This is a genomic window from Lacimicrobium alkaliphilum (assembly GCF_002591895.1).
Classification (GTDB): Bacteria; Pseudomonadota; Gammaproteobacteria; order Enterobacterales; family Alteromonadaceae; genus Lacimicrobium; species Lacimicrobium alkaliphilum.
In genome coordinates this window covers 1-57,671 of record NZ_NISX01000003.1, presented here as the reverse complement: position 1 = coordinate 57,671, position 57,671 = coordinate 1, and the positions used below count along the sequence as shown (strand labels likewise).

The following is a 57,671-nucleotide window of genomic DNA, read 5'->3' as shown; positions in this document are numbered from 1 at the left end:
TTGGCTTCCAGTGTGATGACATTGAACAGATGGTATCGAACTTCAAGGCAAATGGTTATGAACCCCGCCATGACGTAAACCTCGCTCAGGGCCTGGGTAAGAATCCCGCCAAAGACAATGCCGAGTATAAAATGAATGGTCCGGAAAATATCATGGTAGATATTTCTGAACGAGGCTGGGTGGGTACACAAAGTTATAAGACCCTTTGATCGCCGTTTGAAGGCGTCCATGTTCGCCTTCCCTTGTCCCGAAGTTGGTTTGTGTGACGGCTTCGGGGCTTTTTCTATTTCGCTTGTATAGGCATCAGAATGGTTACCTCACAGGAACTGTTGTTGTTTGTACTGACAACACTCACCTCAACGCTGGCAGGTATCTGCGCCATGGGCGGGGGGATGATCCTGGTGTTGCTGTTGCCTCTGTTTGTGGCCCCCGGGGCAATAGTACCGGTACATGCGGTAACACAACTGGCCAGTAATGGCTCCAGGCTGGCGTTTCATTTATCGGCAACCTGTTGGTCGCTGCTCCCTTTATATTTGCTTGGCTCCATAGCGGGGGTAACCATATTCAGCCTGTTTCTGGTGCAGTTAGACACCCGGCTGATCCCTCTTTTTATTGCCTGCTATCTGTTGCTTTCTCTGTGGTCTGTCAGAGTCGACCGCCTGATGAGCCGGTTTGAGAACTTTTTTGTTGTCGGTGCCTTGCAGAGTGGGCTGGGGTTGTTGGTTGGTGCGCCGGGGCCATTGGCCGTGACCCTGTTGTATAAAAAGCTGGCCGATAAAGACGCGGTAATTGCCACAGCTTCACTGTTTATGCTGATTGGCAATGTCTGCAAAATCACCGTATTTGTGCTGATTGGGTTTCACTTTTCAGACCATGCCAGCGTGTTGTTCAGTACCGTGCTGGGCGCAACTCTGGGGTCCTGGCTGGGCACCCGTTTACGCGCCTATATTCCGGCACAGGTATTTTTTCCGTTGTTGAAAGGACTACTGACATTAATGGCGCTGTGGATTTTGTTTCGCAGCCTGTACCAGTATCTGAACTGAGGAGGCAGTAATGACCACAATCCGGTTTATCCGGCCAGATGGCAAGGCGGTGACGGTGCAGGCCGAACCTGGAGTCAGCCTGATGGTGGCTGCGCAGGAAAATAATCTGCCGGGTATGGCGGCCATCTGCGGCGGCTGTTGCAGTTGTGGCACCTGCCATGTGTCTCTGCCCCCGGAATCGGCGGCAAAACTACCCACTCCCTACGCCGGTGAGCGGCAAATACTGGCGCAATTGCCGTCGGCGACAGCGGATTCAAGGCTGGCCTGTCAGGTAGTGGTGACCGACGCGCTGGAAAACATCAGCGTACAGCTGCTGGAGCCGTAAATGGTCTCGCCCCGTTTTAAAGCCATACTCACTTCGTTTTTTATGTCACTGAGTATGTCCTGCATTATGTCGTTGGTGGTCACTCTGTACAACCTGGGGTTACCTGACGGGCTGCTGTTTATCTGGCTCAACGCCTGGGGATTTGGCTTTATGGTGGCCTTCCCGGTGGTGCTGGTAATCTCGCCGCTAATTCGCCGCCTGGTGGCATGGATGGTGGGGTAGTGGGCTGATCTGGCGACTGCGGGTCAGGCAAGCTCCGGCTCCTCACTGTGCGACTATAATTCAGCGAGGGGTTAATGCTCTATTTTGCTCTATATATCAAGCATATGGTAGTTTTATGCTTCATATATAGAGCATTTTTGTTTGGATAAGCCTGAAAAATGCAAGATCGGACCCTGTAACCTCCGCCTTTCGGCTTAATGCGACAAGAGGCCCACTGATTATCTTTGCGCGGAACTCGAGGCTTCCCAAGCTACTGCAATGGCATCCCATAGCTGATTTTCAAATTAGTTATTGACAAGCATCACCTCTATTACTACATTTGTAGAAACTAATAACTACAAATGTAGTAAAAGGTGTGAAATTTGAAGCTAAGTGAATATGAAATGGATGTGATGCAGTTGTTTTGGCAACACGAACCCTGCACTGCGAGCCATATACATCAACTGTTATGTGAACAACCTGGCAGGCGTAAAAACGTTGCCTACACAACGGTGAAGACGATTGTCGATAGACTTGAAAAGAAAGGCGCTATTGAACGTCATGGTCAACAAGGCCGGGCAATAGTTTATCAATCACTGGTTACACAAAGTACGCTGTCAAAACAAGCCACACCGGGGTTTATGCGCCGTTTCTTTCAGGGTGATTCACGCAATTTTATTGCCCATTTCATTGAAAATGAAAAATTAGATGATGACGACATAGCCTATCTGAAAACGCTGCTGGATAGTAAGAAAGATTCTAAATAAGGTGTAGGCGATGACAGACTATTTGTTTACCAATTTAATAATAACCTTAAGCGCACTATGGGCATCACGAATACTCAAAAGTGGTCCTGTAAATATTAATCTAAAGCTTCTTGTTGCTGCAGTACTCTGTTGGTTTGTACCCTGGCAAATAATGCCAATGTATACCATCGCATCTGTACCGGATGCGCTTATTTTCAAGGTCGCAGATATCTTGCCATCATCAGAGTTAGCAGCAGATATCGATGTTTCAGGTGGCCCGCTAAGTGATGCTACATCGTCAGCCCTATCAATCCCGTCGTTTGATGTTCTGCTTAGTGGTTTATTTGCTGCTGCATTATTAACTGGTGGGGTTATTTTCACATTACGCATAATTGCTTACCAGAAACTAATTGATCGTTTGTATCGGCATTCTTCACCCACCAATAAGTACAGTGATCTGAGTGAAGGCTACCCGGTTCGAATCACATCATTGGGGACACCGGCTATTGCCAGTGGCTTGTTACGTCCCGTGATCTGGCTTGACCATTCTATGGAAACGCGTTCTGAGCTCGCTTCTATACTGCGTCATGAGGCTAACCACTTGCGTCTCGGGGATATTTACTGGGCCTGGTTTCTTTGCCTGTTTGAGAGTTTTTTCTGGTGGAATCCTCTTTGTAAGATGCTCACCAAGCAAGCTAAAGAACAGCTGGAATTACGCTGTGATGAGCGATGTTTTGCCACCCTTAATCAACAATATCAGCAAGATCTGGCCAGTCTGTTGCTGGTACAGCACAGTAATAATCAACAGCAATCATTTACTGCACCATTGCTGAGTATTGCGCACAAAAGTAACTTTAATATCAAAAGAATCAAAACGTTAGACAAGGAGAAAACGATGAAAACGAAACATGTAGTCGCACTGATTCTGTCAATTTCATGTAGTGCTGCCACCGCAGCAAAAATTGTCGGGAGTGAATCAGCTGAGCAACCTGTAACGCAACAGCAGGTCGATTCAAATTATGATGCACAATTGGCAGATTTACTGGCACGATCCAGTAATGCAAAAAGTACAGATGCAGAGCTGTTAAATGAGGTTTTTACAAACATTTTGGATTGGCAATCAGGCAGAGAAAGGCTCAATTCTCACGAGGAGGTAAAAATCCAGCTTTTAGGCTTCACTCTGCTTAGTCATGTAGGCCATAAACTGGGTCGTTATAAAGATGTATTATCAGCGTATGAACAGTGGTACCCACAAACTGATAGGGCACCATTTTTTCTAAAGAATCTGAGCGCTATTACACATTTGCGCCTCGGTCAGCCCGAAGCAGCACTGGAAGATATGCTGGCTCTGAAAGCGATACTAAAAGATCGCACCAAAGAGGGTTCCTTATTACTCCTGGCCAGAGCTTACGTTGAAATGAAGGATTATGATAACGCGCAGACTGTTCTTGCCCAATTATCAGATAGCAACGTTATGGGCAATGCACTCAAGTATTATGTGTCTTTTCATCAAAATGACACAGCTGAAATGGAATTGGTTAAGACAAAGTTGCCCGCCGAATTTGATACGCTGCCGCCGACATTGCCTGACCTGGGGATCCCGTTGTCACCGCTCTTAGAAAAATTGTAAGAACGAAACAAGATAAACGTACCGGTCATGTGTAGAGAACAAAGGTCTTAGTTTTTGAAATAAGATAGCAGCGCAGTTTGAGGGCAAGGGCAGATATTGCACTAAGCAATCTCTGCTCTTTTTACGTAGCAAAGCCTCTCTTTAAACCTGATTGCCCGGTACAGATGATTTTCCCGCTGATGCGCCGTCCCGGTTAAGACTCTGAATTAGTATCCATCACCGAAACATGCTACAAAAACCCAAAAAGACGTCTTCCGCTCTTATTTAAAACCTCTTGCCGCGAAGACGTTGTCACCTGCCATAAGAAGAAGGCATGCAGAATAATTTTACAACTGAAGCGCTAGCACGAGGTGAGTCAGTGATAATTGCTGGTGTCTGCTCAGTTGCGGCGTCAAACTTTGAAAAGATTTCGCAATAGCAGATAACAGGCTAAATCAGTGGGACATATTCTCCCCCGGAGCGGGATATTAAATGTCATTGTAAAAACAGGGTGGCTGATTAAAATTCAGTTTTATTACGAGGAGCTGTGGTGAACAAAGTTTATATTCAAAGCCAGGGCAAGAGCGTGAACGTTTTTTAAGCATTCACGATTAAATCCAGCACTTCTTCGCTCATTGTTGCCATCTTCTGTTTGCGATTGACACTCGCTTTTATTGTCTTCTCACGGCGTATTTGGTTCAGCGCGACATGCCGGAAACACGCCAGGTTATCTGCAGCATGGCCACGGCTAATTGGGCAGTCATCTTCACGCATCGTCACATCGAGAACCCAATGCAGTCGGTTTTCAACGCCCCAATGAGCTCGCACTGTGCTGGCAAACTGCTCTGCGGATAAGCTTGCTGAGCTTATATAATAACGATACTGCAACTGCTCTTTGCCATTCGCCAAACGATAGTACGTGGCGCGGCCAATGGTTGCGAGCGATGACCAGACTGAACGTAGGCTTGCCGGCAGTTCAAGTGCCGACAAGACATCATAGGCGCGATATTCTACACGACCATGCTCTTGCTCAAGATGTCCAGGTTCGTGGCTGTCACTGAGTTCGAATGCATCCTGAAGCGCCTGATATAGCGATTTTTGGTTCTTTTTCACTGCAATGCAGTAGTCGGCTTTCTTCTTGACTATCGTCTTCACGATTTGCTTTTGGCAGCTCATGGCGTCGAGCGTCACCATCGCCCCTTCTAGTTCCAATAGCGCTAATAACTCAGGTACGGCGGTAATCTCGTTCGATTTCTCATCCGTCCGTCGCTGACCCAGGACAACACCGTTTTTGGTGGCAAAAGCACTTATCATGTGCAGTGTCGATTGCCTGTCGTTGCGCTTGTACGAGCGACGTAGCGTCTTACCATCAACAGCAACGACTTCTTTATCAGTGAATTCTTCAGTCGCCTGCATCCACTGAATAAACCGCTGATGGAATGCCTGCAGGTCGATTCGACAAACAAGTCTGGCAATAGTGTCATGTACCGGTATGCCGTGACTGAAATCACCGTACTTTTTCAGCCATTCGAGCCGAAGATGGCCAAAATCCTCGATTTCTTCCCAGCCTTCTGCGCCTGAGATGACCGCTGTCAGAGTTAAAAACAGGACATCAAACAGTTCATAGGTTACTTTTGATGCTTGCCTTGGGTCTTCAATGTCGGCAAAGTGGTCAGTCAGCAAAGTCAGGCTCATTGGGGCTCTCCGTAAAAGAGAGTATATGATCACGACTAGAACTGATCGTCAAATCGATCGATTATTTAGCTGCTTAACTGGTCGATAATTGTTCGCGATCTCGCCCTGGAGCCCTTTGTGGGGCAAAATTCTGCTATATGCCCTCTGCCGCTCTTTGTAAAACCACCACACCGATGAATATGTCTCTGGTATCCGGGCGGATTTGCTGGGGATAAGCCAAAACCGATTAAAGCGGTTTTGGCTTTCGATGTTTCTAAAGCACTAAAATGCTGTGCCCGTTGTTTTCAATCGCCAGCGCGACTTCGGGATTGGCGATTTCGCTGTGGCAAAAGTTGCAGCGGCTTTGGGTTATCTTATCAGCTGTTACGCCCAGGGAGGTTAAATAATCCTGTGCAAACTGTTTAACCTGCCCGACGTTGCTATCGTCAACCAGCACATCAAAGTGAAGGTACTGACCAGCGCTGGTGTGGACATGGGTATCGTAAACATGAACTTGCATCGCTGTTCTCCTTATTGGCTCTGACCGGGCAGACTTAAGTCACCAGACGCTATATCAAAGACTTTGCTCACACACAGCAATGGATTGTGTACCTGCTAGTTGATGCGCAGTGCACTGGTAACGCCATCAAAGGCAAATGACTCAGCAATGTTCACCCTGTTTAAAGGCACTCTTACCAGCACTTCAGACTGGTCTATATCGAAATCATAACCGGGGCTGTCAATAAAAATCGGTAACTCAGGCCAGGTTTCGGGCATTCTGGGGTTGCTGCCGGCGGCAATATCTTTGACTTTCAGTGCACCCGGCCCACAACTGTCATCCTTAACCAGTACTACCCAGTGGCTATGCCAATTGTCACCATCGTTATCTTTAATGCCATCGTTGTCTTCGTCGTATAAGGGGGTGTCGTCAAAATCAGGGTGAATCGTCAGGGCTAAAGCCAGGATACCCTGATCTTTTTCAAACCCTACTTGTGCCGAGTTCAGGCTGGTTGGCCAGACATAGCTATAAACCTCAGCACCGGCAAGGCTGCCAATTGCTTCAGGTTTGCTGCCACCCGCTGTGCCAGTTACTTCTTGCTGGAAAACTAAATGGCCATTGTCAGTGGTTACCTTGGTATGTACCAGGTCAAATTCAGCAGGCACTGCCGCTGATTTTTCTGCCAGTATATGCCCCTGATGTTGATTGTGAGCCTGCGCAAATACGCTTGTTAGTAAAAGTGTGGAGGTAACCTGTACCAGTTTGTTCATGAATATCTCTCCTGTATTAGTTTTTAGTCGAAACCATATTTATTAGAGCGACATTTGCTGGGTTTGTCAACAAGGTATTGAGTCGAAACTATAAAATGATTTTTGTGCTTGTGGTGGCAGTTTTGACTCGATACTATGAGCCGATGAACAGTGATATCTTTATTCTTATCGAGCGCATTGCCAATATGCTGCGTTACGAGTCCCGCAACCAGGGGGCGCAGTTGGGCTTGCTGCCGGTGCAGCAGGAGGCGTTGTATTACCTGTCGATTTGCAATCGCTACTCAGATACCTTGCTTGCAGTAACTGACTATTTAGGGCTCACCAAGGGAACCGTTTCACAGACCCTTAAAGTGCTTGAAACCAAGGGATTAATTGAGAAAAAGAAGGACAGTGTCGATAAACGCGTTACTCACCTGACTGCCACTCAGGCCGGCCTGGATTATCTGGCGCAAACGTACCCATCGGTGCAGTTTCGTGACATGGTTAAAGGGCTATCTGAACAGGAGCATCAACGGATCAGTAGCTCGTTAAAGACGTTGTTACGCCACTATCAGGTGAGCACAGGGCGCAAGGGTTTTGGCGTGTGTCAGAGTTGCCGGTATAACCAGACAACAGACTCAGGCTTTGTTTGCGGACTCACTCAGGAGCCATTAGGTGAACAGGAAATCGGCCTGATTTGCCGCGAGTTTGTAGAAAAGGATAAGGCAACGTAAAGCTAAACTCTTTAGGTTGTGAAAAGCAGAGCTGCCATTTTAAATAGGATTAACCTTGCGGTACTGGTGATCTCCCCGCAGATTTGGTTGGTGGCCCATTAGCCCGTGTTGTTACCCTCAGCTCCAAAGCCACTTCCGGATAAGAGAATTAAGGGCGGCTCAGAGAATATTGTACAGCGTGCAAGACAGGATCTTTCCCCTTTATTAAGCGATCTGGATAAGGAGTGCAAGAGAATGGCAAGTATTGCGCAATGCGCAATGCGCATATACAATAAAAGTGTTGGCAATTGGCTTTGCACCATAAATAGAGGTAGAGAGAATGGAAATATCTATCGATGAAACCTCGGTCATGGCAATTCAACAATTAGGCACAATGGCTTTGGATGAAGTGTCTGACTTTATTTATGCAGTGGAAGCTGCACCGAGCATTAAAGCTCTGATGACAATCTACGATGATGTTGAGTTAACGGAAGGGCGTCTCACCTTTCTGGCTAAAACCAATGCACAGCATGTGGCCGCATCTGTGCAGATTGAAGTAAACCAGAAAGGCGAAGCTGTACTGACCGTCAAACACTATGACTGAAAGTTTGGCGATACGGTGTTTTCGGTATTTATTAGAGTATCTATTAATACACAAATAAAAAATTTGCAGCGATGGTTACTCTTGCAGGAGTTTTTACATGTTAAATCAAAGACTTGCTTCAGTGCTAAAGCCCCCGAAAGGGCCTGCGCACTATGTGAAGCGTAAGATCGAACTTCGGGGTTTAAGCCCAAGCCGTGCCGCGAAGATGATTGGGGTTAACCAATCTACACTTAGCCGCTTCCTGAGTGGTGCTGCTCTGACACCTGAAATGGCCGCGAAGCTGAATAAGGGATTGGAGATGGACATAGATACACTGTTTAATCTGGAAGCACAGCGACAGGCTGATAAAGCCAAGCATCTGGCGATGGCCAGTTGATTACAGGCCCTGTAGAGCGGTAGTGCATGTCAGTTAAGCTGACGTCGTTGTTCAGGAGGCCTTGTTGCATTGCGACAAGGCCTTTTTATCTCTCAGGGGTATTTTTTCTTCTACACCCAAATAAAAGAGTCAGCTATAAATTTAATGGCCGTCATTGGCGAAAGGCTACTTAAAACCGCTTTTGGTACTTTATATTAAATGAGTGATTTACCGCGGAATCCCTACCTTCAATATTAACTCTGATGCTTTAAGGCTTCTGGCTCATCAGATAGTCAAGGGTGCCGAGGCTGGTATTGGAGATATGGTTGCGCATGGCTTCAAAGGCTTTGTCTTTGTCGCCCTTGAGAATCGCGTCAACCAGTTCGCCATGTTCGCTGAATGAGGTTTCCAGACGGTTACGCTTTTCAAACAGCCAGGGCTGACGGTAAAGAGTCAGGCGTTTGCGCATCTTGGCGATGGTTTCGAGCAGGGTTTTATTGCGTGAGCCCTGATGGATGGCGCTGTGCAGTTGGTCATTAAGCTCGGCAAAACGCTCGACATCTTCTTCTTCAACGGCCTGTTTGGATTGCTGGTGCATCCGCTCTATCTGCTTGCGCTCCACCGCCGTCATCCGCTCTGCACTTAATCGGGCACATAAGGCTTCCAGTTCCTGCAGGGCTTCGTACATATCACCCAGCTGTTCGATATCCAGTTCAATCACGGTCACACCACGGTGCGCCTTGCTCTCCACCAGGCCACTGGTGTGCAACAGGCGAAAGGCTTCGCGAATCGGCGTACGGGAGACGCCAAACTGGTTGGCAATGTCCTGCTCTTCGAGTTTTTGTCCGGGTTTGATCTCGCCGGAGATGATTTGTGCAGAAAGCTGATTATAAATCTTATCGGAAATCGTCAGGTTGGCCATAGATTGTATACTTAAAAGGGTAAACTGAGCTTATAGTACGAGATGACCGCAGAGTTGCAACTGTTTATATACATAATCAGCGCTTTGTGTGCATGTATCCTGGTAAATCAGAGGGTAGGTTAACCACGAACAACACGAAATGCACGAACGAAAAACGAATTTCACCACAGAGTCACCCGGCACCTGTGATTTTTAACTAAGCAGTATTGCTTTTCAGAAACAGTTAATCAAAGGGGCTGGGCAGGCGGAGAACACAGAGAAGTAAAGGGCATTAAATCCTTAACACCTCTGTGTTCTCTGTGTCTCTGTGGTTAATTTTATGGTTCTTAAAGGTTACTGGATGCCAGGTTTGACGGTCAGTCTTAGTTGGCCAGATTAATACACATCACCTTGGTCTGGGTCATTTCTTTTATGGCGAAACGCACGCCTTCGCGGCCCATGCTGCCGCGCCGGGCGCCGCCAAAGGGCATGGCATCCAGCCGGTAGTCGGTGGAATCATTGACCATCACCCCGGCCACATCCAGCCCCCGCGAGACCTTGTTGGCGGTGTTAATATTGCTGGTAAACACCGCGCCATGAATGGCGTAGTCGGCCTGATTAGCCAGTTCAATGGCATTATCCACATGCTCAAAAGGGTACAGACTGACTACCGGGCCAAAGGCTTCCTGGCAGGTAAGCTCTTGATCCTGAGCTACATTATCCAGCGCAGTGGGCTGATAACAGGCACCGTCACGGCTGCCGCCTACCAACAGGTTGGCACCGCTGTGTACCGCTGATTTTACCCAGTTTTCGATACGAATGGCCTCACGCTCACAGATCATGGGGCCAAGATCGGTGTCATCCTGTAAGGGGTCACCCACTTTTAACTGACGGGTCTGGCGCACAAATTTGGCCCTGAACGTGTCGTAGATATCGCGGTGTACATAAATACGCTGCACGCCAATACAGTTCTGCCCCACCGCCGAGTAGGAGCCCGAAACACAGGCGTCAACGGCACGCTCAAGATCACAATCATCCATCACAATAACCGGAGAATTGGCACCCAGCTCCATGGCCAGTTTTTTAATCCCGGCATTTTTCGCAATCACTTCTGCTGAGGCTTCGCCACCGGTGTAGGTCACCATTGCCACATCTTTATGACCGACCATGGTGTTGCCAAAATCCCGTGCATAACCGGTCAGCACATTCACTTTGCCGGGCTCCAGCCCACAGTCAACCAGCGCCCGGACCAGCTGCAATGCAGACAGCGGCGCCTGTTGTGAGGGTTTGAGTACCACCGTGTTGCCCGCAGCCAGCGCCGGGCCCAGTTTATGGGCGGCCAGATTGAGCGGATCGTTAAAGGGCGTTATCGCCACCACCACGCCCAGCGGCACATGCTCATAATAGCCAATGCGCTGCTCGCCGCCGTCGAAGCTGTCAAAGCGGATGGTTTCACCCACCAGCCGAATCGCTTCTTCGGCGGCCAGGGTCAGGGTATTGATGCAGCGACTAACCTCTTTACGGGCGGCTGTAATTGGCTTACCGGTTTCCATCGTGATGGTACGGGCAAAACTTTCCTGGCGCGATTCAACCAGTCTGGCGGTGTCCTGTAACAGCCGCGCCCTGTCTTTACTGGGCTGATGGCGGTAACGGGCAAAGGCCGATTGGGCGCTGCTAATTGCCCGCAGCGCGTCCTCGTTATCGGCGCAGGCCACTCTGGCCAGCTCATTGTTATCGTAAGGGCTGTGAATGGTCATGCTGGTTTTACCCGCCTGCCAGTGCCCGTCAATTAACAGGGTTTGTGCATCGGCCGTGTCTGCTGATGGGGTAATTGCCTGTGCCTGCATATCACCCCCTGTCCTTGCGCAGTACCAGATCGTCATACTCCCGTGAGTCGAGAATCGCTTCGACAATCACCGGGCCGCCCATGGCCTGGGCTTTTTCCAGTGCATGGCCGTATTCGTTCTGATTAAAGGCCTTAAGTACCGGCACGCCAAAGATATTGTCGCCGCCAATAGTGCCGCGTTCACGAATGGGTGTGCCGTAGATGGGGTTACTCTTCTTTTCCTGCTTGATGCGGATCAGGGCCAGATCGTTGTCGGTAAACAGTACAAACACAATGCTCAGATTTTCCCGTACCGCTACCGCCAGCTCACCGGCGGTCATCAGAAAACCGCCATCGCCCACTACTGAACAAACCGGCGTTTCGGGATTACATAGCTTGGCCGCTATTGCCGAGGGAATACCAAAACCCATGGCCGACCAGCCGTTTGTCATAATCTGCAGGCCAACTTTTGGGGTAGGCCATTTCTGACCAATCAAATGAATATGGGCGCCCACATCACAGGTCATAATCCCGTTCTGAGGGAATTTCTCTCTCAGGGTATCCAGAGCGGCGCACGGGCCAAATACGTCATTCTGCGGAGACATACGGGTAAACATATCGTCTCTGCGCGCGGCCAGTGCCTGCAGATCCCAGTCTTTAGGGCCGCAATCACAGGCCAGCAGTTGCTGTACCGAATGGGGTATATCCCCCAGCACATCGCAGGCCAGGGTGTATTGTTGGGTATCCAGTTCGGTAGTCACAATATCCAGGCTGACTAATGGTGCATCGGGCATCCAGTCTTCGTAGCTGAATTCCACTTCATCATAGCCAATGCTGACCACAAGGTCGGCCTGCTGATGGGTCTGCCCCACCACATCGCTCAGTGCATGGAATAGTACCCCGGCATAGCTGGGATGGCTTTCGCTGAGAATGCCTTTGGCCATGGGGTTGATCACCACCGGCACATTGAACTTCTCTGCCAGCGCCTTAACTTCATCCTGTATACCGCAGAGCGCGGCTCTGAGCCCCAGCACGATCACCGGTTTTTTAGCCTGGGTAAACAGCTGTTGCATCTTCTCTAGCTGTTCACTACCGGCGTTGTCGATCTTGATCTGTGGCAGTGGTGCAATGTCTTGCGGTGTGGTTTTCTCTGCACTCATACCAACAGGTAAACCTACATGCACCGGGCCGGGCACACCAGAAAGTGCTTCCTGAGCGGCATCAAAGAGTATTTCTCTGACCTTACCGGCTTCAAGACGAGTGGTTTTTTTGGTTATTGGTGCGAACAATGCCTGATGATCCATCGCCATCTGTACAATTCTGCCGCGTTTATGTTCGGGCATTTCATCGGTCAGGGCGATCATCGGCGAACGATCCAGATAGGCACTGCCGACGCCAGTGGCCAGATTGGTAGCACCGGGGCCAAATGTACCGAAACAGACACCGGGGGCGCCGGTAATTCTGCCGCATACATCGGCCATAAAGGCGGCTCCACCCTCATGGGTGGCGAGAATAAAGTCGATACCTTCTGTGGTACGAATGGCTTCCATATAGTCTACCCAGCCACCGCTGGGCACACCGAATACATGTTTTACACCCAGTTCCTTGAGGGCATCAACTACTTGTTGCGCTACGCTTATATCTGTCATGTTAACTAGCCTGTATTGAATTAAGGGTGAATGTAACCGGCGGAGTTGCTATGCACTGATTGGTTCAGTGGCGCAAGCTCTGCCATTTGTAAAAAGCTCAGCAGGCTGTCATTGAATTCCACCGGCTTCTCGAAAAACGCGGAATGACCACAGTGGTCAAACTCAACGATAAATGAATCGGGTACCTGCTCCTGAACCATGCGAATGGCTTCAATGGGAAACAGAATGTCGTCCTGACCTGCGACAAACAGAATCGGAAAGTCATGCTTACCGAGTTGTTGTGGCGAAACTTTATTATCAGCATACTGGCCGGTCAGATTACTTTTGTCGGTGTGATTAAAGCTGCTTATCTGGCTGTAAAGCATCGCAAGCTGTGGGTTTTGCTGTTTAAATGCCGCTCCCAGCACTCTGTCTAACTGGCTCAGCTGCGCGGTTTCGGCACGGGCTTTATCCATTATTTCCGCCACCTGAGCGTTTTCTTCCAGGCCATGTAAGGAGTCCGCTATCATCAGGCCACTAACCCGCTCAGGGTACTGGTTTGCAAAGGTGATGGCGGTGCCGCCACCCATTGACTGGCCAATCAGCACGACTTTTTTCAGCTGCAGATGATCGATCAGCGCTTTAAGGTCGCTTACAAAACCGCTGCGTCCGAGCCTGGCATGATCGGTAGAATTGCCAAAGCCGCGATGATCAAAGGTGATCACCTGGTACGCTTTTGCCAGTACCGCCACTTGCTGATACCAGATGGCATGGTTACCACCCAGGCCATGTGCCAGTAAAAGCGGTTCGCCCTTACCGTGCACTTCATAATAGAGTTGGTCTTTACCAATAGTCAGAGTTGCCATGGTGCTGTGTCCTCATTGCTGCTTGTCGATGATAGCCTTGATCCGCTCGGGCGGCTCAACCACAAAGTTGTCGAGATTCCACTGGTCAAAGGTAGACATTTTGTTGCCAGGCCAGACCGAGGGCTCATAAGGCTTGCCTTCAGTGATCTGCAACATGTCTGAATAGAACTCCACGTTGTTGCCATCGGGGTCCTTAAACACGATAAAGGTGTTATCGCCCGGACCATGACGACCTACGCCCCGGTCAATCTCAATGCCCCGTGCAATGAGCATCTGAGCAATTTTCTTTATTTCATCAATGGATTCCACATGATAAGAAAAGTGTTCCACTCTCGACAGCGACGGGTCTTGCTTGCCAATCTGGTCGGGGGGCAATTGCAACAGGGCCAGATCATGATGATCTTCGCCTGAGCGCAGGAATACCATGCGATCATCAATCCAGTCTGAGATTGTCAGCCCCACCACTTCCTGATAAAAATTTACCGAGCGCTGAATATCCTGAACCTTGAGTACCAGGTGGCCAAGTTTTGTCGGTCTGGGTGTATACATGAGTAGCTCCTTAGACTGAGATTAAATGACTTCTGCGCGAACGGTGTTGACGATACTGCCAACCCCTTCGGCTGAAGCTTCCAGCTTGTCGCCGGCTTTGAGGAACAATCCGATGCCTTTGCCCACACCCGCTGGGGTGCCGGTCATAATCAGGTCACCGGGGCGCAGGGTTAAAATGCCGGATAAGTACTCGATCTGTTCGAAAATGTTCCAGATCAGTTCACTGGTGTTGCCATCCTGCATTTGCTTACCGTTGAGCCACAGGCCCAGTTTGACGTTATGCGGATCGGCGATGGCGTCTCTGGGAACGAATACCGGCCCCATGGGGCAGAAGGTGTCCCAGCTTTTGCCGCGAAACCAGTCATGCTTAAAGGGGTAATCACTGCGGCGGTTCAGATCGCGCGCGGAGATATCATTGACTACCGTATAACCGGCAATGTAGTCGAGCGCGTCGCTCGCTTTAACACGCCGTGCCTCACGGCCGATGACCACACCCAGTTCCACTTCCCAGTCGAGCTTTGAGGTTTCCGGTGGCATCACCACCTCCTCTTGTGTGGCGATAATGCTGCTGGTGGCCTTCATAAACACATAAGGCGCACTGTCAGCTTTGGCAGCCAGTACGGTCTGCATTTCCTCGGCGTGCTCATGATAGTTAGATGCGGTACCGAAGATGGTCACAGGGGTGAAGGGGGTCGCAAGTTTTATGTCATCGGGCAGCGGTGTAATTTTTTCCTGTGAAGCGAGCCCGGGAACTTTAGCCGCCAGTTCGTCAAGCTGTGCCGACATTTGCGGCCAGTTTTTAAAGCCCTGATCAATGTCTTCTGCCCAGCAAGGCATTTCCTTGTCCGGATCAGCGGCCCTGAACAGGGCTGCCAGATCATAGCGATACTGACCGATGACGATGGCCGCAGCCGGTTTATCATTTTTACTATACCGGGTCAGAGCGTATTGGCTCATGGTGTTTGTCTCCTTTAGATGCCTCGTCGGCACGACGCCGCTTTTATTGTCTCAATGTGCGTCGTCCGAGGTGGAAAATCGACTAATTAATTGGCTTACTTCTATAACTAAAATTATATATCTATGCTTCTTCGAATATTTTTAACGGTATATCAATCTGTTCAGGCAGTGAGTGTCTGGTAAATCATGCGCAGCGCGACAATCAATAAAAAGCTGCCAAACAACATACTCAGATGTCGTTTACTGAGACGATGGGCTATCCGGGCTCCGAAGGGCGCCATCATCACGGTTACCGGGGCGATTAATGCAACACCAATAAGATTTACAAAGCCCAGACTTGCGGGAGGCAGGCGACTGTCACCAAAACCGGACACAATAAATCCGGCGGCGCCAGGAAGACTGATCAGCAGACCAAACAGGGCTGCCGTACCCACGGCACGATGAATAGGCTGATTAAGCAACGTCAGCACCGGAACACTCAGTGTGCCTCCGCCAATGCCCATCATGCTCGACAACCCGCCAATAATAAGGGGTGGGGCCGGTGCAATCAGGCCCTCGGGTATGTCTTCTGCGACGGTCATATTGTCTGCTGGCAGCAACATTTTAAGCGCCACAATCAGAGCCACACAGCCAAAGATGGCCGAGAGCACCAGGCTGTTGACGGATGAAGCCACAACGGCGCCCGCCAGCGAACCCGCTAAGATCCAGCCGCCCCAGGCTTTTGCCAGACGCAAATCCACAGAGCCTTTTTTGTGGTGTGCCCGCGCGGAGGATATGGAGGTGAAAATAATACAGGTCAGAGATGTGGCAACGGCTACATGCATTCTGATTTCAGGATCTACGCCATAAATACTCAATGCCACATCCAGAACGGGAACAATCACAATCCCACCGCCAACGCCAAGCAGGCCAGCCAGAATGCCGGCCACTGCGCCTGTTACTAACATCATTGCTGCCAGTGGCAGCAAATCATTGACTAATTCCATCACTGAGCTCTTTGTTGAATTATCTGACTGGTGTACCTTAATCTATATTATGTATACAATAAAATCAAATTGTACTCAATGGGTCGTAGATGATTTAGTCCAGGCCCTTTTCAACAGGAGAAACACCTTATGACAGCACCACAAATCAGTGCGCAGCAGCAGGCGCAGATTGAACAGGCGCAACAGGCCGCCAGAGAGTTAAAAGACCAGGTCGCCCCTTTAGATGGTGATGCACTGGATTTGATTATCCGTCAGGCACGAAGTCACAATGGCTGGCTGGACAAGCCGGTCAGCGATGAGACGCTGCGTGAGCTCTACAATATTGTCAGAATGGGTTCCACGAGTATGAACAGTTGTCCTGGCCGTTTTGTATTTATTCGTAGCGAAGAAGCAAAGGCCAGACTGAAAACCTGTCTGGCACCGCTGAATGTGAACAAGGTTCTCAGCGCCCCGGTTACCGTGATTGTGGCTCACGATCAGACCTTTTACCGGCAGATGCCGAAACTCTTCGCACATAATCCCAATGCCGCAGCCATGTTTGAGAACAATGCACAGCTGGCTGCCACTTCGGCGTTTCGTAATGGTACTTTGCAGGGCGCGTACCTGATGATTGCAGCGCGCGCCATGGGGTTGGATGTAGGTCCGATGTCCGGGTTTAATAATCAGGCTTGTGACGAGGCGTTTTTTTCCGGTACCAGTATCAAAAGTAATTTCCTTTGCTCCCTGGGATATGGCGATACCGGTAAATTGTTTCAGCGTCTGCCCAGACTGGAGTTTTCAGAAGCCTGTGAGTTGATTTAGCCAGGCGGCTTATCATCGCATAACAATCGCTGTTTCACCTGGGCCATGATATGGGGTTCAGGTGAAGGCATGCGTAAATTGTCAGAGGGTTGTGCCTGCTTAAAGGCCGGGCGGGCTTGCAGACGCTCTAACCAATCCCCCACTTGCGGCGCTTCCTGCCACAGGCAAGACAATTGCAGCCGTTGCAGCCGATCAACCAGTGCCATATAAGCGGCATCAGCCAGGGAATAGTGTATTCCGGTTAGCCAGGGCTGCTGTTGCAGCGTCGTTGCCAGTTTTTGTATCACCTCCCTGATACGGTTTGCGGCCTCAATGACAGCCTCGATATCTGTGTCCGTACCCACTAATTTTCTGAACGCCTGTGCTCTGTCAGGCATAGGGTGAGCGCGCACAAGTTGTTCCAGTGTATGTTTCTGCATGTCCCGGAAGCGTTGACGGATCATCAGCTCAAAGGTCATTGGTCGCAGTGTCGGATGCACTACCTCATCAAAATATTTACACCATAACCGCATGCTGGCTTTTTCATGTGCGGAAGGGGGGATCAGGGATTTTGCTTTAAAGGTGTCATCGAGATATTCGTTGATGACACTGGATTCAGTGACAACCCGGTTGTTGTGGATCAGCGCAGGCACCACGCCCGCCGGGTTGAGTTTTAAATAATCCGGCTGAAGATGCTCAAAGTTTCTTAAGATTACCCTCCGGCTTTGCCATTCCAGTTCTTTTTCTGCAAGACAAACCCGTACCTTGAAAGACATCAGTGAATCCCAGTCGTGGTAGAGGGTTAATTCCGGCTTTGTTTTTTTCATTGCCTTTACCTTTGGTGACATTGCTGATCTGTGGCTACAGACAGCGTTTCGGAGGCTGTCTGAGTTAAGTTAAACATGTATACAATAAAAATAAAATGTATTTAATATGTTAATCATATGTACAATAAATATTAAATGGATTATAAAATAATCAGGTGAATGCAAAAGTCACCTTGGAAATCACTCAAAACACATATGAAAGAAGGAACATGCTATGACCCTGAAAATGCCGCTCCTCACTCGTAAACGCTATTTAAGCCTGCTGATTGCCTCGCTGTTTGTGCCCACAACAGCAATGGCTCAGCAGGCACAAACTGAAAAAGACAAGGTGGAAAAAATCAGCATTACCGGCTCTTTTATCAAAGGACGGATTCAGAGCAGCAATGCGTCACCCATTTCAACCGTGAGTGCAGAAGATTTAGCCAATATTGGCGCTACCAGCGTTTCTGACCTGGTCAATACCCTTACTGTGAATACCGGTGCTCAGGTGTATTCAGACAGTTTCGAACAGGCGCGTTCGGTGGGTACCACCAACATCAACCTGCGTGGCCTGGGGGTCACATCGACGTTGGTATTGCTTAACGGCCAGCGCCAGACACTCTCTCCCGCCGTAACCGAGGGTGGGGATCAGTTTGTGGATTTAAGTTCATTGGTTCCGGCTATTGCCGTTGAACGGGTTGAGGTACTCAAAGATGGTGCGTCTTCGTTATATGGCTCAGATGCGGTTGCCGGAGTGGTGAACTTTATAACCCGCTCTAAGTTTGAGGGAATGGAGTTCGATGTTAATTATCAGAATAATAAATATGGTTCTGATGAAGTCAGCTTAGGCGCCATTACCGGAGCGGCCAGCAACCGGGGCAACCTGATGCTGGCGGTCAATTATCTGACTCGCAGTAATGTGCCCAATTCAGAGCGTCGTGATGATTATGCGGCCAAACAGGATTCCTGGAGTGGTTATGGGTTTCCCGGCAAGGTGCTTGCCTTTGATGGCCCACCGGGCCCGCCGATTAGATTAATCGATCCGGTTTGTCTGGATGGCTCGGCCTATGAAGAATTTCCCGGACTGGTGCGTCGTAAGCCAGATGGCGAGCACCCCAGTGACGGTTCCTGCCAGCTTAACTATGGTTATTACGGCGATATTATTGCCGAAGCCGAGCAGATGCAGGCGATGGCCCAGGGGTCCTATGACCTGACCGCTGATACCACCTTATTCAGTGAACTGGTGGTGGCCCGCAATCGCACAACGATTCACTCTGTGCCCAGCCAGCCTCAGCTTGATGAAGTAAGAGTACCGGCTTATCACCCGGATGCTATTGAAGTGGGTGGCGCGGATCCCTTTCCGGGCAGCGCATCAAATAGCGGGGTGCTGTTTATCCGGCCCCTGGGAGCCGGCTCGGAAGCGAATGTGGACGATAAAGTATTTCGTTCCTGGCGCTATCAACTGGGGATAAAAGGCGACCTGCCGAACTATTGGTCCTGGCAGGCCAGTATGACCACCAGTGTCAATGAAACCGAGAATTCACGCAAAGATGTGATTACCGATAATCTGCAAGCCGCACTGAATGGACAGGGGGGGCCGACGGGCGATCAGTACTATTACTGGTTATCTTCCAGCCAGAATAAAAACACGCCGGAGATTTATGACTATATATTTGGTGAATTCGGTTATCAGGCCAAGTCCAGTCAGACCGTGTTGGATGCCCATATCACCGGTGACTTATTTGAGCTTTCTGCCGGCTCGGTGGGCGTGGCGTTCGGTGCCCAGTACCGAACCGATAAACTGGAGTATGATTTTAACGAGCGCTCCAATGAGCTGGCATTTAACTTCTTTGGTGGCGGTGAAGACTTCAGCGGAAAACAGGACGTCAGGGCAGTATTTACCGAGCTGTCGGTACCATTGACAGAAACCCTGGAATTACAGGCAGCCTTGCGCCATGAAAGTTTTGACACCGCCAGCACGACGGATCCTAAAGTGGCATTTTTATGGGCACCGACAGAAGATCTCAGTCTGCGCGCCAGTTACGGCTCGTCTTTCAGGATTGCTACGGTATTCCAGACCGACTCCGAGTTTATTACTCCACAAACTGCCATTGACCCCTATGCGGGTGGCTTTGCCGGCGGTGAAGAAGTCAGCTTCATTTCTTTGCTGACGGGTGATCCCGATAAACCCTTAACACCACAGACCTCCGATGCTTACAATCTGGGCTTCAGCTGGTTCCCGGTGGATGGGATGTCTGTGAGTATGGACTACTGGCGTTTCGACTATTCCGACTTTATTACACCCGAGTCGCCTGCGGCCCTGTTGATGACCAATCCGGACAGTGAACAAATACAGCGCAGCCCAAGTGGTGAGGCGGTCAAGATCACAACTTATTACCGAAATGCCGGTTCGGTTGAAACAGATGGGCTGGATTTTAATCTCTACTACGACTGGTCACTGGGTGAATTCGGCGCTCTTCGCACCACAGTGGATGGCACCTATATCCTCAGTTATGACCTTGACGATCCAATATTAGGGATCATTGACGGCAGAGGAAATGTGAATGACAACAACTTTGGTGTTTCTACGGTACCCCTGCGCGCTAACCTTGGGTTCTTGTGGAGTCATGAAAACCACTCTGCCAATCTGTATGTAAGGCATATTGGCGATTATGAGAATGACAATGATGATAACGCTAAGGTCGCTAGCTGGACGCGTATCGATATGCAGTACAACTATCAGATGAGTCCCTGGTACGAGGGAGGTAAAGGCCCGCGTCTGACGTTAGGTGCTACAAATCTTCTTGACCGGGCTGCGCCACAGGTACGCAACTCAATTGGTTATGATGCCACCGTGCATGACCCCAGAGGCAGAATGTTGTATCTGAATATCAAACAACAGTTTTAACTGCAGCCGCCGACAGCAGCTGCCTGCTGTCGGCTTTTATGCACCTTTAATATCAACGGATACCTTGCGCTTACTGCTTAACGTTCCCAGATGGCTGTAATTTGTTCCGGCAGCGTCATCGGGTCGAAGGGTTTGGCAATCACATCCAGCGCACCCAGGGCAATATACTGTTCAATTTCGGCAGGTTGCACTTTTGCGGTCATAAAAATTACCGGTGTATTAGTGCTGTGGGTCTGACTGCGGATCGCGTTCAGCGTATCCGGGCCATCCATTCCTGGCATCATGACATCAAGCAGAATCAGGTCCGGCTCAAAGCTATCAACCTGTTCTACGGCCAGATTGCCATTTTCACACAGCAGTACCTCAAACTGACCGATCTGCTCCAGCGCGATTTCAATGATCTGGCGAATATCTTCATCATCTTCAACACACATAATTCGCTTTAGCGGTGAGCGCTGTGTCATCCTTTTTCTCCCTGGAGAATAGTGGTATTTGCTGTGATGCCAATCTGGCGCAATAATTTTTGTGCCGGCGGCGTATTAAGCTGGCCTTGTGCACTTAACGCGGCAACATGCATAATCAGCACCTGAGTATTACTGGCCCCCTCGGGCAGCAAATGAACTGCACCGATCAGGTTTCTCAGTGGCAGGGGCAGCCGCCACTGAATTTTAAGCTTGTTGCCGAATACCTTGGCCCAGTCTTTTACCAGTAAATCTATGTCACTGTTCTGCAGCTTTACGCCGGTGTGATTAATGTCCTGCAATACTTTAAGTACGCCTAACTCGCCAATCCGGCTCAACAGGCCGGCGACATATAAGGACTGGCTGTCAGCGTTGACTTTCTCAGCCAATATCGTGGCGGTTTTGGCAACTTTTTCTGCCTGTTCTTTAAAGTTACCTGCCAGCTCTGCAAGATATGGGTGTGTTAGTGTCGCTGAGATATCCAACGACATGGCCAGTACATGACTCAGTGACATATCCGTACCAAGGGTTGCTACGGCATCATTCAGGGTATGAATGGCCTTACCACTGCGGCCCATAGAATAGTTATTGGCGATATCCAGCAACCGCGCAGTAACGGCAGGCATATCCCGCCATTCCCGGGCAAGGTTTACCGGTGACAGGCTATCTTTCTGGGCAATCAAGGTGAGTATCTGCAGTGAATCAATCTCACCGGGCAGTTGCACCAGGCTCCGTGAACGTCTGGAAAGCATCTGCTGGATATCCAGGGTACTTTCATCCTCGGCTTCTGAGGTTAGCAGTAAGGTCTTCAGGCGCTTATGGACTTCTTCTATATCAAAAGGTTTGGTGATAAAGCCGTTGACTTTGCAGCGGGCGGCCTGCACTACAGACTCCTTATCAGAGCGGGCGGTAATCATCACAACTTTTGCATGGTTATTGGTTTTACGGATGTTTCTGACCAGTTTTAGGCCACTGCCGTCCGGCAGATTCCAGTCACATAGCAGACTATCGGCGGCTTCCGCAGACCATAGTTTTTCTGCTTCGGTCAGGGAGCGAGCTTTGACAACATGCATGTCTGCGTGCAGGCCACAGACCAGACTTTCCAGCAAATCGGCAATCAGTTCATCATCTTCGAGGATCATGACTTTCATGACGGATTTCCTTTGGAATCGACAGTCTGAGCCAGACTAATACCATTTCGCCCCAGTTGCTTGCGCTGGTAAAGGGCCTGGTCGGCCGCTTCAAGGGCCGCTTCAGCACTCGGGTAATCATTCAGCAGGGCGATACCGGCGCTGAGTGTGACATTAAACTCCTCACTACCGGCTTTAAAATGCAGTCCTGAAAAATGCACCCGTATTTCCTCCAGAATCTGTTCACCCTGAGTCAGCTGGCACTCTGGCATGACGACGGCAAATTCCTCACCGCCGTAACGCCCTATTTTGTCGGTTTTGCGTAACCTTTGTTTTAATAAATTTGCCAGAGCCTTGATGACGATATCGCCGGTACCATGGCCATAACTGTCGTTTACTTTTTTAAAGTGATCAAGGTCCAACATAACTACGACTGCCGGTACACTGAGGCGTTGGCAGCGTGCGTGTTCATTGCCCACTTCCTGTTTGATCAGCGAGTGTTTGAGTAAGCCTGTCAGACTGTCTCTGGCCAGCAGCTGAGATAACTGCCTGGCTCTGAAGCACCGGATCCTGACCGTTTCCCGTAACTCAATATCGGAGATGGGTTTAGTCAGGAACTCATCGGCACCAATGGCCAGCGCTTTGCGTTGCTCGGTTCTGTCCTGTTCTGCGGAAAGATAAATAATCGGGAGACTCAGCCATTCTGGCTGAAAGCGTATCAGCCGCGCCAGTGTTGGCCCGTGGTAGTCGCCCATATTCACATCAAGTAACAGGATATCTGGCTGGAACTCAGACAGGACTGAAAAGATTTCCTCTGGGGTACTCAGCGTTCGCACCTGAATGCCGGTATGTGAAAGCGTCAGGCGATAGTGCTCCAGTAGGTCTTCATCATCGTCGACGATTAAGACCTTTCCTTCGCTTGCCTGAAGTCGTTCAGATTCCAGTCGCTGTAGATATTCGGCAATCTCAGGTGCAGTAGTGGATTCTGAAAACAACCCGTCTACTCCCTTCGCTGCCAGCGTATATCGGCGGCTAAAATCTTCATGGGAACCAAAACAGATGACGGTAACACTGAGGTGTGGAACTGATTGCTGTAACTTAGTTTTTGCATTGATACAGCAGGTAGCTCTGGTTTCATGGGCAATAATGATCACCGATTGCTGTGTCGGGCTCAGCGACTGGTCAAGCTGCTCGGCATTTTCGAGTGTCACCAGAGTAAAACCATAATGCAGCAGTTCTTCCCGCAAGGCGCCAAAAAAGGCCCCTGAATGCTCAATCAGAACTAACACGTTACCGGTAGGGTCAGCAGGTGCAGATACCATGCTTTGCGATGCAGGAGCCGGAGAATCCTTCAGCAGAGAGTGCAGACGTTCAAGTTGCGGTAAAACCTGATTTTTCAGCTGTGAACAGATGGCCGCCCAGTTAGACTGCTGGTCCGGGTATTGGGTGAATTCCTTGACCGATTGTTCCAGTACACGACTCTGGCGGCTGAACTCATGTAAGCCAAAGGTGCCGGCTGAGCCGGTGAGACGATGAAGAAGCTGATGTAATTGTCTGAGTATCTCTTCGTTATACTGCTGCGAATTTAACTGATTAAGCTTGTGCCTGAATTCATTCAGTTCCGTACCGGTACGCTCAGCGAAACGCTGAGATAGCAGTTTTAACTTGTCTTCTACGGAACCAGTCATATTTTCCGCCAATACTATCCTGAGCGCAGCTACAGTTTATTAGCTGACGATTAATTGAATTTCTTTAAAGTTAACAGATGGTTTAGAGTGCGTCATATATTTATCAGCTAAACTTTTTTCGATAAGTGTTTGGTAAAACTCAAGGGAAAACAGATGCAGCCGCCAAAGCTACCTGAAAATGAGCAAGCACGTCTTAACGCATTGAGCGCCTGCTCTTTGCTTGATACTGAAGCGGAGGAGCGTTTTGACAGGCTTACTGAAATTGCTCAAGCGCTTTTCGATGTGCCTGTTGTTCTGGTTTCTCTGGTTGATGCCAAGCGCCAATGGTTTAAATCAAAACAGGGGTTAGATGCCACTGAAACCCCACGCAGCATTTCTTTTTGCGGCCATGCGATTTTACGGCCACAGCAACTTTTTATTGTTGAAAATGCGCTGGAGGATGAGCGTTTCAGTGACAACCCTTTGGTGACCGGGGATCTGAATATCCGCTTTTATGCCGGTGCCCCCATTAAGGATAGTGGTGGTTACCCTCTGGGCACACTGTGCCTGATCGATTCACAGCCACGCCAGCTCAGTGACAAGCAAAAAGAGATGTTCCGGCACCTGGCGGCACTCGTTGAACAGGAGATTCAGTATCAGGATGTTACCGAGCTCAATCAGCAAATACGCCAGAGTCGCGACCAGTATGCCTCGCTGGTAGAAAACATTCCGGGTATTACCTATCGCTGTCGGTACGATGAGCATTGGACCATGTTGTTTATGAGCAGCAATATCGATCCTGTCAGTGGATATCCGGCTAGTGATTTTATTAACAACGCCAGGCGTAGCTATGCCAGTTTGATTCCTGACAACTACCATGAGTACGTTGAACAACAGGTAGCAGAGGCGGTGGAACAGAAGCGGAGCTGGCAGTTTGAGTATCCTATTTGTCATGCAGACGGCAAGCTTCGCTGGATAGAGGAACGGGGTAAAGCGATCTATGACGGGCAGGGAAACGTAGCTTATCTGCAGGGCTTTTTACTGGATATTACCCGTGAACGGCAGGCCAGAGAAAGACTGGAGCGGCACAACCGGGTGCTGAAGCTACTTAACCGGATTAGTTTCGAGCTCAAAGGAACACTGACCGAGGTGATAGAGCAGGCGCTGGAATTAGGCTGTGAATTTCTGCAAATGGACATGGCCATTGTCAGTGAAGTACTGGCCGATACCTATGTGGTTCGATGGTTTAGTCAGCCACAGGAAGGCGAGCTTACTCATGGACAGCAATTTCAGCTTACTGATACCTATTGTGACATTACGCTGCGCGAAAATACGCTGGTGGCCATTGAGCATATGCAGAAATCTGACTACTGCGGTCATTCCTGTTATCAGGCGTTTGGTCTGGAGAGCTATATCGCCCAGCCTTTAAATGTTGATGGTAAGGCTTTTGGCACGCTGAACTTTTCCTCTCTGGTGCCCAGGGAACAAGGCTTTGATGACATCGATAAACTCTTTGTAAGGCTACTGGAGCGCTGGCTGGGTGGAAAGCTGGACCGTGATCAGCAGCGGCGTAAGCTTAATAACCTGGTGGAACAGGTACCGGGTATGATCTACCAGTTTCGTCAGTGGCCGGATGGTAAAGTGGCATTTCCTTATAGCAGCAGCGGTATTCAGGATATTTACGGTGTCACTGCTGAACAGATTAAAAAAGACGGCGGTGTGGTGTTTGAGCGCATCTTTTCTGAGGACAGAGAGCGCGTCAGTGACTCGATTCAACAATCTGCGCAAAGCCTGGAATTGTGGCATGAGCAGTATCGGGTACTGAACGAGAAGCAGCAGCCAGAATGGGTAGAGGGTCGGGCGCGACCTCAACGCCTGGATGATGGCAGTACACTTTGGTTTGGTTATATCGCCAATATTCATCAGTCGAAAAAGATTGAATTGTCACTGGAGAGCAGTGAACAGCGGCTCAGATCACTGTTTGAACTCAGCCCTATCGGCATTCTTTTGGTTGATTATAAAAGCGGAAAATTGCTGGATTGTAATGCGGCACTACTGAACCCCTCGGGGTATTCCCGTCAGAAGCTGTTGCAACAGAGCATTATGGATCTGGTGCCCGATTCGCATCGCTATCTGCGTAATAAAATGCTCGATGAGATCAGAAATCATGGCCAGTTTGGTCCGGTGGACGTCGAACTGCGCTGTCAGAATAATGATACCTACCCCATCCGGTTTCAGGGCGTAAAAATATCCGATGAGGAACAACAGTCATTACTCTGGTGCCTGATCGAGGATATAACTGAACACAAACGCATAGAACGGATGCAAAAAGAGTTTATTTCGATGGTCAGCCATGAATTGCGCACCCCACTCACCTCAATCAAAGGCGTTCTGAGTTTACTCACCGGGGGGGCTGTGCAACACATGCCAGAAAAAGCCCGAACATTACTTTCCACGGCTTATCGAAACAGTGTGCTACTGAACGAACTTATTAACGACATTCTGGATCTGGAGAAGCTCTCAGCCGGCGCGATACACTTTGCTATGCAAGCTATTGAAGTGGCGACACTTTTGCAAGAAGCGAAAGAACTTTACCAGCATTATGGATTGAAGCAGGGGGTGACCATCCGGCTTATTCCCGCGAAAGAGGATCTCTGTATCCTGGCGGACAAAAAATATCTGTTACAGGGGCTGGCTAATCTGCTTTCCAATGCGATTAAGTTCTCGCCGGAACGTGCTGTCGTGACATTGTTTGCCAGCAGGGTAGGGCAGCAGATACGCATATCAGTGCAGGATCAGGGTGAGGGGGTACCCGAAGCATTCAGAGACAGAATTTTCACCCGCTTTGCGCAGGCTGACAGCTCAGATAACCGTCAAAAAGGAGGCACAGGATTAGGGTTGGCGATTACCCGTGAACTGATGGAGCAAATGGGCGGAGAGGTAGACTTTGAATCTGTGGATGGAGAAGGGGCCACCTTTTGGTTGCAACTGCCGGACATAAATAGTGGAGCATCGGATTTATGATACGCCAGGTCAATACACTGCTGCAGAAACGAGATTTTTTTACTCCACTGGTGTGGTTATTACGCATAGCCATACCTTTACTTCTGGTTGTGGTGATGTTCTTCGCCGATCGCCTGTATCTGTTGCAATATCAGGACCAGGAAAGAGAGGCGATTGGTCAGGCCGTTGCCAAGCTAAAATGGCAGCTGGAAAGTCAGGTATTGCAGAATATCCAGGTAGTACAGGGACTGAATGCCAGTATTGCTACAGAACCGGATATGGGCCAACAGCGTTTCGCTGAACTGGCTAAGATTATCCTGCGAGGCGGCCCCCAATTACAGAATGTCGGCGCGGCGCCGGACCTGGTGATGCAACTGATCTATCCGATTGAAGGCAATGAGGCCGTCATTGGCCTCGATTTCAGAACCCTGGGCGACCAATGGGCCGGGGTTCAGCGCGTCATTGATAGCGGTGAAATGGTGTTTGCAGGCCCGGTTAATCTTACTCAGGGGGGCCAGGGCCTGATTGGGCGTATCCCAGTTTATAACCAGGAAAATGATAAATTGTGGGGCGTTATCTCTGCCGTGCTGGATTTACACAAGTTGTATCAGAGTGTAGGACTGGGCGATACAGAGGGCCTTGAGATATGGCTTGCCAGACAGAGTAATGAAGGGAAGCCGGGGGAGGTATTCTGGGGAGACACCAACAAGGTATGGGAAAAACCGGTGATCAACAGAATTTATATACCGGGCAATAACTGGTTGATGCTGGCGATGCCGTCACAGGGGTGGTCCAGACAGGCACCGGGAACCCCTATACTCAGGGCCGGCCTGATCATTTTGTGGTTATTGTTAAGCGCCGCAGTATTCTGGCCCACCCGCCTGATGTTAAGGGAGAGACAAACGCAACAGCACTTCAGGGCATTGTTTGAATTTTCACCCATCGGTATGGCGCTGATACACTGGCAAAGTGGTAAAATTGTCGCGGTTAACCCGGCCATGGCCACAATGCTGGATGTAGAGCCCGGCTCACTGCTCGGTAAGAATGAAGATGACTTACAGGTTGCCAGACCCGGAAGAGTAAAAGAGGCCAGCAAAGCGCAGTTCAAACAGGGTTACTCAGGACCTTTTGACCGACAGTATTTTAATCGCTGGCAGCAGCCGGTGGATACCCGATGCTATGAACTTCTTATTGATGAGGGCAGTAAGGGGCGTTTTGTCTGGCTGGTGGTAGAAGATGTTTCCCAGCAAAAACGAACGGAAAGAATGCAACAGGAGTTTGTCTCCACAGTAAGCCATGAACTGCGTACTCCATTAACCTCCATTGCCGGCTCTTTGGGACTGATAGCCAGTGGTAAACTGGGTGAAATGCCCGACAAGGCGAATAATCTGGTTAATATCGCCATGCGAAATACGCAACATTTACATCTGCTGATAAACGATTTGCTCGATCTGGAAAAGCTGAGCACCGGAAATATGGTCATGAATATTCAACCTATTTCTCTTGCTGCAGTGATCAAAGAAACCGTTGAATCACTGCAGAATTACGGTCAGAACAAAGGGGTTTCTGTGCAGTTAAAAGCGCTCTCAGATGAATATGTGATGGCTGATGAACAGAAACTGAAACAGGCGATCAAAAACCTGCTCTCTAATGCGATTAAGTTTTCTTCTCAGGATGGCAGGGTAGACCTGTATACCGGGCATGCAGAAGAGCACATTCGCGTTTATATTCAGGATTATGGCGCCGGTATTCCAAAACAATTTCAGTCGCGGATGTTTAGCCGCTTTGCTCAGGCAGACAGTTCTGATACCCGAAAACAAGGCGGAACGGGATTAGGGCTGGCTATAACGAAGGAGTTGATGGAGCATATGGGAGGGCGAGTGGGGTTTGAGTCAGAACCGGGAAGCGGAGCCACATTCTGGCTGGATGTACCCTTGCCTTCAGGGACATCGGATTAAAAGTATTTTTGTTATTACCAAATGATAAGGATTTTGTTGTAATAGGTATAAGATCAGTCTTTGAGCGGCAATGACCCGATAAACCTGATTCTGTTCCATTAATGGTCAGTTTGGCCGGCAACAGTGGTAAGCATTTGCATATGCCTGATGATGTACAACAATACTGGTGGCCTTTGGCTGAAAGGGTTTCTGCGCAGTCACGACCTTATGTACTGGGTATTAATGGTGCTCAGGGTAGTGGAAAAACGACGCTGGCCAGAAACCTGCAAAGCATGCTGGTACAGACTTTGGGTTTGCAGGTGGCGGTATTGTCGATAGATGATTTGTATCACACCCGGGCGCAGCGCCGTTGGCTGGCAGAGCATATTCATCCGCTATTACTTACCCGCGGTGTGCCGGGTACCCATGATGTGATACTGGGGTTGGAGTTGATACGCCGGTTTCGCGCGGGTCTGAATCTGCAGCTTCCACGTTTTGATAAGTCCGGCGATGACAGAGCATTGCAACCAGAGTGGTTGCAGGGGCCGGTAGATATTCTGATTATTGAGGGCTGGTGTCTTGGAGCGCAACCTCAACCTGAAAAACAATTGACTCGGCCGTTAAATTCTCTGGAGGCCACACAGGACCCACACGGCATATGGCGCCAATATGTGAATCGGTGTCTGGGTGAAGACTACCGACGACTTTTTGCACAGCTCGACGAACTGATTGTCTTGCAGGCCCCGGATTGGCAAACCGTGGTTGACTGGCGTAGCGAGCAGGAACAAAAACTGATTCAGCGCACCGGCAAAGGAATGGACCATTCTGAACTGGCAGAGTTTATGCTGTGTTATCAGCGTCTGACTGAGCATCAGTTAGCCAACCCTCCCACAGCGTTTGGCGGCATTTACAGGTTGGGCAAGCAGCGTCAGATTCTCAGTGTGGAGGAGAACAACGTATGAATCATCATAAATTGGCAGAACTCTGTGATCAGTATCCTCAGCAATTGCGGGGGCATCTGGAAATACAAGGCCTGTGCTTTGCCGTGGCCGCAGCCCCCGAAATACCGCCCCCTGAACAATGGATGGCCTGGACTCTGATCGCCCCGGAAGACATTGATCAGGCCCTGGCTGACAAACTGGCTGAGCCGCTGATGGACTGTTTTAAACAGCAACTGATGCAAATGCGGGACGAAAACACCGCCGGGATTATGCCGGCAGAGTGTGAGTATTTTCCGGCTATGACTATGGAGTCACCGCTGAGCCAGTGGTTGTGTGGCTGCCTGCTGGGCCATCGGCAACTGGAGCCCGTATGGCAAAAATCCTGGCAAAGGATGCAACAACAGGTGCCGGAGAAAGCCCCCGATGCGGCAAAAGAACTCAGCCATATTCTGCGTTTGTTAAGCACCTTTGCCAATATTGAGCTGGCCATAGAGCAGGCAGATGAACGGGGTAACCCTGACCTACGCCAGCAGCTCCCCGGGATTGCGATGACATTACCCCGTGCATTGGCAAGCTACGTCAGGCTATCAGGCACTCTGGCGGGCTACCTCCCCAATCAGTTTGAAACCTTTCAAAGTGGCGACTGAACGCGTCTTCAGAAATAAGGTTTCTCAATAAAAAACTGATAAAAATCCTGTATATAGCCTACAGTTAGTTATATTAGACAGCCACAACCGGAGCATTTTTTGTCGACTTTCAGAGGGATGGGTTCTGTGTGTGCGGCACTGTTTTTAAACGTTGCTGTATCAGGCCCGATAATGGCAGAAGACATGACGGGGCTGTTCCACTTGTCATTAGACGACCTGATGGCGATGGAAGTGGATATTGCCTCGAATCAAAAGGCGACATTACGCCAGCAGCCGGGCACCGTAACATTATTGTCCTCTTCCTATATTGAGCAGTCGGGTGCCAGATATCTGAGTGATTTATTGCGCCAGGTACCGGGTTTTTGGGTCGGAACCGATACCATTGGTACTTTTTCAGTGAGTTTTCGCGGTATCTGGGGTATGGAGGCCAAGATTCTGTTATCCATCGATGGTGTCGAGCAGAATGAACTCGCTTTTGGCTCACTGGTATTAGGTAATCGTTACCCGGTGGCCAATATCCGGTCGGTGGAGATTATTCGTGGGCCGGGTTCGGCCCGTTATGGTGGTCAGGCTGCACTGGCGGTGATCCGCGTCACCACCAAAGGCCAGCAGGGCGAAGGTGGTGAAGTTCATCTGAGTACTGATTTGGGTAAAGGCGGCAATCATCACGGGCTGCTCGCGTTGTCTTATGCGAATAATCTGCCGGTCGGCAATGATAGTCTGCATTTTGGTATGTCGGCTTCAATCGGCCAGGGTGATTACTCGGACAAACACTGGCAGGCACTGGATGGATATCGCTTTTCCCTGAAAGATAACAGTAACGCTAAACCCGTGAATCTGAATATGAATCTTCAGTACCAGGGGTGGCGAGCTATATTGCAGTATGACAGGTTCGAGCAGCAGGATCGGTTGCTGTTTGGTGACTCGGGCTTGTTCTTCTCACCAAATTTACGCTATACCCGGGCCAATGAGCTCAGCTTTGAACATCTGGCCGTAAGCCTCGACAAGAAGTGGCAAGCTAACGACAGACTCAGCTGGGAGGCCGCCGTCAGTCATGTGTCTCAGCGCCCCTGGAACAGTCGTGGTCAGTATGGCCATAACCTGAGGCGTGAATTATCCCGCACCCGCGCGGACATCAGTGCCTTATATCAGTTCAGTGAATTTTCCAGCCTGTTGCTTGGTGGTTCTGCTTATCGGGAAACAGCCAGGGTTACTGAGTCCTATCTGTTTGATGCGGCCAGTCGTTTCGGGGGGCATGCCGATAGTGATAATACAAATCTGGCAGTCTTTGCTCAGTATCAGCAGGATCTTGGCTGGGCGGTGCTGACACTGGCAGGTCGGTATGAAGATGATGACGCTGTTGGTGACAAGTTCGTTCCCAGACTGGCTCTGACCCGGCACTGGCAAAAGTGGCATGCCAAGCTGGTTTACAATGAAGCCTTCAAAAGCCCTCAGTTCGATACCCTGGCCAGTGCGGCCAATGCCGGAAATGCGATCTACAAGACCGAATCAACCCGCGCCTGGGAACTGGAAGCCGGTTATCAGGTGGATCAGAATCTGGCTCTGACTACCAATCTGTTCTGGATGAAAGTGAGTGATTACATTGGTTTTGATCCGCAGACTGCCAGTAACACCACCCTTGGTGATATTGCTACTTACGGCGTGGAGACCCAGGCGCAGTGGCAGTCAGAGCATATTGCCCTGACGCTCAGCCACTCTTATTTCAGATTGGGTCATAACAACATTACGGATATCGGCGTGGATCGCGACGAGGATGCGGTGTTGGGGATCCCGGAGCAGATGTTTAAACTCAATCTGAGTTACTTTATTAACCGGCAAAGTAGTTTCAACCTCAGTGCACAACAGGTAGCGGGTCGCTACGCCTGTGCTGAGGATAGTAACTTTATTTGTGGCCAGCCGAAAAAAATGAACCCCGAGTCTTTAGTGGATGTGTTCTACCAGTACAATCCCGGACGCTGGAGCCTGTCGGTTGGCGTGAATAATTTATTGGATGAAGAGCAGTACTGGTTGCAGCCTTATCGCGGAGGGCAATCCCCTATCCGGGGACAGGGGCGAAGAGTAATGCTGGATATCAGTTACCGGTTTTAATAGTTATTTTCCGATCAGACGCAGGAATTCATTGCGGGTGGCCTGATTTGAGCGCATATGGCCCAGCATGACCGATGTAACCATGGAAGAATTCTGTTTCTGTACACCGCGCATCATCATACACATATGCTTGCCTTCCAGAATAACCCCGACTCCCTTGGCGCCGGTAACCTGCTGCACCGCTTCGGCGATCTGTTTGGTCAGACCTTCCTGTATCTGCAGGCGGCGTGCGAACATATCGACGATACGGGCAAACTTGGACAGCCCCAGTACCTTGCCGGTGGGCAGATAGGAGATATGGCAGCGGCCGATGAATGGCAACATATGATGCTCACACAGAGAATAGAATTCAATATCCTGAATCACGACCATCTCATCGGTGTCTGATTCAAATACCGCATCATTGACCACTTCATCCAGAGTCTTGTTATAGCCGTCCGTAAGATATTGCATGGCGGTGGCGGCCCGTTTAGGGGTGTCCACCAGGCCATCCCGGGAGACATCTTCTCCCAACAGCTCTATAATTTTCTGGTAATGATGCTTAATCTCATCTGACATATTGGAATCTCAACTAATAAGTAATGGCAAAGATACGCCCCGGAGACGAATTTGGATTTTGCCGCACGTAAAAAATATCAAGCGACTATGATACCACAGGCAGGGTGCCTGACACCTCATCGCGCACATCACAGAAGAGGATCTTATGCGCGAAAACAGAAGTAATAACAAGGGTGGCTTGTTCACACAGTGCCCGAGGTGCAGGAAGATACGTGCTGCGTTAATCTGGGGGCTATTGATGTATCTGTTACTGGAACTGTTCTGGCTGTAAACTATGACTGACATTATTCGCATTCGGGCTGGAGCCAAACGAAACGGGTTTACGCTGTGCCTGGCAGGCACCGTGGCGCTGCTGCTAAGTGCCATGTGGTTGGCCTGGATGCCTGAATTATTGAGACTGGCCGGGATTTTTCTCACCAGCGCATCGTTGGTGACGATACTGATCGGTTGGTTAAAGATCCGCGAACCCGCGTATAGTTTTGAGCTGACTCCGGAAAAATTCCGCTATTTACACCGCTTTGGTGGTTACAGTCTCGACTGGGACAATATTCAGCGTATCGATATTCCCCGTCTGCACACGGGGCTCACCCATGAGCCTATGGAGTTGGTGGGCATTCGCCTGAAAAGTTATGACCCGTTACTGGAAGATATTTCACCAAGGCTGGCCAGCAATATTCTGATGCAGCAAAGACCGTTATTATTGCAGGCTCACCGGCAGAATTGCACCAGTGGCGGTTGTTACAGTGATACGCTGATTGAGGATGATAGCTATAAATCAGCGCAGGGAAAGCAGTATTTGGGTATGTTGGCAATGCTGGCGAATCGGATGGGTCGTATGCGGGAAGCATTCGGTTATGATCTTTATCTGTATAGTTCAGAGCTGGACAGAGAAGAGCAGGAATTTGTCGCTTTGCTAAAAGCCTGTCAACAACAGGCTATACAGCAGTAATTAATCTCCGGCTCAGATAGTTTGTTGTGCGTGTTTTTGCAAAAACTTTGTGGCCTCGTCAATCACCTGATCGCAGGCCTCGTCCAGAAACATTAGGCGGGCAATGGCATCCTGCTTATATCCGCCTTTTAGCAGACTTTCGGTTTCTTCACACAATCCTTTTAATGTCGGTACTCCGGTATAGCAGCAACCTCCATGCAGTTTATGGATCAATTGCTCCAGGGCTGACTCGTCTTCATCGGAGACCGCCTTCGCAATTTGCTCTTTAAAGTCGGGTAACTGCCTGATAAACGCCTGCAGAAGTTGCTGCGCGGCCTCCTCATCGTTGTTGGCTCGCTGAAGTGCCAGGTTCCAGTCCAGTATGGCCGAGGGCAACTCTTCGTCGAGTTGACACCAGCGTTTAATCAGACGGATTAAATCATCAAAATCTATGGGCTTAGGAAGATAGTCATCCATGCCTGACGCCAATAGCTTCTCTTTTTCTTCCCTGAATGCGTGTGCGGTAACCGCAACAATAGGTGTACCCTGATTAAGTTGGGTCTTGCGGATCAGGCGGGTTGCTGCAAGACCGTCCAGCCCCGGCATCTGCACATCCATCAGAATCAAATCAAAGGCTTCTTTTTCACAGCGGCTGACCGCCTCCTGACCACTGAAGCTTAACGACAGTTCGATGGCCGAGTTCTTAAGCCAGGTACTGAGCAGGCTGAGGTTAATTTCCATATCGTCTACCGCCAGTACACGGGCACTTGATAGCGTGTCCAGCTTGTTCTTAAACCTGTCAGGCTGGAGCAGTGGTGCCGGCTTCAGCAGATGGATGAGTTTGCCTGGCGTTAGTGGGCGCATAATCTGGTGCCCGAAAACCTGTTCTTTGTCTGGGTGTTGAAAGGGACGTTGTGAACATTCAAGTAATATTTTCTGGGGCGCATTAATGTCTTTGATCACTGACATTTGCAACTGGCAGAAACGTTCGTTTTCTTCGGCACAGGAAAACAGCAGATAATCGAAAGGCTGCGTACAGGTGGCCAGGTAATCGAGACTATCTGCACTGGTGATACGGGCACCCATAGTCTGTAATAATTTACTTGTCGCTTTGCGTGACGTCGGGTAGCTGTCATATAACAGCACATTCTTATCCTGCCAATATTCGTTAGTATTATGAGACAATCGATAGCTCAGCTTATTGACTCTCAGACGCACGATAAATGTACTGCCCTGGCCCAGCTCGCTCTGCAGCTCAATATTTCCATGCATCAGCTTAATTAACTGCTGACTGATGGCCAGACCCAGGCCGGTGCCCTGATATTCCCGGTTGATCGCGGCATCGAGCTGCGAAAATGCACTGAATAAGCGATGTCTGTCTCTGGCTTTGATACCAATACCGGTGTCTTCAATGATAAACGTGAGTTCATACAGGCCATTTTCTCTGTCGTCTCCACTGACCGCCAGACGAACATGGCCCTGGCGGGTAAATTTTATCGCGTTGCTGATCAGGTTAGTCAGCACCTGACGTATTCGTGATGCATCACCAATCAGTTTCTGCGGCAACGGGCTGAGGTCACAGATAAATTCGAGATGCTTAGCCTGTGCAGAACGGGCCATCATATCGGTGAGTTCTTCGAGCAATTCAACCGGCGAAAACGGGTCGTTATTGATCTGCAGTTTACCGGCCTCGATTTTGGAGAAATCCAGCACATCATTGATGATATTAAGCAGGCTGTTAGCGGAGGAATTAATGATCCGCAAATGCTGCTGTTTCTGTGGTGGCAACGGTGTTTGTGCCAGCTCCTGACTGAAACCCAGGATCGCATTCAGTGGTGTGCGGATTTCGTGACTCATATTGGCCAGAAACTGAGATTTAATCTTACTGGCCTGAACCGCTTGTTTACGGGCGATGTCCAGGCGGGCATTCTGTTCCTCAATAATTTCAATATTATTGCGCAGATCCTGAGTGACAGTGTCTACCGAAGACGCCAGTTTATTCTGGCTTTTTTCCATTAATGCCATTGAAAACAGGAAAACCTCGATAAACACACCGATCTGAAAACAATAGGTGGTGAGACTATTTGACGGCAGAATCGCCATCAGTCCCAGCATACCTAACAGCGCAGAGGCCAGCAGTATGCTCCAGGCAAAGATAAAATAGCGGGCGGGCTTAAAATGGTTGGCATAGCTTTCATAGCCAGCGTAAAGAAAACTGCAAATGGCGAGAATACTGAAGACAAAAACCAGGTTACTCTGCCAGGCTGGTGACAATATCTGTGTCGGTGACAACAGGCCGAGTATGATCAGACCGGACAGGCTGATATAGATGAGTTTACTGGTGCGTGGTGCGGTTTTTGGGGCGTTGAGAAACACAAGGGTAAACAGACCGGCACTCAGGGCGACACTGATAAACAACAGATCAACATGCTGATTCAGCCAGGGAGGGACTGCGCCCTGAGTGTATTGTTGCAGATGGCCGCCCCATACAAACTGCCACAGCAACACACTGCTGATGTAGGCTCCGTAGGCCAGTAAACTGGGGTCTCGGAGGCTGAAAAACAGGGTCAGATTATACAGCAGCAGGATCAGCAATGCGCCATAAAAGGCGCCCCAGACCAGGTTCTCCAGCGCCAGTGTCTCGCTGTGTACGGGGTTGGACATCAGTTCAACAGGAGCAACACGCACTTCACCTGAACTGCGGATGCGAACAAAAAGATCCAGCCGGGTGGCAAATGGCAGCTCTGCTTCGAGGGTCGGGAAACGGTAGCGCTGATCGTGCTTTTTGCCCTGGATACTGTGGGCGAGCACCTTGCCATTTGCAGTAAGGTAAAAGTCGACCCTGTCATTCTGTGCATATCCCAGATCAATAACCCACTGTGACTCCTGGCTGACATTACTGAACGTGGTATGCAGCCAGATCGCCTCTTCGCCAAAGCCAAAATTAGGATTCTGGCTCTGGGGCCAGTCAAATTTGTGCAGGTTTTGCATCACATCGTTGATACCAAAGTCGGCTTGATGATCGTACAAAACACGAAACTGGCCTTTGAGAGATTGCACCTTGTTACTGTCGATCAGTTGCAGGGTGGTCTGCGCGCAAACCTGTAGCGACAGCAGACAGAAGCAACAGCCGATTACCAGCCTGAGAAAGGGCATAGCGCTCCGGTTAGATTATGTTTATTCTCTATTTAACCATTGTCCAGACAGGGATACCAATGCTAAGTTGCCTGTCCCGCAGACTTCTGATGGAGGTGGAGTCGGGAGGCATGTATTGTTTGCCATAAAGCAGGGTGCCTGAAAGGATGCAATCCGGTAAGCTTGTACAAGAAACAATAATAACGTTCAGTCCGGAGCGGCTATACCCATCGTGTTAAGCCTCCGGTATAACAGTACCTGATTTCACAATAAGAAAATGTATACCTATGAGTCATGAAATCACTATCAGCGCGGAAGGTGTTGAACAGCTTCCTCTGAGACACTTTACGGAAGACGCCTACCTCAATTACTCCATGTACGTGATCATGGATCGCGCCTTGCCTAATATCGGAGACGGCCTGAAACCTGTTCAGCGGCGCATCATTTATGCCATGTCTGATCTGGGGTTGAGCGCCAATGCAAAGTATAAAAAATCTGCCCGTACGGTTGGTGATGTCTTAGGTAAATTTCATCCCCACGGCGATTCCGCCTGCTATGAAGCCATGGTACTTATGGCGCAGCCGTTTACCTATCGGTACCCGCTGGTGGATGGTCAGGGTAACTGGGGTGCGCCGGACGATCCCAAGTCCTTCGCCGCCATGCGTTATACCGAGGCACGGCTGTCCCGTTTCAGTGAAGTATTACTCAGTGAACTGGGGCAGGGCACGGTAGACTGGCAGCCGAATTTTGACGGCACGCTGAAAGAGCCAAAAGTATTACCCGCACGCCTGCCTCACATTCTGGTTAATGGTATTACCGGTATTGCCGTGGGTATGGCCACCGATATTCCGCCCCATAATGTGCGCGAACTGGCCCACGCCTGTGCCCATCTGCTGGATAACAATAAGGCTGAACTGGCTGATCTGATGCAGTTTGTAAAAGGGCCGGATTATCCAACAGAGGCGGAAATTATTACCCCCCGCGAAGACCTGGTGCGGATCTACGAAACTGGCCGCGGGTCGATTAAATCCCGTGCGATTTATACTGAAGATCAGGGCGAGATTGTGATTACCGCGTTGCCCCATCAGGCCTCAGGTGCCAAAGTGCTGGAACAGATTGCTGCGCAGATGCAGGCTAAAAAATTGCCTATGGTCAGTGATTTACGTGACGAATCAGATCATGAGAATCCAACCCGGCTGGTGATTACGCCCCGTTCAAACCGGGTGGATATCGAACAGCTTATGCAGCATCTTTTTGCTACCACTGATCTGGAAAAGAACTATCGTGCCAATCTGAACATGATCGGGCTGGATGGCCGGCCACAGGTCAAGGATCTGCGCACTATTCTTAGTGAGTGGCTGGTATTCAGACGTGAAACCGTGGTGCGTCGTTTGCAATACCGGTTAGACAAGGTCCTTGCAAGGCTGCATATTCTTGAGGGCTTGTTAATCGCCTTTCTGAATATTGATGAAGTCATTCATATTATTCGCACTGAAGATAAACCTAAACCGGTGCTGATGGAGCGTTTTGGCCTCACAGATACCCAGGCAGAAGCCATTCTGGAGTTAAAACTTCGTCACCTCGCGCGCCTGGAAGAAATAAAAATTCGTGGCGAACAGGACGAGCTCAGCGCAGAGCGTGACAAACTACAGGCCTTGCTCGGTTCAGACAGAAAACTCAAAACACTGATTAAAAAAGAAATCCTGGCTGATGCTGAAGCCTATGGCGATGACAGACGTTCACCTTTGGTGGAGCGTGGCGAAGCCAGGGCTCTGTCTGAAAAGCAACTGGTGCCCTCTGAAGCGATCACCATTGTGCTGTCAGAGAAAGGCTGGGCGCGATGTGCTAAAGGCCATGATGTTGATGCCAATGGTCTGAGTTATAAGGCGGGCGACAATTATCTGGCAGATGCCCGTGGCCGCAGTAATCAGCCCGCGGTATTTATTGATTCATCCGGGCGCGCCTTCGCGTGCGACGCACACACTTTACCCTCGGCCCGCAGTCAGGGCGAGCCGCTGACCGGCCGATTTAATATCGTCGCCGGAGAGCATATTGAACATGTGGTGATGGGTAATGAAGCAGATAAATTCCTGATTGCCTCTGATGCTGGCTATGGTTTCATTGGTCAGTTTGCCGATATGGTCAGTAAAAATAAAAACGGTAAGGCTTACTTAAGTTTACCTACTGCAGCGAAAGCACTGGCGCCACAACCGGTGCGTAACCCGGACACCGACTGGTGCCTGGCAATTTCCAATGAAGGGCGCATGTTGATGTTCCCACTGAAGGACTTACCCACTTTGGGCAAAGGGAAAGGCAACAAAATTATCAGTATCAGTTCGGCCAAAGCCAAAACCCGTGAAGAATATGTCAAAGTGTTGGCTGTCGTACCCGATGGCGCTCAGGTGAAGATTATTGCCGGAAAAAGAGGTATGAGTCTGAGTCAGGAGGATCTGGCCCATTTCCGTGGAGACCGTGGTCGCAGAGGTCATAAACTTCCTCGTGGTCTGCAACGGGTAGATGATGTGGAAGTATTGTTACCACAACAACCGGAGCCTGAAACAGACACCGACCCCGAGCTGCCAGGTTGATACAGAGCCAAGGCAGGAATTCACCACAGAGTCACAGAGAACACAGAGGTCTAAAATAATATTCACCGCGGAGCCGCTGAGTTCGCAGAGATTTAATGAGTTAAGCCCCGTTNTCGTGGTCTGCAACGGGTAGATGATGTGGAAGTATTGTTACCACAACAACCGGAGCCTGAAACAGACACCGACCCCGAGCTGCCAGGTTGATACAGAGCCAAGGCAGGAATTCACCACAGAGTCACAGAGAACACAGAGGTCTAAAATAATATTCACCGCGGAGCCGCTGAGTTCGCAGAGATTTAATGAGTTAAGCCCCGTTTTCTCTGCGCCTTTGCGTCTCTGCGAGAGAAAAACAGACCAAGGCGGGATTCACCACAGAATCACAGCGCCTTGTAGGGCCCAATTTATTGGGCTAACGGCGTTAAGCCCAGCGTCGTTCCCGAGTGCTGTTGTCGGGAACCAAGTGATCTTTTTTGAGATTTGCGAATCCTCTGCGTCTTAGCGCCTCTGCGAGATCGTAGAATAAAAGCCTGAGATCACGCAGAGCCGCAGGGCGCGCAGAGAAGTAAAGGTCATTGGACTGTTAATACCTCTGTGCTCTCCGTGTCTCTGTGGTGAATAGCTTTTTCCGTAATTCATCACTCAGCCCTAATCACTCATCACCGGCACGCCACTACTCTCCCTGCCTCAATAGCAGATTGGCCATAGCTTTGTTAAATACTTTAATCCAGTGTGGGCAGAACTGACTACTGGCTACCTTGTTTATCTCCATGACTGCGCGTTTCTTGGGGCGCTTGTGGTGGCCTTCATGAGCACGGGAATGGGTGAGGGCGTCGAAGGTATCGACGATGGCCAGCAACTTCGCCCCCTCGCAGATTTCTTCTCCCTTGATACCTAGCGGGTAACCGGAACCATCCATGCGCTCGTGGTGCTGAATCACAATTCTGCGTGCTTCATTCCATTGATCCAGGTGCTCCAGTAAGCGAGCGCTTTTGTATACATGGGATCGCATCAGGTTGAACTCATTCTGTTCGAGTGGTTCAACTTTATGCAGCACCCGCAAAGGCATAAAAGCCATACCAAAGTCATGAACATAACAGGCCACGGCTAACTGATTAGGATCCACAGGACTGCCACGCATTTTATTCAGAAACAGTGCCAGACGGGCTATCCGGTCACCGCGACCCTGCCAGTATCTGGAACGGCGCTCCACGGGTTCCATCAACTCACGGAAAAACAGAATGTCTTTGTGTTCGGCATCTTCAGTGTCCGCGGTCAGACCGATATGGCTGAGCGCCTGTTCGCCGTCCATATGCTCAGACTCCTGCTCGCCTTTACTGTCCGGAGTGGCATCCAGGGAAGGGTCAAGCAATAATACCGATTCTGTCAGCAGCTTTTCATGTTCCGCGTTATTGTCGGGTTTTATGCGAGATATATGTTTGGCCAGCAACTTGTACAGTTCTGCATCATAGCTGGCCTGGCCGGACTTGCTGCAGGCCTCGACAAAGAGTTTGACCCTGTCCATGGTCAGTAATACCAGGTCACTCATGGTGCTGGTGTACTTAATCTGTCCTTTGCGCAGGTAATCGAGCAGATCTTCGACATGCTGGAGCAGCGGGATCATCGGTGTGAAATTCACCAGCCCCAGATCCCCTTTGATGGTATGAATAGAGCGGAAAAGCGCCCGTTGAAGCTCATTATCTTCTGGCTGCAACTCGAGTTCCATCAGGGTCTGTTCGCTGGCTTCATAGAGCTCATTAATTTCTTCCAGCAGGTCATTAAGAATATCGTCATCTAGTTCATCAGGTCGAAAACTTTGCATTAATACGGCTGCCTCGTTGTAAAAGATATCGACTGGTTGTCACCCGGTATGGATTATTGCGGAATTCACGATAAGTCTAATACAGACTATCGGCCGCTATAATTGAATTCATAACAAGGGATATGAATTGGGTTTCAGTTTAGCAGAATTGTCGGACTGATCAGATATCCTGCCAAGGTAAAGTCTGTATACTTTGGCGCCTGAATTAAACATAGGAAGCCTGAGTGTTAGCCCTGATCCGCATACCCCTGATACTGATATACTTTATTCTGCTTAATCTTGTTCTGCTACTGATGTGCGTCGTACGGCCTTTTCACCGTAATAATGTGCACTACAGCGCCAGGGCGTATGGCAGCATCGCCCTGTTGCTGGGGATTAAGGTAATTGTCAGGGTATCGGACAAACTCGACCCCGGCGAACCTGTGGTGTACATCGGTAACCATCAGAACAGTTATGATTTAATCACTATTTGTTCAGCGACTCAGCCGGGTACTGTTACGGTGGGGAAGAAGAGCCTCGCCTGGGTGCCACTGATGGGACAATTGTATTGGCTTTCAGGCAATATTCTGATCGATCGGAAAAACCTCAGCAAAGCCAGCAATACGGTTAAACAAACCATTAAAAAGATCCGTCAGCGCGGCATTTCCGTGTGGCTCTTTCCCGAGGGTACCCGCAGCTATGGCCGGGGGTTGCTGCCATTTAAAAGCGGCGCTTTTCTGATTGCCCGTGGCACCCGTGAGCCGGTCTCCATGATCTGCGCCAGTAACCTGCATGATAAGGTTCGCCTGAATCGCTGGAACAATGGCGTCGTGCTGGTGGAAGTGACGGAACCGGTAGCGCTGGATAAAAGCCGCAGTGTAAAGCAATGGAGCGATTACTTTCATCAGCAGATGCAGGAAAAAATTACCCAGCTGGACAAAGAAGTGGCGGAGATGGAAATGGCCCGTCGATAAATGAGAAGTGTCAGGTTAAATCTTTTACCGGCGGGCTTTCTTATCTGGCCAGTATTACGCTAGACTGCGCCTAAAATCATCTTGAGAATCCTATTATGAACCCTGAGCACAGTCAGTGGTATGAGTTTAATGAGGAAACGATTCAGGCATTGCTGGATGATGGTTCCAGTGCCAGCGAGCCTCACTCTATCGAGTATCACTTCGCCAGTGATAACTTTGATCGCCTTGAAAAGGCGGCAGTAGACGCTTTCAAAGCAGGTTTTGAAGTGGGTGATGCCGAGGAGCTGATGCTTGATGACGGGGGAACGTTACTGTGTTTCGATGCAGTGGTGGAACGCCCTCTGAATCTGGAACAGATCAATCAGGATACCGAAACCTTGCTGGCTATAGCCGATAAACACAAGGTTCATTACGATGGCTGGGGCACGTATTTTGTGGAGTAGCGCCCCGGTGCGCGGAGCGTTTCTGCTTTTCCCTTAAGTGGCCACAGCGCTGAGCATTAGTGAACCCCAGATACCTGTTGGGCCATGCTGGTATTCTGAGCCTTTTTTTGGGGTGACTGCTGTTGAGCCTTGTGCAGTAAATCTGCCATTTCATCCATGATGTCGAGAAAACGCATCAGTTGTTTCTGATTCAGAGTCGTTGAAAATGATTCGATATTGTTGATCAAGGCGCGCTGGCTCATTGGCTCTCCCGGTGTCAAAAATTTGTGTTGTGATTGTCACCGGTTATTTATTCAATTGCTGTGCCATTATCGCCATCGCGTTCTGTTTCAGGTGTCTGAATCTCAGTTACGACTCTTTGTATCAGCTTAACCCGCCCCTGTTGAACCAGCGCCTCCCTCAGCACGTATTCAATCTGCGCATTGACACTGCGCAGCTCATCATCCGCCCAGCGCTGCATGGCCGCCAGTACATCGGCATTGATTCTCAGAGGATAGGCTTTTTTTGACAAGTTAACTCCGCTTCAGGCGCATTTCAGATTGATTCCGGGTTTGGTGGCTTATACCAATCACTTCGTCTGATCGGTATCAATACAAGCTGCCTGCGTTAATTACCGGCTGAGTATGTTTATCGCCACATAGCACCACCAGCAGGTTGCTGACCATGGCGGCCTTGCGTTCTTCATCCAGTTCCACCACGTTTTGCTCTTTAAGTTTTTCGAGAGCCATTTCTACCATGCCCACAGCACCTTCTACTATGCGGGTTCGGGCTGCAACAATAGCAGAGGCCTGCTGGCGTTGCAGCATGGCGCTGGCAATTTCCTGAGCATAGGCCAGATGACTGATTCGGGCCTCATGGACGGTTACACCCGCTTTGTTGAGTCTGTCCTGAATTTCCTGTTTGAGGATGTCAGAAATTTTCTGTGGATGACTGCGCAGGGCAATATCCTCTTCTTCCTGCGGATCATAGGGATAACTACTGGCCATATTGCGCAAGGCCGATTCACTCTGAATACTGACAAAGCTCTCATAGTCATCCACCTCAAACACCGCCTCAGCAGTATCTGTAACCGACCAGACGACGATAGTGGCGATTTCTACCGGATTCCCCTGGTTGTCATTGACTTTAATTTTGCCACTTTCAAAGTTGCGGATACGCAGAGAGATATTTTTACGCATAAAAAAGGGTATGGTCCATCGCAGGCCATTGGTTTTTACCGATCCCACATAGGCACCGAACAGGGTCATCACTTTAGCCTGATTGGGTTGTACCATAAAGAACCCCGCCATACAGCCAAGGCAAATAACCAGTACGCTCATACCGAACCATGGCGCAGGCCCCCAGACAGGACTCAGACTGGCAACAGAGGGGACTATAATGCCCAGCAGGACAAGCGCTACAAGGTAGCCGTTTAAAGAAAATCCGGTTTTCTCAGTCATTTTATTGCTCTATAGTGATATCAAAGTGATATCACTATAGAGTGATTATGATAACAGATCAAACATTAAGCTGATATTTTCTGATAGTGGGGTTCTCAAGAGTTTCCACTTTTGACATAGAATTGGCTGCGTCCTCAAGTTCAAAAATTGTTGCCTTGTTGCGATTGGCGACGAGCAGATAAGCGTGTCCGATCATTTTATCCTCCTTTATGACGTAGACTCTTTAATAGTCTAGCCCCTGTTACTGAGGATTGCAGAAAGAGGAGCCCACAAAGGGGGCTGGGTTATGGTCAGCTCGCTACTACCTGGTTGCGTCCCTGACGTTTCGCCTGAAACAAATTGGCATCGGCACGCTCAAAGGCCTGTTGCACTGTTTCCGTGGTGCGTATTTCAACTACACCAAAACTGCCGGAAAGTCGCCTGGGAGCCTTTTCCAGAGAGATGTTGAACAGGCTCTGGCGCAGGCGTTCGGCAGTACCAGAGGACTGTTGCAGGTCATTGTCCGGTAACAGCAGCATAAATTCATCACCACCAAAGCGACCGAGTAAATCGGATTGGCGCAGATCCTGCTGGATGTTCTCTGCAATTTGCATCAGCACGGTGTCACCTGCCGTATGACCATAGTCATCGTTAATTTGTTTGAAATGATCGATATCAAACAGAATCAATGACAAGGATTGCTGATTGCGACGTGAACGGGTGACTTCCTGTTCCAGACGTTCGAAGAAATACGTTCTGTTGGCCAGCTTAGTCAGGCCATCGCTGAGGGCCAGTTTACTCAGCTGTTTATTGTGTGCCGCCAGTACCGGCACGGCAAGACCAAAATAGGCACTGGCAGCAATCACTATAATGGAAAACTGGTAAACCAATGCCTGCTCCATCAGCCCAAGCAATGCCACCAGAATTGCGCTAAGCAGACTGAAAATGGCCAGGCTCAGGGCTGCCCGAAAAGCCGTCTCTGTATACACCATCCACATCTGCGGAATGATCAGAAAAAATACCGCAAAGGAGACTTCCGGATAGGGAAACAGGTAGGCCAGCAACATAATGGCGACGAGCATTATTATACAAATGGCCTGTTTGACCAGGTAAGGTTGTAGTGGCTGGTCCTGCAACTGAAAACTCAGCCCGGACAGCCAGTTATCAATCTGCGGATAACGCCAGCTCAGTATCCCCAGAAACAGCGGTGTCAGCACAATGGTGGCGGCAAGGTCGCCGATCCACCACGGCAACCAGGTATCTGACACTTCATTGCTACCGATCATGCCGCTGACTGCAAGCGCATGGGTACCCAGCAATGCTGCGGAAAGGGCGGTGACTGACCCGATAATCAGAAAGGACAGAATGGCTTTGGGCAAGACTTCGTCGCTAAGGGATCTGACCAGGGTTCTGAGTGACCAGGCACCGAACCAGTAGGTAAGGCAATGAGCGGCACCAAAGAGGATCCCGCTAAAGGCGTTTTGCAGCCAGCTATGTTCCATCTGATACATGCTGTCTACCCAGAAAGTCGCAATAACACTGCACAACATCAGAACCGGCATGGCCCTTACACCCATCACCAGAAATGCAGCAAAACTCAGTCCGGCCGGAGGAAACCAGATGCTGGCATGAGGCGCGTATTCCATCAGTACTGATACACGCCATAACAGCAACCAACAGAGCAGAAGCATGAGACTGCGTAGCATCTCACTGGTGGAGAATAAGCGTGTAAACTGGTTTCTGAACAACGTCATCAGATGCCCATGTTGTTAGGATGAGGGGATCAACGCCGGGGCAATCCTTGTTCCTGCAGCTGTTGTTTCCTTGTCATTTTCACAGTTTAAGTGGTTATCAGAGATACTAAACTGCTTATCGGGTCAATACCAGCGCCGGCAGAGGAGCCCACCGGCGCAACATAAACCGGTTAAAGCTCCTCTATCGTTTGTTGCTGCTCCAGCAGCTTTTCAGCTTGCTGCCTGAACTCCTCGAGCTTGGCTTTCTCTTTATCGATTACGGCCGGAGGCGCTTTACTGACAAAGTTCTGATTGTTCAGTTTTCCCTCAGTACGTTGCATATCCGACCTGAGCTTTTCCAGGGCCTTGTTAATTCTGGCCAGCTCGGCGTCTTTATCGATCAGGCCCGCCATGGGGATCAGTACTTCCATTTCGCCAACAATAGCAGAGGCTGACGCCGGGCCTTTTTCTCCTGCCGCCAGGATGTCGATATTTTCCAGCCGGGCCAGGCGACTCAGCAGCAGCTCGGTGTTACTCAGACGACGTAAATCTTCTTCCCCGGCATTACGCAACAAGACCGAAAGCGGCTTACTGGGGCTGATATCCATTTCACCGCGGATATTGCGTATACCGATAATGACCTGCTTCACCCACTCGATATCGGCCAGCACCTGATGGTCAACCAGGGCGTTATCCTGTTCAGGAAACGGCTGAACCATAATGCTTTGTAGGTCGGAATTTATTCCGACATTAACTGTTGAGTTGGCATTTTCCTCTGTCGGGCTGGCCGGAGACGTGTTCCCTACAACTCCGGCATACCGTCCATCCATGGACATAAAGCCCGACCTACACAGCGGTGCAACCCGTTGCCAGATTTCTTCCGTAATATAGGGCATAAAGGGGTGAGTCAGGCGCAGCAGGCTTTCAAGAACATTTACCAGTGTATGGCGTGTACCACGTTTTTGCGTATCGCTGCTTGCATCACTGTTGAGTACGGGTTTGGAGAGCTCCAGATACCAGTCACAGAACTGATTCCAGGTAAACTCATATACGGCCTGTGCCGCCAGATCGAAGCGGTAATCTTTAATCGCCGCTTCGAAGGCCTGCAGGGTTTGCTGAAAGCGCGCCCAAATCCACTTGTCGGCCAGACTCAGTTGCAGTTCACCTCCGTTTAAGCCGGTATCCTGCTCTTCGGTGTTCATCAACACGAAGCGGGAGGCGTTCCACAATTTATTGCAGAAGTTACGATACCCTTCTACCCGGCCCATATCGAAATTGATATCGCGGCTGGTGGAGGCCATCGCGGCAAAGGTAAAGCGCAGGGCATCGGTACCATAGGCAGCAATGCCGTCGGGAAACTGTGCCTGAGTGCGCTGGGTAATTTTTTGTGCCAGCTGAGGCTGCATCATGCCGCCCGTGCGTTTTTCAATCAGAGTGTCGAGTTCAATACCGTCAATCAGGTCGATAGGATCCAGCACATTACCCTTGGACTTGGACATTTTATTGCCCTGTTCGTCCCGTATAAGGCCGGTAATATAGATTTCCTTAAAGGGAATCTTGCCAGTGAACTTCTTGGTCATCATGATCATTCTGGCGACCCAGAAGAAGATAATGTCGAAACCCGTGACCAGCACGGAACTGGGTACAAAGGTTTCCAGCTCCGGGGTTTCTTCTGGCCAGCCAAGGGTGGCAAAAGGCCAAAGAGCAGAAGAAAACCAGGTATCCAGCACATCTTCATCCTGACGCAGAACTACGTCATCACCCAATTGGTGTTTGGCTCTGACCTCTGCTTCATCCCGACCTACGTAGATATTCTGTTGTTCGTCATACCAGGCAGGAATGCGGTGCCCCCACCATAACTGGCGGGAGATACACCAGTCCTGAATGTTATACATCCACTGATAATAGGTTTTGTTCCAGTTCTCAGGTACAAACTTAATCTCGCCGGACTCCACCGCATCAATGGCGGGCCTGGCCAGGGACTCAACTGCCACATACCATTGGTTGGTGAGGTAAGGTTCTATCACCGCACCGGTACGATCCCCTCTGGGCACCTTGAGTTTGTGAGCTTCAACTTTCACCAGCAGGCCAAGTTGCTCCAGTTCCTGCACCACTTTCTCACGGGCATCGAATCTGTCCAGCCCCCGGAACTGCTCCGGCGCATTGTGGTTGATCTTCGCCTCATCGGTAAAAACGTTGATCATGTCCAGATTATGGCGTTTGCCGATGTCGTAATCGTTAAAATCGTGCGCCGGTGTAATTTTCACGCAGCCACTGCCAAATTCAGGATCCACATACTCATCGGCGATGATGTCGATCAGCCGATCAGTGAGCGGCAGGCGGATCTGCTTGCCGATATAAGACTGATAGCGATCATCATCAGGGTGCACCGCCACTGCGGTGTCGCCGAGCATCGTTTCCGGACGGGTAGTGGCAACAATCAACTCGCCTGAGCCGTCGGCGAGCGGATAGCGCATATGCCACATATGGCCGCTTTCTTCTTCGTTCAGCACTTCGAGATCAGAGACTGCTGTGTGCAGCACCGGATCCCAGTTTACCAGGCGCTTACCCCGGTATATCAGGCCCTCTTCATGCAGCCGGACAAACACTTCTTTGACCGCATTGGACAGCTCATCACTCATGGTGAAGGCTTCACGACTCCAGTCGGGTGAGGTTCCCATACGGCGCATCTGCGAAGTAATGGTGCCGCCGGAATGTTCTTTCCATTCCCAAATCTTGTCGATGAACGCGTCACGGCCAAGATCGTGGCGGGTTTTGTTCTGTGCATTCAATTGCCGTTCGACAACCATCTGAGTTGCGATGCCGGCGTGATCGGTGCCACATTGCCACAGGGTGTTGTCCCCTTTCATGCGGTGATAACGGATCAGTGCGTCCATGATGGTGTGCTGAAAGGCGTGGCCCATATGCAGGCTGCCGGTGACATTCGGGGGAGGGAGCAGAATACAGTAGGGGTCACCCTGGCCACTGGCCTTGAAATAGCCGCTTTGTTCCCATTGCTGGTAACGTTGCTGTTCAATGTTCTGCGGATTAAAAGTCTTATCCATTTTGGCTCTCATCTAAACTGCTCGCGGGGCGGGTCTGAAGTTGATGACCCGCGGCGCGATAATGTTTGTATCTCTCTCTGGCCTGCTGTTTTTGCGTATCTTCGGCAGGCACAAAATCATAAATCTGACGGACATTGCCTGGCAGTGTCGGGCATTTTTGCTGCAGATTAATCACCACTTGCTGATTAGTTCGTTGCGGCACTTGCCAGTTTATCTGCACCGGCGTTCCCCGTGGTGGCCCTTCGCCACTTAAATTGTGTGGCACAAAGGCGTCGGCGGGCAGCTGCCAGAGTAACTCGTCCATTTGCTCTGCCTGGTGCTGTGTCTCGCAAAGGATCATACAGCCCTGTCTGGCCCGATAAATGCTGGCCGCCAACTGACAAGCCAGCGCATGGGGCGCTGGCTTGTCTTCAAGCTTTTCCTGCTCTAACAGGTAAAAGATTACCTCTGCCATTTATGCATCAGTCCTCAGTTTCGATACCGGCGCGGTTCATCACAAACTGAGTCAGCATAGGAACAGGACGGCCTGTGGAGCCCTTGGTCTTACCACCACTGACCCAGGCTGTACCGGCCACATCCATATGTGCCCAGTGATACTTTTTGGTGAAACGGGACAGGAAACACGCAGCGGTAATCGTACCGGCCGGACGCCCGCCTACATTTGACATGTCGGCGAAGGGGCTTTCGATCTGTTCCTGATATTCATCCCATAACGGCATCCGCCAGGCTTTGTCACTGCTCTGCTCTGAGGCATTGATCAATTCATGAGCGAGGGGATTGTGGTTACTGAGCACGGCAGATGCATGTTTGCCAAGTGCGATCACACAGGCACCGGTGAGGGTTGCCACATCCACAACCAGCTCTGGATTGAAGCGTTCAACATACGTCAGTGCATCGCACAACACCAGTCGGCCCTCGGCATCGGTATTCAGCACCTCTACGGTCTGCCCGGACATCGTGGTCAGCACATCACCGGGACGGTAAGCGTTGGCATCGGGCATGTTTTCACAGCCTGCCAGCACACCAATCACATTGATTGGCAATTTGAGCTCGGCAATCGATGCCATTGCGCCCAGAACACCTGCGGCGCCGCCCATATCATATTTCATCTCATCCATCGCTTCTGATGGCTTGATGGAAATACCACCGGAATCGAAGGTCAGGCCTTTACCCACCAACACTACAGGTGCCTGAGCCGGGTTCGCGGCCCCCTGGTAATGGATCAGTGACATAATGGACTCATTTTCTGAGCCACGACCTACCGCAAGATAAGAGTGCATTCCCAGCTCTTCCATCTGTTTTTCATCAACATGGTCAACGGACACTGATTCATGTTGCTCGGCCAGTTTGCTGGCCTGTTCAAGAAGATAACGGGGATTACAGATATTCGGTGGCATATTAGCCACGTCTTTACAGATTTTCACACCGGTGGCAACGGCGAGCCCGTGATGGATGGCCCGTTCTCCCACCGCCAGTTCCCGGCGGGTAGGTACGTTAAACACCATCTTACGTAATGGTCTGCGGGGCTCGTCTTTCTTGGTTTTCAGTTGGGTAAAGGTGTACAGGCAATCCTGTGTAGCCTCTATTGCCTGGCGCACTTTCCAATACGTATCCCGGCCTTTAACGTGTAACTCGGTAAGAAAGCAGACCGCTTCCATAGAGCCGGTTTCGTTGAGGTTGCTGATAGTGCGGGCAATTATCTGCTTGTACTGGCGCTCGTCCAGTTCCCGCTCTTTACCACAGCCTACCAGTAGCACCCGTTCACTGAGAATGTTAGGCACATTATGCAATAGCAGCATCTGGCCGGCCTTGCCCTCAAGATCACCCCGGCGCAGCAAGTTACTGATATAGCCGCCGCTGACTTCATCGAGTTGTTCGGCTACCGGTGTCAGTCGGCGGGGTTCAAATACGCCGACCACGATACAGGCGCTGCGTTGTTTTTCCGGACTACCACTTTTTACACTAAATTCCATTCATCACCCCATCTGTACTGGTGTTACGTCTGTCTGTGCGTTAGCCTTTTGCTATACTTCCGGCCGGCCAGTCGCAGGCTGACAGACAATGCAGCATGTTGTCAGCCGGTTTTTTTAATCATTTACCGGTGAAAGCCTGATAAAAAGGCCGGAAGCGCAAATTAAACTTGTGAAAATGTTAAGTTTACTTAAAAATTCACAGCATTCCACTAAAAGCGTCAGTTTACTCAGCCTCTGCCGATCCGCAAGCACAGTATTCAGGCGTCAAAGACTCGTATTCTGTTTGGAACGGCCGTGTTGATTTTCCGATATTTACTCAAAGAGACCCTGAAGTCCCAAATCGCCGTATTTCTGGTGCTGATGGCTATTTTCGTGATCCAGAAATTTGTTCGTGTACTGGCGGCGGCCACCGATGGTGATATACCCGCCGGTTTGGTGTTGGGGTTCCTGGCGCTGAATATGCCGGTGCTGGCCTCGTTGATTCTGCCGCTGAGTTTGTTTCTAGGCATTATGCTGGCACATGGTCGTTTATATGTGGACCATGAAATGGCGGTGATGCACGCCTGTGGTGTCAGTGAGTGGTATGTAACCCGGGTTATGCTGGTGCTGGCTACAATTATTGCACTGTTCTCTGCGCTGCTTACCTTGTGGCTTGCACCGCTGTCGATGGAAGTGGAATATCAGCTGGAAGAGGAAGTCAGCGCAGAATCGGGGCTGACCAGTTTGATTCCGGGCCGTTTTCAGCAAACCACCAATGAGAAGGCGGTGATCTTTGTGCATGATATTGGTAGCGGCGACAACCAGCTGGAACAGGTGTTTCTGGCTCAACAGGAGCAGGGCGACGAACGTCAGGATTTCCGCATTATTTATGCTCAGAATGGCAGTGTGCAACAGGAAGCCGACGGCGCTGAAAAGCTGGTGCTGACTCAGGGCTTTCAGTTTGAAGGGCGAAAGGGGGAAGCCAGTTTCCGCCAGGTAACCTTCGATCAGTATCAGGTACAGATAGCCGAGCGTCAGGCCGAACACCAAAGTCGCAAGCTGGCGGCTTATCCGACGCCGCAGTTGTTTGAAGAACCCGGCATTGAGGCCCTGGCCGAATGGCAGTGGCGCCTGGCCATTCCGTTGTCGATGCCGTTATTAGTGTTGATTGCTGTACCTTTAAGCGCTGTGGACCCCAGGCAGGGGCGATTCGGGCGTATTTTCCCCGGTTTATTACTGTATCTGGGGTATTTTATGTTGTTGATGGCCGGGCGCAAGGCGCTTGAGTCTGGTGGCGTACCAGCGGCTGTGGGTTTGTGGTGGGTGCATGGTGTTATGTTGCTGATTGGTACGTTTCTGATTGTACGAGGACGCCCGTTCGGGGTGAGATTACGCGCCAGGTTCAGAGGAGCTGGCAAATGATCCGCACACTGGATGTTTATCTGGCCAGAACGCTTATCGGTACGGTGTTTATTACATTGGTGGTGCTCATTGGCCTGAGCAGCCTGATCAAGTTTGTTGAACAGCTGAAGTACATTGATCGTGGTGATTATGACGTCATGATCGCCGGCATTTATGTACTACTGAGTATTCCCCGTGAGATCGAACAGTTTTTTCCTATGGCGACCTTGATCGGTGGCCTGATCGGTATGGGCATGCTGGCCAGTAACAGTGAACTGGTGGTGATGCAGGCCGCCGGAATGAGCCGTTTCAGTATCATTGGCGCGGCGATGAAATCGACCCTGTTAATGGTGGTATTTGTGATGGCGGTGGGTGAATGGGTGGCGCCGGTGAGCGAGGCTCAGGCCAAGGAAATCAGAACCCAGGCCATTTCTGGAGGTAGTCTGTTTTCCTCTCAGCGACTGGTATGGGCCAAAGACGGTGGTGATTTTGTCAGCATTGGTGAGGTGCTGAGCCGTGACAAGCTGTTGGATATTACCATTTACCAGTTCGACGACAGTCTTAATCTGACCCGCATCGTTAATGCAGGGCAGGCCAGTTTCAGCGGTCAGAGCTGGCGTCTTGTGAATGTCAGTTACACGGTGTTTACTCAGGAGCAGGTGACAGTTCGTCGTCAGCAGCGGGATAAATGGGAGTCCAGCCTCACCCCAGATAAATTAAGTGTGGTAACGGTCAAACCGGAAGCATTGTCGATACGGGGCCTGAAAGATTATCTGACCTATCTTCGCAGTAACAGCCAGGATGTCAGTCGCTACGAGCTGGCCTTATGGCGCAAGGTGCTGCAGCCTGTAACGGTGGGTGTGATGCTGTTACTGGCGCTGTCGTTTATTTTTGGCCCGCTGCGTAGCGTAACAATGGGCGCGAGGGTGATTATGGGTGTGCTGACAGGCTTTGGGTTTTTTATCGCCAATGAAGTATTCGGGCCCTTGTCACTGGTGTATCAGCTTCCGGCGGCCGTGGGGGCATTGTTGCCAAGTCTGTTATTTGCCGGTGTCGCCATGTATCTGCTCAGGCGCTGACAAGATTTACCGCGGAGTCGCAGACTTGAGTTGGCGTAGTCTGGATGCAGCGAAGCGGAATCCGGGAGCCACAGAAAATTATCACCCTATTTTGGAGGTGGGATTGATTGTAGGTCGGGATTTATCCCGACGGCGAAGGCTGGCATATACATCTCTGTCGGGATAAATCCCGACCTACATCCGTATTCTTTGCGTCTTAGCGCCTTTGCGAGATCAACAAAATAAAAGCCTGAGGTCACGCAAAGACGCAAAGCGCGCAGAGCAAATATCATTAACGTCTTAGCGCTCTCTGCGACTCTGCGGTTAATCTTGTTCTTCTAAAAGGCGGCTGGATGCCCGATAAAAGCCCCCGGGCATGACGGGCGGTCTTTCCCGCATGTTGTTGGCGGGCACGTCCAGCACCTTTGATTGCATAGTGTTAATAGTTAGCACTGTGGTAATTCAATGGTTGCCGGGAACCCAGTGATCTTTTTCAGGGATTAACTTTTGTATTCTCTGCGTCTTAGCGCCTCTGCGAGATCAACAAGATAAAAGCCTGAGATCACGCAGAGCCGCAGGGTGCGCAGTGAAGTATGGGCATTAACCCATTAATACCCCAGCGTTTCTCCCCTACGGAAAATACTGCGGGTAATTAGTGCGGTTAAAGGGTTTGAGCTGATACTGGGGCTGTAAAAAGGCCACCAGATTCACCATCTCGGTAACCGTCATAACATCATTGTAATTACGCATTTTCGACTGGCCCTGCTCATCGGTATAGCCTTCGCGCTTATATCCCATGGCAATTTTATGGGACGGGTTGATCACTGAGGTGACCAGTTCAGCATAGGTTTTGATTTTCGTTACGTCGCCACCCAGGGGCACTTTCTTGTCCAGTTGTGGGGCAATATCCGTGTCTTCATAGCCTTTAAGGCTATGGCAGGCAAGGCATTGATAGGCAATAAATACCGCCTCTCCTGCCTGAGGGTCGCCCTCTGGCAGGCTGAAACCTCTTGGGGAGTCAGGCCCCTGAGTACAGGCGCCCAGGTACAAGGCTGCTGTTGCTGCTAAATATATTGTTCTCATTTGAGTTCTCAACGCTGATGTTGAGTACTTAGCCTAGCCCTGTTTACAAAGTATCGCTTTGATGTTGATCAATTATTGTGCAGTGCAGAGGCTGCGGGATTATGAATCAGGATCAATCCATCACGTATAGATCTGGCCCCAAAGGTATTAAACGGCTTCCCTTTGTATCTGTGAGAAATGCTACTCTGAATGATTGGTAAGCCCAGCGTTTTTTAACCAACCCGGTACCGTATCATGGACGTTTTACTCCCTTCCGGCATAGTCGCAGCCCTGATGATAAATCTGATGGTCAGTGGTTATCTGGTGGCAATTTATTTTTATCATGAGCGCGAGCAGGCTTTTCTCAGCTGGGCGCTGGCCTGCGGTTGTTTTGTTGTTGGTAGTCTGATTCTGCTTGTTCAGTACTGGCTGGCAATGTCCCTCAGTATACCCGGTTATATGCTGTTGGTATTTTCATCCTGCCTGTTGTTGAGAGGCGTTGTTCAGTTGTTTCAGGACGATAACACCCGAATGTGGGGTGCAGGGTATATGCCGGTTTTTGCGCTGACGGCGCTGATACTGGCAATGGCCCCCGTTGCGGGTATTTCCACAGGTGGTGTCGCTTCCCTGATGATGGCGTTGTTTTTTGTGTTAACTGAACGCGCCTTGGCGAGGCAACAGGACAGTTTTATTGTTGTGGTTGTGTTGTTGCGGGTGTTGATGTTTGTTCACGCTCTGATCATGACTGTGCAGGGATTGTCTTATCTGCTGACTTTTGAGACGGCTTCCGCATTGTCCGGTGTGGGTCAGTGGTCATTGTTCAGTCATCTGTTGCTGACCGTTGCTACAGCGTTAACGCTGCCGATGATGCACGCAATCAGAGAAAAACAAGAGTGGCATAAACGTGCAAACACGGACGTGCTGACCGCTACGCTGACACGCCGGGGCTTTTTTGATCTGGCAGCTCAAAAACTGGCGTTGCACGGTGCCGAGCCTTGTACTTTTCTGATGATCGATATCGACCATTTCAAACCGATCAATGACCAGTATGGCCATGCTACCGGTGACCTGGTATTACAACAGGTAGCGCAGAGGATCCAGGCCGGTGTCAGAAAAGATGACTTGCTCGGCCGGCTTGGTGGCGAAGAGTTTGGTGTGTTGATGACCGAGACCACAGAACAGGAAGCCAATGTGATTGCGAACCGATTACTCGGGCAAATATCAGCATCAGAATTTATGGGTGAAACACAGCAAATCAGTGTTACCGTAAGTATCGGCGCAATGACCCAGGTATCATCAAAGCATGATCTGGAGCACCTGTTAAGGCAAGCAGATAAAGCGCTTTATCAGGCCAAGGAACGAGGCCGCAACATGCTTAAATTTGCGGATAAAACCGCCTAAACGCTACCCCAGTTGCGGTGATGATTGGCTTCTTTGCTAAGCACCAGCATTTCCGTTTTAGCCAGCCTGTCCTGCAAAGACAGCTTATTGTTGACATCAATCAGCACCAGCAAGGTGCCTAAACCTCCCAGTGAACATATTGTACGCCACAGCGCGCGGCTGTATGTCAGGGGGTGTTCGGTAGTACTGAACAGCCTCAGTCGCCAGGCTCGCATACCAATAGTCTGGCCACCATTGCGCCAGAACCAGACAAAAAAGCCCAGCACCCAGCCACCGACCCAGATTTGAATCAGGGTTTTGTATAATGCCGAGGCCTGAATAACTTCATGACTGTGCTCGATACCTTGTTTATCCAGCACATTATTTTCCAGCAGTATTACCAGAACCACAATAGCCACCAGTGCCGCGCACATACCCACTGCTGTGGCAACCAGGATGTCGTAGATCATTGCGGCGAGTCGACGGATAAAACCGGCACGGGGAAACGTCTCGTGTTCTGTCATGCAGCGCAACCGGGTTAGACAAAGATAGCGGTAGTTTATCAGCTAACAGCCACAGCGACAGCAACCTCAATCACAGGATGCCGATTTTTCGTTCAGCTAAAAGTCATAGCCTGACAAAACACTTGCAAGGGCCAGCCCAATAGCTATAATGCGGCCCTCTCGCTGTCACAGCGCGAGATGAATAAACTGGTAGACGATGTGCAGGATGCGCAAGTGTCGCGGGAGGCAGGATGCCGGGAGAGACCGCAGCGAGAGTGCAAAGCGCTCTTAAAAAGCCACAAAGCAATATAATTTGTTAGTAGTAAGACCCTCAATGCCAGAGTGGCGAAATTGGTAGACGCAGCGGATTCAAAAAACAACGCGTCTAACATGTTGGTGCTGGCAAGTCATTGAAAGGTAAGCGCCTTTTGACTATAAAAAGCGAAAAATCGCTTGCAAAGATTTGCAAAGTTTTAGGACTTTGCACATCCGACAATAGGATGCCAGAGTGGCGAAATTGGTAGACGCAGCGGATTCAAAATCCGCCGGTGGCAACACTGTGCCGGTTCAAGTCCGGCCTCTGGTACCATTCTTTGCAAGAGATTTTTAGCTTATCAAACCAGGCTCTACCCCTAAATGGGGAGCAGCATTCATCGTACAAGTTTATTACACCATCCCATTAACAATGGGTCATTATTCGTGTCAGGTAATTTCATTTTTGACAAAAACTCCCATCACTACATAACCTCTCATACGTAAGCGTCCGGCGATCACCGTCTAGCTTTTAGCGAAGTTCCATGGCAGGAGGTGGTCGAGGTCGTCGCCCGGTTTGAGGCTGGGCACTTCTTTAAAAAGATAATGTAAATAATCGAAGGGCGAGAGGTCATTGGCCTTGGCGGTTTCTACCAGGCTGTACAGCATGGCACTGGCATCCGCACCAGTGTGGGTGTTACAGAACAACCAGTTTTTCCGGCCCACGGCGAAGGGGCGAACAGCCCGTTCGGCACGGTTGTTATCAATGCTCAGCCGTCCGTCTTCGATGTAGCGATTGAGTTT

Annotated in this window: 51 protein-coding genes and 1 tRNA gene (1 of these 52 running past the window's edge); 24 read left to right on the top strand and 28 right to left on the bottom strand. The window is 50.1% G+C overall.

The window, feature by feature from the left end:
• The 6 genes from CDA54_RS03730 to CDA54_RS03705 all read left to right on the top strand — a co-directional run.
• Nucleotides 1-209 carry the 3' portion of a VOC family protein gene (locus CDA54_RS03730; RefSeq protein WP_099033673.1) on the top strand. The gene continues 244 nt to the left of window position 1, outside the view, so only the last 209 of its 453 coding nucleotides appear in the window; its start codon lies beyond the left edge, outside the window; its stop codon occupies nucleotides 207-209.
• 99 nt (nucleotides 210-308) lie between these two features.
• Nucleotides 309-1,043: a sulfite exporter TauE/SafE family protein gene (locus CDA54_RS03725; protein ID WP_099033672.1), complete on the top strand. Its 735-nt coding sequence runs from the start codon at nucleotides 309-311 to the stop codon at nucleotides 1,041-1,043.
• A gap of 10 nt (nucleotides 1,044-1,053) precedes the next feature.
• A complete protein-coding gene (locus tag CDA54_RS03720; protein ID WP_099033671.1) occupies nucleotides 1,054-1,368 on the top strand; it encodes a 2Fe-2S iron-sulfur cluster-binding protein in 315 nt (104 codons plus the stop codon).
• Nucleotides 1,369-1,590 (top strand): DUF2798 domain-containing protein, encoded by a 222-nt coding sequence (locus tag CDA54_RS03715; RefSeq protein ID WP_099033670.1) that lies wholly within the window; start codon nucleotides 1,369-1,371, stop codon nucleotides 1,588-1,590. It abuts the gene before it with no gap.
• A 362-nt stretch (nucleotides 1,591-1,952) separates the two neighbouring features.
• On the top strand, nucleotides 1,953-2,336 hold the full coding sequence (locus tag CDA54_RS03710; RefSeq protein ID WP_099033669.1) for a BlaI/MecI/CopY family transcriptional regulator: 384 nt from the start codon (nucleotides 1,953-1,955) through the stop codon (nucleotides 2,334-2,336).
• Nucleotides 2,337-2,346: 10 nt separating this feature from the next.
• On the top strand, nucleotides 2,347-3,945 hold the full coding sequence (locus CDA54_RS03705) for a M56 family metallopeptidase (protein ID WP_099033668.1): 1,599 nt from the start codon (nucleotides 2,347-2,349) through the stop codon (nucleotides 3,943-3,945).
• A 576-nt stretch (nucleotides 3,946-4,521) separates the two neighbouring features.
• Here CDA54_RS03705 and CDA54_RS03700 read toward each other — a convergent pair.
• The 3 genes from CDA54_RS03700 to CDA54_RS03690 all read right to left on the bottom strand — a co-directional run bounded on the left by CDA54_RS03700 (nucleotide 4,522) and on the right by CDA54_RS03690 (nucleotide 6,867).
• Nucleotides 4,522-5,619 carry an ISAs1 family transposase gene (locus tag CDA54_RS03700; RefSeq protein ID WP_099033667.1) on the bottom strand — a complete coding sequence of 366 codons (1,098 nt, stop codon included), beginning with the start codon at nucleotides 5,617-5,619 and terminating at the stop codon, nucleotides 4,522-4,524.
• A gap of 253 nt (nucleotides 5,620-5,872) precedes the next feature.
• Nucleotides 5,873-6,118, bottom strand: a complete 246-nt coding sequence (locus CDA54_RS03695; protein WP_099033666.1) for a DUF2024 family protein — start codon at nucleotides 6,116-6,118, stop codon at nucleotides 5,873-5,875.
• Nucleotides 6,119-6,213: 95 nt separating this feature from the next.
• Nucleotides 6,214-6,867, bottom strand: coding sequence for a hypothetical protein (locus CDA54_RS03690; protein ID WP_229748091.1), 654 nt, complete (start codon nucleotides 6,865-6,867; stop codon nucleotides 6,214-6,216).
• A gap of 122 nt (nucleotides 6,868-6,989) precedes the next feature.
• On the opposite strand from CDA54_RS03690, the gene CDA54_RS03685 reads away from it, so the two are divergent.
• The 3 genes from CDA54_RS03685 (at nucleotide 6,990) to CDA54_RS03675 (ending at nucleotide 8,539) form a co-directional block, all read left to right on the top strand.
• Nucleotides 6,990-7,580: a MarR family winged helix-turn-helix transcriptional regulator gene (locus CDA54_RS03685; protein ID WP_373286082.1), complete on the top strand. Its 591-nt coding sequence runs from the start codon at nucleotides 6,990-6,992 to the stop codon at nucleotides 7,578-7,580.
• Nucleotides 7,581-7,899: 319 nt separating this feature from the next.
• The gene (locus CDA54_RS03680) at nucleotides 7,900-8,163 is read left to right on the top strand and encodes a hypothetical protein (RefSeq protein ID WP_099033665.1); all 264 of its coding nucleotides are present in this window, start codon (nucleotides 7,900-7,902) and stop codon (nucleotides 8,161-8,163) included.
• 97 nt (nucleotides 8,164-8,260) lie between these two features.
• A complete protein-coding gene (locus CDA54_RS03675) occupies nucleotides 8,261-8,539 on the top strand; it encodes a helix-turn-helix transcriptional regulator (RefSeq protein ID WP_099033664.1) in 279 nt (92 codons plus the stop codon).
• A gap of 247 nt (nucleotides 8,540-8,786) precedes the next feature.
• On the opposite strand, the gene CDA54_RS03670 is transcribed toward CDA54_RS03675, so the two are convergent.
• From CDA54_RS03670 to CDA54_RS03640, 7 genes are all read right to left on the bottom strand, one after another.
• Nucleotides 8,787-9,440, bottom strand: coding sequence for a GntR family transcriptional regulator (locus tag CDA54_RS03670; RefSeq protein ID WP_099033663.1), 654 nt, complete (start codon nucleotides 9,438-9,440; stop codon nucleotides 8,787-8,789).
• Between the two features lie 362 nt (nucleotides 9,441-9,802).
• Entirely contained in the window at nucleotides 9,803-11,266 is a 1,464-nt protein-coding gene (locus CDA54_RS03665; protein ID WP_099033662.1) for an aldehyde dehydrogenase family protein, read from the bottom strand.
• 1 nt (nucleotide 11,267) lies between these two features.
• Entirely contained in the window at nucleotides 11,268-12,893 is a 1,626-nt protein-coding gene (locus CDA54_RS03660) for a thiamine pyrophosphate-binding protein (RefSeq protein WP_099033661.1), read from the bottom strand.
• Nucleotides 12,894-12,913: 20 nt separating this feature from the next.
• Nucleotides 12,914-13,738 carry an alpha/beta fold hydrolase gene (locus CDA54_RS03655; protein WP_099033660.1) on the bottom strand — a complete coding sequence of 275 codons (825 nt, stop codon included), beginning with the start codon at nucleotides 13,736-13,738 and terminating at the stop codon, nucleotides 12,914-12,916.
• 12 nt (nucleotides 13,739-13,750) lie between these two features.
• Complete coding sequence (locus tag CDA54_RS03650; protein ID WP_099033659.1) at nucleotides 13,751-14,287, bottom strand: VOC family protein; 537 nt, start codon at nucleotides 14,285-14,287, stop codon at nucleotides 13,751-13,753.
• 21 nt (nucleotides 14,288-14,308) lie between these two features.
• Complete coding sequence (locus CDA54_RS03645) at nucleotides 14,309-15,244, bottom strand: fumarylacetoacetate hydrolase family protein (protein ID WP_218962372.1); 936 nt, start codon at nucleotides 15,242-15,244, stop codon at nucleotides 14,309-14,311.
• A gap of 161 nt (nucleotides 15,245-15,405) precedes the next feature.
• On the bottom strand, nucleotides 15,406-16,230 hold the full coding sequence (locus CDA54_RS03640; protein WP_099033658.1) for a sulfite exporter TauE/SafE family protein: 825 nt from the start codon (nucleotides 16,228-16,230) through the stop codon (nucleotides 15,406-15,408).
• Nucleotides 16,231-16,359: 129 nt separating this feature from the next.
• Here CDA54_RS03640 and CDA54_RS03635 point away from each other — a divergent pair, with 129 nt between their 5' ends.
• A complete protein-coding gene (locus CDA54_RS03635; protein WP_099033657.1) occupies nucleotides 16,360-17,031 on the top strand; it encodes a malonic semialdehyde reductase in 672 nt (223 codons plus the stop codon).
• Here the strand turns inward: CDA54_RS03635 and CDA54_RS03630 are convergent.
• A complete protein-coding gene (locus tag CDA54_RS03630; RefSeq protein ID WP_180237104.1) occupies nucleotides 17,028-17,837 on the bottom strand; it encodes a glutathione S-transferase family protein in 810 nt (269 codons plus the stop codon). The two genes, CDA54_RS03635 and CDA54_RS03630, sit on opposite strands and share 4 nt — an antisense overlap.
• Nucleotides 17,838-18,051: 214 nt before the next feature.
• Here CDA54_RS03630 and CDA54_RS03625 point away from each other — a divergent pair, with 214 nt between their 5' ends.
• Nucleotides 18,052-20,724, top strand: a complete 2,673-nt coding sequence (locus tag CDA54_RS03625; protein ID WP_099033655.1) for a TonB-dependent receptor — start codon at nucleotides 18,052-18,054, stop codon at nucleotides 20,722-20,724.
• Nucleotides 20,725-20,801: 77 nt separating this feature from the next.
• Here CDA54_RS03625 and CDA54_RS03620 read toward each other — a convergent pair whose 3' ends face one another.
• From CDA54_RS03620 to CDA54_RS03610, 3 genes are read right to left on the bottom strand one after another with little or no spacing between them, the layout of a single operon-like run.
• The gene (locus tag CDA54_RS03620; protein WP_099033654.1) at nucleotides 20,802-21,188 is read right to left on the bottom strand and encodes a response regulator; all 387 of its coding nucleotides are present in this window, start codon (nucleotides 21,186-21,188) and stop codon (nucleotides 20,802-20,804) included.
• Entirely contained in the window at nucleotides 21,185-22,336 is a 1,152-nt protein-coding gene (locus CDA54_RS03615; protein WP_099033653.1) for a response regulator, read from the bottom strand. Before CDA54_RS03615 ends, CDA54_RS03620 begins: the two co-directional genes overlap by 4 nt.
• Nucleotides 22,333-24,003 carry a diguanylate cyclase gene (locus CDA54_RS03610; protein WP_143452255.1) on the bottom strand — a complete coding sequence of 557 codons (1,671 nt, stop codon included), beginning with the start codon at nucleotides 24,001-24,003 and terminating at the stop codon, nucleotides 22,333-22,335. Before CDA54_RS03610 ends, CDA54_RS03615 begins: the two co-directional genes overlap by 4 nt.
• Before the next feature lie 153 nt (nucleotides 24,004-24,156).
• Here CDA54_RS03610 and CDA54_RS03605 point away from each other — a divergent pair, with 153 nt between their 5' ends.
• From CDA54_RS03605 to CDA54_RS03585, 5 genes are all read left to right on the top strand, one after another.
• A complete protein-coding gene (locus CDA54_RS03605; RefSeq protein WP_099033651.1) occupies nucleotides 24,157-27,006 on the top strand; it encodes a PAS domain-containing protein in 2,850 nt (949 codons plus the stop codon).
• On the top strand, nucleotides 27,003-28,943 hold the full coding sequence (locus CDA54_RS03600) for an ATP-binding protein (protein WP_099033650.1): 1,941 nt from the start codon (nucleotides 27,003-27,005) through the stop codon (nucleotides 28,941-28,943). The genes CDA54_RS03605 and CDA54_RS03600 overlap by 4 nt, the downstream gene beginning before the upstream one ends.
• 140 nt (nucleotides 28,944-29,083) lie before the next feature.
• Nucleotides 29,084-29,884, top strand: coding sequence for a kinase (locus CDA54_RS03595; RefSeq protein ID WP_143452254.1), 801 nt, complete (start codon nucleotides 29,084-29,086; stop codon nucleotides 29,882-29,884).
• Complete coding sequence (locus CDA54_RS03590) at nucleotides 29,881-30,510, top strand: UPF0149 family protein (protein ID WP_099033648.1); 630 nt, start codon at nucleotides 29,881-29,883, stop codon at nucleotides 30,508-30,510. Before CDA54_RS03595 ends, CDA54_RS03590 begins: the two co-directional genes overlap by 4 nt.
• 99 nt (nucleotides 30,511-30,609) lie before the next feature.
• Entirely contained in the window at nucleotides 30,610-32,619 is a 2,010-nt protein-coding gene (locus CDA54_RS03585) for a TonB-dependent receptor plug domain-containing protein (protein WP_143452253.1), read from the top strand.
• A 3-nt stretch (nucleotides 32,620-32,622) separates the two neighbouring features.
• Here the strand turns inward: CDA54_RS03585 and folE are convergent, their stop codons facing one another.
• Nucleotides 32,623-33,177, bottom strand: coding sequence for a GTP cyclohydrolase I FolE (folE, locus tag CDA54_RS03580; RefSeq protein ID WP_099033646.1), 555 nt, complete (start codon nucleotides 33,175-33,177; stop codon nucleotides 32,623-32,625).
• 274 nt (nucleotides 33,178-33,451) lie between these two features.
• On the opposite strand from folE, the gene CDA54_RS03575 reads away from it, so the two are divergent.
• Complete coding sequence (locus CDA54_RS03575; RefSeq protein ID WP_099033645.1) at nucleotides 33,452-34,126, top strand: DUF2982 domain-containing protein; 675 nt, start codon at nucleotides 33,452-33,454, stop codon at nucleotides 34,124-34,126.
• A gap of 12 nt (nucleotides 34,127-34,138) precedes the next feature.
• On the opposite strand, the gene CDA54_RS03570 is transcribed toward CDA54_RS03575, so the two are convergent.
• Entirely contained in the window at nucleotides 34,139-37,261 is a 3,123-nt protein-coding gene (locus CDA54_RS03570; protein WP_099033644.1) for a hybrid sensor histidine kinase/response regulator, read from the bottom strand.
• 266 nt (nucleotides 37,262-37,527) lie between these two features.
• Here CDA54_RS03570 and parC point away from each other — a divergent pair, with 266 nt between their 5' ends.
• Nucleotides 37,528-39,828, top strand: coding sequence for a DNA topoisomerase IV subunit A (parC, locus tag CDA54_RS03565; RefSeq protein WP_099033643.1), 2,301 nt, complete (start codon nucleotides 37,528-37,530; stop codon nucleotides 39,826-39,828).
• Nucleotides 39,829-40,498: 670 nt separating this feature from the next.
• Here parC and CDA54_RS03560 read toward each other — a convergent pair.
• Entirely contained in the window at nucleotides 40,499-41,647 is a 1,149-nt protein-coding gene (locus tag CDA54_RS03560) for an HD domain-containing phosphohydrolase (RefSeq protein WP_099033642.1), read from the bottom strand.
• 224 nt (nucleotides 41,648-41,871) lie between these two features.
• Between CDA54_RS03560 and CDA54_RS03555 the strand changes: the two genes are divergently transcribed.
• Complete coding sequence (locus CDA54_RS03555; protein WP_099033641.1) at nucleotides 41,872-42,600, top strand: 1-acylglycerol-3-phosphate O-acyltransferase; 729 nt, start codon at nucleotides 41,872-41,874, stop codon at nucleotides 42,598-42,600.
• Between the two features lie 95 nt (nucleotides 42,601-42,695).
• Nucleotides 42,696-43,043 (top strand): ribonuclease E inhibitor RraB, encoded by a 348-nt coding sequence (gene rraB / locus CDA54_RS03550; RefSeq protein WP_099033640.1) that lies wholly within the window; start codon nucleotides 42,696-42,698, stop codon nucleotides 43,041-43,043.
• 56 nt (nucleotides 43,044-43,099) lie between these two features.
• Here rraB and CDA54_RS03545 read toward each other — a convergent pair whose 3' ends face one another.
• The 8 genes from CDA54_RS03545 to pepA form a co-directional block, all read right to left on the bottom strand.
• On the bottom strand, nucleotides 43,100-43,285 hold the full coding sequence (locus CDA54_RS03545) for a hypothetical protein (RefSeq protein WP_099033639.1): 186 nt from the start codon (nucleotides 43,283-43,285) through the stop codon (nucleotides 43,100-43,102).
• 47 nt (nucleotides 43,286-43,332) lie between these two features.
• Nucleotides 43,333-43,554, bottom strand: coding sequence for a type II toxin-antitoxin system antitoxin (locus tag CDA54_RS03540; RefSeq protein WP_099033638.1), 222 nt, complete (start codon nucleotides 43,552-43,554; stop codon nucleotides 43,333-43,335).
• A gap of 76 nt (nucleotides 43,555-43,630) precedes the next feature.
• Nucleotides 43,631-44,482: an SPFH domain-containing protein gene (locus CDA54_RS03535; RefSeq protein WP_099033637.1), complete on the bottom strand. Its 852-nt coding sequence runs from the start codon at nucleotides 44,480-44,482 to the stop codon at nucleotides 43,631-43,633.
• A 58-nt stretch (nucleotides 44,483-44,540) separates the two neighbouring features.
• Nucleotides 44,541-44,678 (bottom strand): hypothetical protein, encoded by a 138-nt coding sequence (locus tag CDA54_RS19540; RefSeq protein WP_180237103.1) that lies wholly within the window; start codon nucleotides 44,676-44,678, stop codon nucleotides 44,541-44,543.
• A gap of 94 nt (nucleotides 44,679-44,772) precedes the next feature.
• On the bottom strand, nucleotides 44,773-46,215 hold the full coding sequence (locus tag CDA54_RS03530; protein ID WP_099033636.1) for a sensor domain-containing diguanylate cyclase: 1,443 nt from the start codon (nucleotides 46,213-46,215) through the stop codon (nucleotides 44,773-44,775).
• Nucleotides 46,216-46,385: 170 nt separating this feature from the next.
• Nucleotides 46,386-49,259, bottom strand: coding sequence for a valine--tRNA ligase (locus CDA54_RS03525; protein ID WP_099033857.1), 2,874 nt, complete (start codon nucleotides 49,257-49,259; stop codon nucleotides 46,386-46,388).
• Entirely contained in the window at nucleotides 49,252-49,713 is a 462-nt protein-coding gene (locus tag CDA54_RS03520) for a DNA polymerase III subunit chi (protein ID WP_099033635.1), read from the bottom strand. The genes CDA54_RS03525 and CDA54_RS03520 overlap by 8 nt, the downstream gene beginning before the upstream one ends.
• 7 nt (nucleotides 49,714-49,720) lie before the next feature.
• Nucleotides 49,721-51,232, bottom strand: coding sequence for a leucyl aminopeptidase (gene pepA / locus CDA54_RS03515; RefSeq protein WP_099033634.1), 1,512 nt, complete (start codon nucleotides 51,230-51,232; stop codon nucleotides 49,721-49,723).
• Nucleotides 51,233-51,526: 294 nt separating this feature from the next.
• Between pepA and lptF the strand changes: the two genes are divergently transcribed.
• Entirely contained in the window at nucleotides 51,527-52,633 is a 1,107-nt protein-coding gene (gene lptF, locus CDA54_RS03510) for an LPS export ABC transporter permease LptF (RefSeq protein WP_099033633.1), read from the top strand.
• Nucleotides 52,630-53,691 (top strand): LPS export ABC transporter permease LptG, encoded by a 1,062-nt coding sequence (lptG, locus tag CDA54_RS03505; RefSeq protein ID WP_099033632.1) that lies wholly within the window; start codon nucleotides 52,630-52,632, stop codon nucleotides 53,689-53,691. The genes lptF and lptG overlap by 4 nt, the downstream gene beginning before the upstream one ends.
• A 609-nt stretch (nucleotides 53,692-54,300) precedes the next feature.
• Here lptG and CDA54_RS03500 read toward each other — a convergent pair.
• Nucleotides 54,301-54,753 carry a c-type cytochrome gene (locus tag CDA54_RS03500; RefSeq protein WP_099033631.1) on the bottom strand — a complete coding sequence of 151 codons (453 nt, stop codon included), beginning with the start codon at nucleotides 54,751-54,753 and terminating at the stop codon, nucleotides 54,301-54,303.
• 234 nt (nucleotides 54,754-54,987) lie between these two features.
• Here CDA54_RS03500 and CDA54_RS03495 point away from each other — a divergent pair, with 234 nt between their 5' ends.
• Nucleotides 54,988-56,133, top strand: a complete 1,146-nt coding sequence (locus CDA54_RS03495) for a GGDEF domain-containing protein (RefSeq protein WP_099033630.1) — start codon at nucleotides 54,988-54,990, stop codon at nucleotides 56,131-56,133.
• On the opposite strand, the gene CDA54_RS03490 is transcribed toward CDA54_RS03495, so the two are convergent.
• Complete coding sequence (locus CDA54_RS03490) at nucleotides 56,130-56,636, bottom strand: RDD family protein (protein WP_099033629.1); 507 nt, start codon at nucleotides 56,634-56,636, stop codon at nucleotides 56,130-56,132. The genes CDA54_RS03495 and CDA54_RS03490 overlap by 4 nt on opposite strands.
• A 481-nt stretch (nucleotides 56,637-57,117) precedes the next feature.
• Between CDA54_RS03490 and CDA54_RS03485 the strand changes: the two genes are divergently transcribed.
• Nucleotides 57,118-57,204 (top strand) — tRNA-Leu (locus CDA54_RS03485).
• A gap of 188 nt (nucleotides 57,205-57,392) precedes the next feature.
• Here the strand turns inward: CDA54_RS03485 and CDA54_RS03480 are convergent.
• On the bottom strand, nucleotides 57,393-57,671 hold a 279-nt coding region (locus tag CDA54_RS03480), incomplete at its 5' end, for an IS66 family transposase (protein WP_218962371.1).

Bases quoted from the DNA above. Each gene is read 5' to 3' on its own strand.
- CDA54_RS03725 (WP_099033672.1), top strand. From the start codon at position 309: ATGGTTACCTCACAGGAACTGTTGTTGTTTGTACTGACAACACTCACC.
- CDA54_RS03720 (WP_099033671.1), top strand. From the start codon at position 1,054: ATGACCACAATCCGGTTTATCCGGCCAGATGGCAAGGCGGTGACGGTG.
- CDA54_RS03715 (WP_099033670.1), top strand. From the start codon at position 1,369: ATGGTCTCGCCCCGTTTTAAAGCCATACTCACTTCGTTTTTTATGTCA.
- CDA54_RS03705 (WP_099033668.1), top strand. From the start codon at position 2,347: ATGACAGACTATTTGTTTACCAATTTAATAATAACCTTAAGCGCACTA.
- CDA54_RS03700 (WP_099033667.1), bottom strand. From the start codon at position 5,619: ATGAGCCTGACTTTGCTGACTGACCACTTTGCCGACATTGAAGACCCA.
- CDA54_RS03695 (WP_099033666.1), bottom strand. From the start codon at position 6,118: ATGCAAGTTCATGTTTACGATACCCATGTCCACACCAGCGCTGGTCAG.
- CDA54_RS03690 (WP_229748091.1), bottom strand. From the start codon at position 6,867: ATGAACAAACTGGTACAGGTTACCTCCACACTTTTACTAACAAGCGTA.
- CDA54_RS03680 (WP_099033665.1), top strand. From the start codon at position 7,900: ATGGAAATATCTATCGATGAAACCTCGGTCATGGCAATTCAACAATTA.
- CDA54_RS03675 (WP_099033664.1), top strand. From the start codon at position 8,261: ATGTTAAATCAAAGACTTGCTTCAGTGCTAAAGCCCCCGAAAGGGCCT.
- CDA54_RS03670 (WP_099033663.1), bottom strand. From the start codon at position 9,440: ATGGCCAACCTGACGATTTCCGATAAGATTTATAATCAGCTTTCTGCA.
- CDA54_RS03665 (WP_099033662.1), bottom strand. From the start codon at position 11,266: ATGCAGGCACAGGCAATTACCCCATCAGCAGACACGGCCGATGCACAA.
- CDA54_RS03660 (WP_099033661.1), bottom strand. From the start codon at position 12,893: ATGACAGATATAAGCGTAGCGCAACAAGTAGTTGATGCCCTCAAGGAA.
- CDA54_RS03655 (WP_099033660.1), bottom strand. From the start codon at position 13,738: ATGGCAACTCTGACTATTGGTAAAGACCAACTCTATTATGAAGTGCAC.
- CDA54_RS03650 (WP_099033659.1), bottom strand. From the start codon at position 14,287: ATGTATACACCCAGACCGACAAAACTTGGCCACCTGGTACTCAAGGTT.
- CDA54_RS03645 (WP_218962372.1), bottom strand. From the start codon at position 15,244: ATGAGCCAATACGCTCTGACCCGGTATAGTAAAAATGATAAACCGGCT.
- CDA54_RS03640 (WP_099033658.1), bottom strand. From the start codon at position 16,230: ATGGAATTAGTCAATGATTTGCTGCCACTGGCAGCAATGATGTTAGTA.
- CDA54_RS03635 (WP_099033657.1), top strand. From the start codon at position 16,360: ATGACAGCACCACAAATCAGTGCGCAGCAGCAGGCGCAGATTGAACAG.
- CDA54_RS03630 (WP_180237104.1), bottom strand. From the start codon at position 17,837: ATGAAAAAAACAAAGCCGGAATTAACCCTCTACCACGACTGGGATTCA.
- CDA54_RS03625 (WP_099033655.1), top strand. From the start codon at position 18,052: ATGACCCTGAAAATGCCGCTCCTCACTCGTAAACGCTATTTAAGCCTG.
- CDA54_RS03620 (WP_099033654.1), bottom strand. From the start codon at position 21,188: ATGACACAGCGCTCACCGCTAAAGCGAATTATGTGTGTTGAAGATGAT.
- CDA54_RS03615 (WP_099033653.1), bottom strand. From the start codon at position 22,336: ATGAAAGTCATGATCCTCGAAGATGATGAACTGATTGCCGATTTGCTG.
- CDA54_RS03610 (WP_143452255.1), bottom strand. From the start codon at position 24,003: ATGACTGGTTCCGTAGAAGACAAGTTAAAACTGCTATCTCAGCGTTTC.
- CDA54_RS03605 (WP_099033651.1), top strand. From the start codon at position 24,157: ATGCAGCCGCCAAAGCTACCTGAAAATGAGCAAGCACGTCTTAACGCA.
- CDA54_RS03600 (WP_099033650.1), top strand. From the start codon at position 27,003: ATGATACGCCAGGTCAATACACTGCTGCAGAAACGAGATTTTTTTACT.
- CDA54_RS03595 (WP_143452254.1), top strand. From the start codon at position 29,084: ATGCCTGATGATGTACAACAATACTGGTGGCCTTTGGCTGAAAGGGTT.
- CDA54_RS03590 (WP_099033648.1), top strand. From the start codon at position 29,881: ATGAATCATCATAAATTGGCAGAACTCTGTGATCAGTATCCTCAGCAA.
- folE (WP_099033646.1), bottom strand. From the start codon at position 33,177: ATGTCAGATGAGATTAAGCATCATTACCAGAAAATTATAGAGCTGTTG.
- CDA54_RS03575 (WP_099033645.1), top strand. From the start codon at position 33,452: ATGACTGACATTATTCGCATTCGGGCTGGAGCCAAACGAAACGGGTTT.
- CDA54_RS03570 (WP_099033644.1), bottom strand. From the start codon at position 37,261: ATGCCCTTTCTCAGGCTGGTAATCGGCTGTTGCTTCTGTCTGCTGTCG.
- parC (WP_099033643.1), top strand. From the start codon at position 37,528: ATGAGTCATGAAATCACTATCAGCGCGGAAGGTGTTGAACAGCTTCCT.
- CDA54_RS03560 (WP_099033642.1), bottom strand. From the start codon at position 41,647: ATGCAAAGTTTTCGACCTGATGAACTAGATGACGATATTCTTAATGAC.
- rraB (WP_099033640.1), top strand. From the start codon at position 42,696: ATGAACCCTGAGCACAGTCAGTGGTATGAGTTTAATGAGGAAACGATT.
- CDA54_RS03545 (WP_099033639.1), bottom strand. From the start codon at position 43,285: ATGAGCCAGCGCGCCTTGATCAACAATATCGAATCATTTTCAACGACT.
- CDA54_RS03535 (WP_099033637.1), bottom strand. From the start codon at position 44,482: ATGACTGAGAAAACCGGATTTTCTTTAAACGGCTACCTTGTAGCGCTT.
- CDA54_RS19540 (WP_180237103.1), bottom strand. From the start codon at position 44,678: ATGATCGGACACGCTTATCTGCTCGTCGCCAATCGCAACAAGGCAACA.
- CDA54_RS03530 (WP_099033636.1), bottom strand. From the start codon at position 46,215: ATGACGTTGTTCAGAAACCAGTTTACACGCTTATTCTCCACCAGTGAG.
- CDA54_RS03525 (WP_099033857.1), bottom strand. From the start codon at position 49,259: ATGGATAAGACTTTTAATCCGCAGAACATTGAACAGCAACGTTACCAG.
- CDA54_RS03520 (WP_099033635.1), bottom strand. From the start codon at position 49,713: ATGGCAGAGGTAATCTTTTACCTGTTAGAGCAGGAAAAGCTTGAAGAC.
- pepA (WP_099033634.1), bottom strand. From the start codon at position 51,232: ATGGAATTTAGTGTAAAAAGTGGTAGTCCGGAAAAACAACGCAGCGCC.
- lptG (WP_099033632.1), top strand. From the start codon at position 52,630: ATGATCCGCACACTGGATGTTTATCTGGCCAGAACGCTTATCGGTACG.
- CDA54_RS03500 (WP_099033631.1), bottom strand. From the start codon at position 54,753: ATGAGAACAATATATTTAGCAGCAACAGCAGCCTTGTACCTGGGCGCC.
- CDA54_RS03495 (WP_099033630.1), top strand. From the start codon at position 54,988: ATGGACGTTTTACTCCCTTCCGGCATAGTCGCAGCCCTGATGATAAAT.
- CDA54_RS03490 (WP_099033629.1), bottom strand. From the start codon at position 56,636: ATGACAGAACACGAGACGTTTCCCCGTGCCGGTTTTATCCGTCGACTC.